We start from the raw sequence: 57671 nt of genomic DNA, 5'->3' as shown, positions 1-57671 counted from the left end.
GCTCCGTTCGCGCAAGGACCTTTCCGATGAGGTCGGTAAGGTGATCTTCGTCGACCTGCTTTTGATAGTCGTTGTACTCGAAGGTCACGGGATCGTCGGGGTGCTGCGCAAACCAGTAAGTCATTTGCACGTCTTCCGGTGAAATCGACTCGCCGCCATTCAGCCAGCTCCCCGCTTGAACGAGAAGGTACGGATAAACCGTAGTTTGAAGCCGTGACGCGAGTCGGTCGCGGCCCGGTCGGTGTTTGGACGTTTTCCAGTCGAAGATCTCAAAGGAGCCGTCAGGTCGTTTGGCAACGAGGTCGAACGTTGCGATGAGCGGATATCCGCCGACCTCTCCCTCCAGAGGAAGCTCAGCGTACGTTTCGGCAGCTTCGCCCACTGGCTCGCGGTACGTATACCGTTCCCACCAGGTCTCAAGCTCTTCGTCGCCGGCGGCCATGCGGCCGATAGCCTCACGGGGAACGCCACTGTGCTCCTGGCAAAGAAGCTCGTGAAACCGCACGCCCCGCTCCTTGCGGAGCTCATTGAGCCGAATCGGCTCGGCTTCAGGGGCCGGGTACGGACGCCTCTCAATGTGGCGGAGAAGGAACCGCCGAGGACAGTCCTGAAAGTCTTGAAGGCTGCCCTGGCTAAACGAGAAGTCCTCTGGGAGAAGCGGGCCGTCTGCCTCCGCCGAGTTTCCCTCCGCCGGATCTCCTGGCGACTTGTTATTCGTCGATGTGTTCATTGTAGAAGTCGCTCATTTTGTTGAATACCAGGGCGGGGGCGTTATTCTCAAAGCGCCCAATGTTTGTCGTAATCATCAGCTCCTCCCGGGCCCGAGTGATGCAGACGTAGAAGAGCCGAATCCGCTCTCGGGCGTACTCGTTGCGAGCTTCGATTGTGGCCGTTCCCTCTGAGTACGTATTCTCTCCCGAAAGAGCGTCGATCTGGGCCAGCGTCTCTGCTTGAAGGTTCAGATCGTCGCGGATATACCACTTCTCATTGAGAAGCTTGCCCGGGGCTCCCCCAGAGGGAAAATGGTAGTCATTCACGCCGAGAAGGTGGACTCTGTCCCACTCAAGGCCTTTTGCTCCGTGCATCGTAGAGATCGTAACCTCCCCCGTATGCTCGTCTGGGTCGAATTCGCTCTCTTGGCCACCGACCCCTTCAAACTTCCGCTGGTTCTGCGCAATTACCTCCAGCTCGCTTGATAGCTCAGGCAGTCCCCAGTCTTGATTGTAGGAGTTGGCGCGCCGAAGGAGACCGGCAAACTTCTGCACGAGGGCAAGCTGGTCCGGGTCTGAAAAGAAGTCCCGGCCAAGGGCCATCACGAGCTGCCCAATGGGCAGACCCGAAAGGTCTAGCCAGTACCGAACCTTATCGCGAAACTCCTCCAGTCGTTGCAGTTCGTCGTTGCTGAGGTCCGACTCAATTGAGGCAAGCCAGCTCCGATCTCCTTGGGGCCAGATGTAGTCCTCAACTCGGTCGCACTCAGAGATGCGACTGGCCGTTGACTTGATTGCGTCTGGATTCGGGTCTTCGACCTGCGAAGAGCGCCACTGAAGATAACACTTCGCGAGGCGAGTTGCGGAGTCCGGTTCGGCCAAATACTCGATGACTCGTTCTATGCGCTGGGCGGCCTTGCGCGTTTCTGTGGTTGTTTTGAGTAGCGCATCCGTGTACGGCACCCCTTTTTCCTTGAAGTAGTTAATTGCCTGAACCCCAACTTTACGCGTTGGGACCAGGATTGCGGCGGTCTTGTCGGGGTTCTCCTCGGTCCATTTCTTCAGAGAGCGGGCAACCAAGTCGATCTCCTCTTCCACCTGGAAGTCCCTGTTTACGAAACCAATTCGGTCTGGGCGGTCCGGCGGATTCTGCTGAGGGTCGTCCTCATCGGTTGGATGGACGTATGGTTTGGTTAGGGCACCCCGAACCTCCCGGTTCGGGTGGTTTTTCTTCGACCACCAGATGGTGCCATTGGCAAGTTTGATGATGCTTGGCTGAGAGCGGCCGGACCGGGCCAACTTCGGGCTCTCATCAGCCTCATCGACAAACTCGCGCAGAAGGTTCGGGTCTGCGGTCGTAAACGACTCGTAGATCGCCTGATTGGGGTCTCCTACGCGGACCCAATTTCCCTCCTCTCCGACCAGCGCGCGAAGGATGCGCTCCTGGATCTTGCTGCTGTCCTGAGCCTCATCCTCCAACACGTACGGCCACTGGTCACGAAGGCGGTGAAGGAGCTCGTCATCGGTCTTCAAGACCCAAAGTGCATGTCGAATCAGGTCATCGAAGTCGACGGCACTTCGGACGTCCAGGGCCTGCTGGTAACTCGTGTAGATGGACTGAATCATCTCCGCGAGCCGGAAGTCCTTCCCGCTCTCTGCCAGCTCAGTTTTGAGCTCCTCCGCCGAGAGGCCAAGGCTCTTTGCGTATTTGATTCCGTGCTGGGCCAAGTATCGCAGTTGGGTAGGCAGCTTCGACGCTAGAACCTCCTTCCGCTTGTGCGAACGGATGTCATCGGCGAGGTAGCCCGTAAGCTCCGACCGGTGGCTCGTGTACCAGCTTGATGCAACGTCGCTTAGAATCTCACTGGACCGGCGATCGTCAATCACGTGAAAGTCCTCGGTAAGCCCGGCGAGGTCCGGGCGGGCCCGCACGATCTCGTGAGCGAGGGTGTGAAGGGTGCATACCCGGTATCCGACGTCTGGAAGAAGTCCTTCCTCCTCGATCAGATTGTCGATCCGGTTGGAGAAGTTGTCGACCGAGGAATTGACGAGGGTCACGACCAAGACCTCCTGATGAGCGTCTAGGTCTTTCTCCGTGACGAGCCGGGCCGCCAGGCGGGTCAGCGTCCAGGTCTTCCCGCTCCCCGGTACGGCCGAGACGCCCATCGTGCCGCCCTTGTAGTCGAGAACTTCTTGTTGCTTTTCGCGAGGCGTTGCCATCTACTGGTCAGCGCAATGAGGTGAGCTTGAAGAGTGGAAGGTTATCGCCGGGCCTGCCCAAAGAGCTGCTGGAAGGCTTTCAGGAGGTATCCGCGCTCCTTCTCTCCGTTTTGTCCGCGTCCGGAGATGGCGAGGTGTACCTTGCCTGTGCACCGCCGCGTAAGGCCGGTCGTCAGGCGCCCAAGCATCGTGAGGCCTGCCTCTGTTTCCTTTGAATCCGTCCACTTCTGGCCTTCTTCCCAGGTCCGGCTGAGAACGTAGGGATGTGTAAGTGGCTGTCGGATTCGGCTATGCCATCCGGTCGATCCGACATCGAGCCAGAATTGATGCGGCGCCTTCCGGTTTTGCACCAAGAACGTGTGGGCAGGGGTCAAAAGAACGCCCTCTTCATCATCGTCGGCCCAGTCCTGTACGTATTGAGCGGCAGCGACTCCTTTTCGGACCGTTTGTAGATACGAGCGGCCGACGGCCATTGTCTCTTCGAACTCGGTCCTTTCAATGACCTGCCGAAACTTCCGGGCGGATTCGACGAGCCGTTCGGCAAGTGCTCCCGCCTCGAAGTCGTCGTGGAAACCAAACCCCTCTTGAGAGAGGAGCTCCCCGAAGATGCGGTTTAGGAAGTGGTCAAGAGGCTGGGAGTCCCCGCTTACGTAGCGGGTGATCCAGTCCTGAATAGCATCGTACTGCTTGCCCAGCCTGTACGTCACCCGTTCCTGTCGCTGTCCTCCAATCTCGGAGAAGGAGCGAAGTCGGGGCCTCTCATCGTCGGACTCAAATACTGAGGAGGCCAGAAGATGAGCTCGAATCGGGTCGAGGTCCTTGATGGAGAACGAAAGGGCCTGCGCTACGTCGCGAATCCCTAGACGCACTTTCCAGCTCGGGTGGGCTACTGCGGCGAAGGCAAGAAGCGCCTTTACCGCAGGCTCCTTGCTCAGGGGGCGGGACGGGCGGCGAAGAGAGTAGGGGACGTTCAGGCGTGAGAGCGTGTTGCTGAGCTCGTAGCGAAGCGTATCGGAGAGAAAGGGCGCCAAAACCACAATGTCTTCCGGAGGCGTTCCCCCGCCGATCATGTCCCGGATCTGCTCCGCAACCGATTCGAGCATTTCCGGGTAGGTGTCCTCGTAGAGAACGTCTAGCTGCTCTCTCATCTCTCGAATCTCGGAGGGGGATGCCATCCCCTTATGTGGGTGAAGAGCACCGGTCAACTGCTCCCCAAGATCGGTGATCACCGGCTGCTCGTTCTCTGCGGCGTCTTTTCCAAGAGAATCGTCGCCTGTGAGGGAAACGTGGTGCTCACAACAGTCCTTGAGTCGGTATGCTGACTCCGGGTCTGCCCCGAGAAACTTTCGGTACCCGCCGCCTTCGTCGTAGATCAAGAGCGCAGAGTCAAACTCTGGGATCCACTCGAGTAGGAGGTCATGGGTGACAGGCACGTCTTCTTCTACGTTGTCGGCGATGAGATGCCGGTAGGTGTTCTCCAGATAAGTCCTGCATGCAGGCTCGGTCCAGAGGTGTTTGCAAAATACCTTGAGTTGAATCCCGTAATCTAAAAGGTTGTGCTTCCTGCAAAGCTTCAGGTACTCGTCGGCTGCCCGCTGGACATCGTCGAAGACGCTCTCTCGCTCGGAGCTTCCGATCCATGCGTCTTTGAGCCTGGGAGCGATCTCTGAGACAGGAAAGCCAACGAGTGCGGCCTTGCTAGGATTATCGATCAGCTGGCTGTACAGCCGACTTTCCAGAATCGAGAGTCCAGCGAACGCGCCTTCCTCCATCAGTGGGTCCGCGACTCGTGACATGAAGTACTGAGCCGTTTCCAGCGTGAGGAAGTTCGGCGGGCGGTGCTCATCAAACCCAGCCTCTTTAGCCACAAGCGGCCAGAAGCGCTGAATCATATGCCGGGCTATCCCGGAGATGGTCAGGATGTCAACTCGCCCGCCGACGTGCTCTTTTGCTACCTCGCGGTACGGTTCGGCCAAGGCGCGTTGGGGAAGAAGAACGAGAATCTCTGCTGCCGGAACGCCGCGGTCAAGCAGGTTCTGAAGATGATTGGTAGCAGCGCTCGTCTTTCCTGTTGCGACGGGCCCCTCGATGAAGACACCCTCGGCGGCCGTACTTAGCAAATCGTCTTCCATATGGACGTGAAACCTCGGCACAGATGCTGTGATCGCAAGTTAAGAAGTGGGGCACCAGAAATCAGGTGGTAATTCTGGCCAAGGATGATTCGCAAAATGAGTCGGGGGCTTGTTTGGGACGCCTCCTATTGCAGTTGGTCTCCATACCAGTAGCACGATCCTATCTCAGGAAGAGATTGCGCTCGTTGTGTGTGTCAAGTCGAAGTGCGGTGAGATGTCTGAAGGCCCTTTGACGTTCTCTAAAGGGTTCAATTATCCTTTCATGAAAACGTCACCTCATTCGTGCAATCTCATGTCTAGGTGCTCATTTCGCCATGTCCGATTCCTTTCGCCTTGCGACTTACAACATCGAATGGTTCAACCGGCTCTTTGACGAGGAGAACGAACTGGACCTAAGCGAGTCCGACTCCAACGGTCACGGCCCGACCAAAGCCGAGCGCGCCGAGGCCATCGCGACGGTTCTGGAGACCATCGATCCAGACCTGCTCACTGTCATCGAGGGCCCGGACAAGACCAAGACCGGACGCTCCACCGTGGAGGCCCTCGAAAACTTCGCCTCTTACTTCGACCTGCGAATCAGCGAGGCGGCGACCGGCTTCCGCTCGAACGGGAGCCAGGAGATTGGCCTCATGTTTGACCCGGAACGCGTCTCGGTCCAACACGCACCGGGAGGACAGCCCCTCGAATCGCTTACCACGAGCGAAGAGGTGGAGAACCCGGAGGAAGAGGTCGGCCAGCTTGCCGATATCCTGGATGGAGAGGGCTTGGAGCCGACCCCACGGTTCGACGGCGCCTACACGTTCGACATCCGGGACAACGAGGTAAACGAGATCCACAATTTCTACCGCCCACCCTTCGAAGCGAAAGTGACCCTAAAGCAGGAGGACGGAGAAAACGTTCAGTTTCGAACGATCAGTGCTCACCTAAAGTCGAAGGGCATCTTCGATGCTTACGACCGGTTACAGCACCGAAAGACCTCGCTTCGCAACCGGCGAAAGATTCTGGCCCAGGCGCAGTGGATTCGGTACCGAGTCGATGAATTCCTGAATCAGGGAGACGAGGTCGTCGTCATGGGCGACTTCAACGACGGCCCCGGGTTTGACTACTTCGAGCGGCGCTTCGGGCAAAGCAGCATGGAAACCGTCATGGGGGATGTCGGGGAGCCGGCGAAGATTCTTCGCAACCCGTTTACGGATCCAGAGTGGGGGGAGTACGGCTGGTCGCCGGCCACGGCCGCCTTCTACCAGGAGAAGACGGGCAAGTACTTCAACACCTTGATCGACTACGTCATGGTAAGCCGCGGGCTGGCTCAGAAAAGCGATCCGGACTGGGAGATCTTCCACCCCTACCAAAACGAGCGGTTCGATAAAGAGGAGAACGGAGACCTCGTGGAGGTCAGAGACGCGTTCAAGAAGGCCTCGGACCACTATCCGGTGACCGTGGACTTGGCGTTTTCCTGAGGAGTTTCACTGGTACGGCTGGATCACCAACGGTGGCAGTTTACACCGAAGACCGAAGGCAAGGTCTTCGTCAGGGTAACCCCGTTAATGAGCGAGAGGTATGTTACTGGCCGCCTAAGCTACTCGCTGCCCAACAGGTCGTAGGTCCCGTCCCAGGGGCATGTAAGCTCGGTTTCTCGCTTGGTAATCTCGACGGAGACTTCCGAGCCAAAGGCACTGAGGCAGATCTCTGAAGGGGTGCATGAGATGTCGATCTCGTCGAGGTCCCTGGTGTCGATCCCCTCAGCGAGTGCTCGGAGCACGAGGAGGTTGGCTGCGGTGACCACGTCTACGTGTTGATGCTCATTGTGGTGGTTTCGGGTGTAGGCCTTTCCGCCGAGGCAGGCGAGTGTAGAGGCGTTGGGAAGGGTCATTGCAACAGTCGGTTTGTCATTAGGGAAGGTCGAGTGCAGGCCGCTTTTCTTCTGCACCTTCATTATGTGACATACAGAAGCCTTCCCTCCGTCCGTTTTGCACAATGCGAAATGCTGCTTATGCCTACCGTTGCGCTTGTAGCCTGCGTCAAGTCAAAACGTGATCGACCGATGCCGGCGGGGCGCCTGTATAACTCTACCTGGTTTCAGAAGGCTCGGGTTTATGCGCGGGAACGGTGCGACTCCTGGTTTATTCTTTCGGCGAAGCACGGCGTTTTGGCTCCTACCGATGAGGTTGCCCCCTATGAGGAAACGTTAAACAACTTCTCGGCCCAGGAGCGTCAGGAGTGGGCCTCCAGCGTTCTTGAGGAGCTTGGCGAGGTGCTTTCTCCCGAGGACGAAGTTGTCATTCTTGCGGGGCTGAAGTACCGGGAGTACCTTACTGGTCCCCTTGAAGATCTGGTCGCCCGCGTATCTATACCCATGGAAGGATTGGGAATCGGAGAGCAGCTTCAGTTTCTGAATCAGAGGAATTCCGAGCAGCAGGTTGAGGCGGAATAGCCACTACCGAAGTGTCCCATCACATATCTTTTAGGAGCCGTTCCGATGCCCATCACGACTGCGTTTCCCTTCATCAGCGACCTCCCGACGGACCCGGCCCTCTACGCGCTCTACGGGGGAACCGGACGGTCGAGACACGTCGCCTACATTGGGATCAGCAGCAATCTCCGCAATCGGATCCGCCAGCACTTCATCCGCCAGGACAGTAGCGTGGTTACAGGAACGTCAGCCGCCTCGCTTAACCCGGATCTGGTCACCCGTATCGAATGGTGGCTCCATTCCCGGTTCGAGGAGAAGAGCTACCTTAAGGCGGCGGAGCTGATTGCCTTTGAGGAGTTTGATCCGGCGCTCCGGAGCAGGGGGCATGTCACAGAGGAGGCGGAAACCATTGCCACCGATTCCGAAGCTGCGGAGGAGATCCGATCGGTGATTGAAGAAGGACCGACTGCAAGCGTGAGCGTCCCTACTTTAAGTGAGGCACTTTCCAAGATTGAAGAGCTCACCCAGCGGGTCGGCGAGCTCGAAGAAGAGCTCGAAGAGATCCGGGAGCAACTCTAAGGTTCTGAATCAACCGTGCTGGACTTTCAACCGGGGCTCAGGAGCGGATACAGGTGATCCAGGAGAGCAGCCAAAAGTCCCATCCCCCCGCTAAGCAGCCAGCCCCAGACGTCCTGAAAGCGCCCGAGGTAGTAATACGTTGTCATCGCCAAAAGAAAGGCCGCCAGAACACGCATCCACCTCGACCTGCTGGCCAGGAGAGCAAAACAGGCAATCATCATGTGCATGCTCCACGGCACCCATCCAAGAAATACTCGCCCGAAGGAAAGGGCAGTCAGAAGCGCTCCCCATAGAGGGCGTTTCCAAAATAATAGGCCCAGAAAGAGAAGCGCCGGCGTGTTGTAGATGAGACCGCTATAGGATAACAGGAAGGAATTTGGGCCGGGCGCTAGGGAGGGCAGGAGACGAGAAATCATCAACGGGAGAAACACCTACACAAGCAAGCTCTGGTACTGAGAGCATATTCTTTTCTACAAGAGCCAATCAGTTCGGCTTTTGATCACATCTCAAGCGACTTCTTCCAACACCCGCTGACATGACCGCCCGAAACGACCAGGAAGGAGAAGGCCCATCTCAGATTAGAATCGACTTCAGTCAGGACGACACGGGAGAGGCGAGGTCGCCCTGGCCACCACAGACGCGTTTCCCCTTGAACGAAGCCGGGACAGAGGTTGGGGAGACAGTGGCGGAAAGCTATGAGGCCTCAACCTCGTTTACAATCGTAACGGCATTTACCTCGCTTGAGCACCTCCTTGCATTTTTCAGTCAGAATGAGGTTGGAGACCGTTCGATTGACATCGTGCTTGGAAGTGAGCCGACAACCCGCGAGGGGTCCCTGTACGTCGGCACCCAGCCGGTTGAAGAGCAAGCCAGAGACTACTGGCTCGAAAAAGGCGTCTCGGTTTTGACCGGTGGTGGCATTGTCCGCTTGATTGAAGCAATGACTAGGGGAAAGGTCCGCTTCTACGCTGGAGAGGATCTCCACGCAAAGATCTATGTCGGGGAGGACGGGGCTGTGGTCGGATCGAGTAACTTCTCGAGACACGGGTTCGGGAAGCAACGTGAGGCTAATGCCCGGTTTGAAAGTGGGAGCACCCGTTATGGAGAACTCTGTGAGGTTGCGGCTCAGTTCAAAGAGCAGGCCCGAGAGTGCACCTCAGAGATAAAGCGCTTGCTTGAGGACCTTCTCCAGCCAGTTCAGTGGGAAGAAGCTCTCGCACGCGCGTCGGCTGAGGTATTAGAGGGGGATTGGGTTGACCGCTATCCAGAAGTCTTCCGTCTTCTCCAAGATCAGAATCTTTGGCCCCATCAGGAGGAGGCCATTGCCCAGGGACTCTGGATTCTGGATACACGGGGAAGTGTCCTCGTAGCTGATGCGACGGGATCGGGGAAGACCCGTGTGGGGACGCATCTGCTGTACGGGCTTCTCAATCGTCTTTGGTCAAAGGGACAAGGCCATCGGACGAATTCTACAGTCGTGTGTCCGCCGAACGTCACCGGCGAGTGGTCTGAGGAGATCCAAAAGTCTTCGGCCAACTCCGTGGAGGCGATCTCCCACGGAAAACTGTCGCAAGGAAACCAGAAAGAGGAGATCCACCGACAGGTGCGGCAAAGTAATGTCCTCTTTCTGGATGAGGCCCACAACTACCTTTCTACCGGCACTGAGCGGAGCAAGGCAGTAGAGGAGAGTGCACCGGATTACATCTCTCTTCTGACTGCCACCCCCATAAATCGAGGCTCTAGCGACCTGCTTCGGATGATTGAGCTTCTGGGGCTTGATAATCTGTCGGACCGGGAGTTTCAGACGTACAAGGAGCTTCGGAAAAAGACGAACCTGACCGGCGAAGACGAGCAGGCCCTTCGACGTATCGTTCGGCAGTGTACCATCCGCCGCACAAAGCAGGACCTGAACCGGATCGTCGAGCGGAAGACAGATGGCTACAGATCCGAGGATGGTACAGTCCACCGGTTTCCCGAGCACATTTGCAAGACCTATCTCACCGGAGAAACTGACAAAGACAAGGAAATTGCTCGGGAGATCAACCAGATCTCCGAAGATCTTAAGGGGCTTCCTTGGCTCCGTACATTTAAGGCCCCGTTCTGGGTTGTTGGGGACGAGGAGCGAGAGAAGGACTTTCTGGAGCGAAAGATTAAGGGAGCGAAGGGTCTGGCGGCCCACGGAATGCGAAGCGCCCTGCAGTCCTCGCGTGCCGCTCTTTTGGAGGTGGTGTTTGGGACCGCCGAAGCGTCGAGGCGCCTTGGCCTCGAAGCCGACCTAAAAACTGAGAGCGGCGATCGCTTGAGTGCCGTAGAGGAGCTTCGACGGGACCCGCCTGAGGAGAATAGCAACCTGGAGATTGACCTTCCGGAGTGGTTGACTTCGGGGCTCGAAGAGACAATTGAGAAAGAAAAAGAGCGCCTTCGGCAGATTGGGGACAAGGCAAGTCAGCTCTCCGACGCCAGGGCGAAGGCCCGTGCGCAGAAGATTCAGGAGATCGCGAGAGAAGAGGACGTCCTCCTCGCGTTTGGGGCGCGCCCTCTCACCCTGTACGACCTTCGTGATCAACTTCGCAACCGTAAGCTGGGACAGGAGGTCGTTGTAGCCGATGGGAGCCTGTCGGCTGGGAAGAAACGCTCCATTATCAAGCGGCTTGGTCTGGAAGGCGGGACGCAGACCACCATCGGGGAAGATGGGGAAGGAGAGGTCGGGCTCGTAGCGCTCTGTAGCGACGCAATGAGTGAGGGGCTCAACCTGCAACGAGCAGGTTCGGTCGTCCTTTTGGACACGCCCAGTGTCATTCGTATTGCCGAGCAGCGCGTCGGCCGAATCGACCGTATGGACAGCCCTCACGATGAGATTGAGGTATGGTGGCCAAGTGATAGCCGTCCTTTCCAATCAGCACGGCGAGACCTCCTGATCGAACGCTACAACGTGAACGAGCGGCTCATGGGAAACAACATTAAACTCCCCGAGCCGCTCCAGGGAGAGGACGGTCTCTTTTCTGAGCAACAGTCTCGCCGCGCAAGTGCGGAGGAGCTCATCGAGGAATACGAGACGCACCAGCGCGAGGGGCCTGATGAGCGGCTTGAAGACGCGTTCCAGCCGGTTCGGCGACTGGTAGGGCTCGGTGACGAGACCGATCACAGAACCCCTCCGCTCATCGATAAAGAGGTTTACAAACACATCGCTGGAACGAGCAAAGCGGTATGGAGCCGGGTCACGATCATGGAATCCGAGAAACGCTGGGGGTTCTTCTGTCTCCGCGGTCGGGAGGGGCGCGCTCCCAGGTGGGTCCTCTTGCACCAGGGAAGCGAAAAGGATGCTGTTGGGCTCGGGTTTGAGGAGTCGGAGTGGAGGGTCACAACGCGTCTTGGCCCGATCGCACGGCGGCTCCGAAAGCTTCTGCCGAGGGCGCGCCGGGCGCCGAATCAAGGCGATCCAGCACTTTGGGAAAGCGTCGGAGAGGAGCTCGAAGAGATGCTCGGGCGAATTCGGCGAAATGAACGGGAGCTTCTCTCCAACAAGGCCCAACATGGGCTAGACCTCTTGAAGGAACTGGTCGTCCGGTACAAGACAACCGCAGACGAAGGGACCAATCGGAAGCAAGCCAGCGAGTTTTTGAGCGACGTTCTCACGATGGATAAAAAGCCCTGGGCCGACCTACACGACTTGGCTGACCGGTGGTTGGGGATCGTGCAGCCGAGATACGTCCAGTATAAGCGAAATACGGAGAGTCGGGAGCCGATCCGTCTCAAAGATATGGAGGATCATCTCCGGTACCGGGATAAGATTGAAACGAGTAGCCTACAGCAACTCGCCCAGTCGGTCAAGCAAGAAGAGCCAATCGGGCGGCGGCTGGCTGCTGCAATTGTCGCGCTGCCCCTCTAGGTTTTGCACGGTCCAAATCGGCACCAATGTGGTTGGCCCGCAGTCAAGTCCTTTCTATTTCAGGTCTCTCTTCAGTTATGGGTAGCATCTCCAGGTCCTTCAAACATCTCTCCGAATTCTATCTTGGCTGCGTTCAAGAAGAGGGCCTTCGACGGCTGAGCCTCCGGTCAAAACGCCGTGGATACGTTTTTATCGCCCCTGCCTTCGAGCGAGAGGTGTTTCTCCACCAGGACCTGGATCAGTTGAGTCTACCGCGGTTGACGGAGTCCCAATCGGAGTTTCTGAGCGATGCGGTCGAGGACGAGGGGCCAAACACGACGAGTCAGGATCGTCTTTTCTACGGGTTTCCCGTCTACGTTGACCGGGAGAGCAACGTCTCTCCGCTCTTCTTCACTGAGCTTCGCGTAGAGAAGAATGAAGGAGGCGGGCTTGCTTTGAGCCGGAGGGAGGAAACACCGCCGTACGTGAACCACCATCTGTTTCGAAAGGAGGGCTACTATCCGGAGCAGATCGCTGACATCCAGGATCGGATTGAACACCACTCGGGCCCATTTGAAGAGAAGCTGGAGATTGTGCTCGGGTACTTTGACGAGGCACCCGGTTCTTTAAGTCGACGGGAAATGGACTCCCTACCAAGGCAGCCGTCTACCGGGGTCTACGCCTCTCCAATTCTCTTCCAGAGTGCCTATAGCTCCTACACCTACAACCTTGAGCGCGACCTCTCTGCCCTGCAAAAGTACGAGTTTTTGCAGAGGAAGTCCTCTTCGTCGGCATTGGGGGCGTACTTCCAGTCAAGTCGTGGGTCAAGTGGAAAACTAGAAAGAGAACCCGCGGAGGTGCTTCGTCTCAACGAGGAGCAGGCAGAGGCCGCTCGGGCTGCGCTAACCGAAGAGCTCTCCGTCGTGACCGGTCCGCCGGGGACTGGCAAGTCCCAGGTTGTTGTGAACCTGCTTGCCGACGCGGCTCTGAATGGAGAACCGGTTCTCTTCGCCAGCAAAAACAACAAGGCCGTCGATGTCGTCCGGGAGCGGATGCGGGCAATCTTAGGGGAGGAGTACGACTTTGTCCTCCGCCTGGGAAGCCGCCGAATAATGGACGACACGAAGGAGGAGCTTTTGGATCGCCTACGCAGACTGTCTGATCGGCGCGAGGAGCTGACCGAGCGTTTCTCGAAAAAGAGAGGACGCCTTCTCCGTGAGGAAATTGAGGCTGTTCGAGAGCAGATTGAGGAGTTGAACAAGCGGCATCAGGCCTACAGGGAAGCAGTTGAGAAACGCCGCGCGGCCGAAGACGAGCTCCCGAACAGATGGACCGAGCCGGACGCGCCTAATCCAAGCGCTCTTCCTCTTCGCGAGCTCCGTTCCGCGCTCGATCGGGTACAGATGCTCGCCGGAGAGAAAAAGATGGGCCTTCTTCTTTGGCTGAAGCAGCTTTTCTTCGCAGGTCGGCTGCTGGAGACTCTTCGCGAGAAGGCCGACGAACTGACTGGTTCGCTGCCTCGGTCTGTTCAGGAGGATGTATATGTGGAGGCCTACGGAGCCGATGGATTCGATGAGTTGTCTCGAATCCTATCCCAACTGTTGGACTACCGCGCCTGGACCGAGCGCCGCGAAGAAGAGCGAAAAGCCCGCGCTGCTTTCGAAGACCTTCTGAAAGGAGCTGAGGGATACGAGGAGCGACTCTCTGAGCTCAAAGGCGAGCTCACAGAGGCGAATCAGAAGCTTATCAGAAACGAGTGGGTCGGGCGAGTCGCGCGGAACCTACCAAGCGTAGAGCGGGGCGTTCGAAACTATTACGAGGCTCTCCAGGGCGTTCGCGATACCAGTCCATCCGGATATAAAAAGGCGCTCGACCGCCTGGAATCGGCGCTTACCTCGCTGGCTGGGCACCTCCCGGTGTGGGTGGTTACCAACCTTTCTGTTCGGAACGCCCTTCCACTCCGGCCCGGGCTCTTTGATCTTGTGATTGTAGATGAGGCCAGCCAGTGCGACATCGCCTCGGCCGTCCCGCTTCTCTACCGCGCCGAACGCTCGTGCGTTATCGGCGACGAGAAGCAGCTCCAGCACATCACCTCGATTCGGGAAGAGGAAGAGAAGCGTATTGCCGAACGGAGCAGCGCCTCCAATCTTACGCCTCGGTGGTCCTACGTCCGCCAGTCGCTTTATGGATTGGCCGAACGGGCTTTGGACGACCGCAGGCAAAAGCCCATTCTACTGCGCAACCACTACCGCTCGCACCCGGAGATTATCGGCTTCTCCAATAGCCGCTTCTACGGGGAGCGGCTGCGGGAGATGAGAAGTGAGGACTCGTTCGACGTTCCGGGAAAATGGAGAGGGGTCCGGTGGTTCGATGTCAGGGGAGAGGTGCCCGAGGGCATCCGAAGTGCCTACAACGAGCGGGAAATTCAAGGCGTGCTCTGGCTTCTTGGCAAGTGGCATGAGGAAGGACTTCTCGGGCGACCGGATCTCAATGTGGGTGTGGTGACGCCGTTTCGCGCGCAGGCCGATCGCCTACAGGACCGGATGCAGGGCACTTCCTGGTGGAATGATCTGCGATCGAAATCGAGCGGTTCTCCGGTAGACGTGGAAGGACCGACGATCGGGACGGCCCACCGCTTTCAGGGCGACGAGCGAGACCTCATGATCTTCTCTCCGGTCGTGGCTCCAGGGATTGACGAGTTCACCGAGAGATGGGTGGCGACGACCGATCAGCTTTTGAATGTAGCCATCACCCGTGCCCGGGCATCGCTGCAGGTTATGGGGCACCTGGATCAGTGTCGGCGTGCAGGCGGGTCGCTTGCTCCGTTTGCGGACTACGTTTCCGACATGTCTCTCGTCAGGGAGAAGGGACTGCCCGCTCTTAACTAATGCTATTGTCTTCGCTCTCCCCTTTTCATAGTTTGAAAACACATCGATTCGAGAGAATAATTCTCTCGGCAGTTCTTCTGCTCCGGTCTTTCCTTATCTGGTCAGATCGGACTCTATTCCGCCCCACAGCGCCTCAGTATAGGTCTCCGCTCTCACGTCTATGGATATCTTTGCCTTTCAGGACGAGGTTGTAGAGGAGTACAAGAGCTACGTTCAGAGCTTTATCGACATTCGTGATGGCCGAATTCGGAAGGAAGTGGAGAGTGCACTGGATGAGGACAAGAAGCTCTGGCCGGAGCCATTAGTCCAGTTCAATCCGGCCTACGAGACAGCAGGGCTGCCTTCCTCTTTGGTCGAAGCAGGCGTTCTGCATTCGGAATTACCAGACGTCTTCTACAACCGGGAAAGAGATGAGCCCTTTCGGCTCTATCGTCATCAGGAGGAGGCCCTGCGGTTAGGCGCAAATGATGAGAACTTTGTAGTTACCTCTGGCACCGGCTCGGGGAAATCACTCACCTATCTGGGGACCATCTTCGACAGTGTCTTCCGAGACAAAACCGGGCCAGGGATCCGGGCGATTATCATCTACCCGATGAACGCCCTCATCAACTCTCAGCTACAGGCTATTGAGGAGTTTAAAGAAACCTATGAGGCAAGAACGGGACGCCAGTTTCCAGTTCAATTTGCTCAATATACCGGGCAAACTGGTCAGGGCGAGCGGGAGCGGATTCTGAAGAATCCGCCTCATATCCTGCTTACGAACTATATGATGATGGAGCTCATCCTGACGCGGCAGAGGGAAGCGGCTCTTCGGGGTTCCATCAGCGATGGTTTGCAGTATCTAGTGTACGATGAGCTACACACCTATCGGGGGCGTCAAGGTGCAGATGTTGGCCTGTTGAATCGTCGCTTGCAGGAATATACTGAGAACGAACTGGTCTGTATTGGCACAAGTGCTACGATGGCGGCTGGTGATGAGTCGCTCAGTGAGCAACGTCGTCAGGTTGCCGAGGTGGCTGAAAAGATCTTTGGGCAGTCCTTCGAGTCGGACCACGTCATTGGCGAAACCCTCACGAACCATTTTGAACCTCCAAACGAGGAGGCCTCGACGCTTCGTGAGGCTGTGCAGGCACCCGTCGTACCGTCAGCTGGTGAGGCGGCTTTGCGTGAGAATCCATTAGCAAGGTGGTTAGAGCATCGGATTGGGCTCGATGTCAAGGGCGATGTTCTCGTTCGCCGAGAGCCCCTCACTCTTCCAGAGATCACAGAAGAACTGGTCGAGGTTACAGGGTTGGCCAAGGAGGAGTGCAAAGAGGCCCTCACCGATATTCTTCGGTGGGTTGAGACCGTAAACCGAGAACGGGCTGAGCGCAATGAAAAGCCTCTTCTGCCGTTCAAGCTCCACCAGTTTATTGCTCAGACAGGTTCTGTCTATGTAACCCTTGAGGGCCGTGAGGAGCGTACGATTACGCTGGATGCTGGCTACACTGTTCGGGAGGATGAGACAGACAAGCCCATCTTCCCTGTTGCTTTCAGTCGGTTGACGGGACACGACTTCTTATGCGTTACCCGTCGGGATTACGACGACCAACTTGTGCCACGGGACTTTCACGACGTGCACCAGCAGGAAGAGGCAGATGATGTCGACCGGAGAAGCGGTTATTTGTTACTTGATATGGGAGACGAGCCGGTGTGGAGAGAGGAAGAGCAGGAAGACATACTACCCAAGTCGTGGTTCAATCGCGGTTCGGACGGGACGGTTACCAGTATTAAGAAGAGCCGCAGGGATCGAGTGCCACAGAAGATCTATTTCGACGTTCAGGGGAACTTTTCGAGCGAGCCGAGTCCAGGTTTTCCCTATGAAGGTTGGTGGGTGCCAGCGAAACTGCCGCTGGATCCAACGGCGGGGGTGATGTACAACCAGAGTCGAACCAGTGAATTCTCCAAGCTGGCAAAGTTGGGCAGTGAGGCCCGAAGTACGGCCACGTCCGTTCTGTCTCGCACCATCGTTCGGCAACTAGAGTCGGCCGATGTTGAACCGGAAGCTCGGAAGTTGCTCAGCTTCACAGACAACCGGCAAGACGCCTCTCTTCAGGCTGGGCACTTCAACGACTTTAATCAGGTTATCCGACTTAGGTCAGCGATCTACGAGGCGGTAAAGTCGTCTCCTGATCAGACTCTGGAAAGTGATCGTCTTGCACAGGCCGTGTTTGAGGCTTTGGATCTACCTGAGTCTGATTACGCGCGTAATCCGATGAGCGTCTCCGGCTTCTCGGTGTCTGGAAACGACAATCAGAAGGCACTGAAGAAGATGATCTTCTATCGGGCATTGGAGGATCTCCGGAGATCCTGGCGTATCGTGCTTCCGAACCTGGAGCAATGCGCGCTACTGGAGATCGGGTACAAAAACCTAAGCGAAATAGCGGGACAAGATGAGGGATGGAAGACAGTGGATGCCCTAAGGGACATGAGCCAAGAGGTGCGCTTTGGCCTTCTGAAGGATATCCTGAACTACTTCCGCACCAGCTACGCCCTGGACCACGTCGACCTGCAAGCACAAAATATCAATACAAACAGTCACCTCATCCGGGACCGGCTGACTGCGCGGTGGGGACTAGATTCCGAGGAAGAAGAGATTGAGCATCCGAAATATGCGTATGTGCAATCTTTCCAGCGGCGGGACGTGCCCTCTACCAGCGTCGGGTATAGAAGCGCCTTAGGAAAACATCTGCGCCGCCACGAAGAGCTGGGACTCCACCTTTCTGATCGTACGGCCTATGACCAGTTTATGGACGACCTGTTGGGGGTCTTGACTGGTCTCGGGTATTTGAGTCGGACCGAGAAGGAGTACAGAGGAGAGCAAATACCTCTTTATCGCCTCCAGGTCAACCGGCTCCTGTGGAAAGCGCCGAATGAGGACCGGGAGATACAGCCTTACCGAGACGATGTGCGTTTACAGGCGAAAAAGAATCTGCCGGAGCCTGAAGCCAACCAGTATTTTCGAGAGGTCTACTCGAGAGACTCCGACTTCGAAGGAAGTTTATCAGGTGCAGAGCACACCGGCCAAATTCAGAACAGCGACCGTCAGGAGCGAGAAGAAGACTTTCGAGAAGGGCAGTTGCAAGCTCTCTTCTGTTCGCCGACCATGGAACTCGGCATTGATATAAAGGACTTGGCAGTGGTACACATGCGCAATGTACCACCCAATCCGGCGAACTACGCACAGCGAAGTGGTCGAGCAGGTCGAGTAGGGCAAGCAGCTTTATCGGTCACGTACTGCTCGAATAGCTCTCCACATGACCGACACTTCTTTCAGAACAAAAAGGACATGGTTGCCGGGGTGGTGAATCCCCCACGACTGGATCTCAAGAACGAAGAACTGCTTCGCTCACACCTCCACGCACTGTACCTCTCAGAGGTAGGCCTTGGCGCGCTTCAGGACGCTGTCAGCAGCCTCCTAAAGCTCGACGATCCAGACTTGCCGCTTCGCAGAGAGGTGAAAGAAGAGTTGGAGCTTTCTCCTGATCAACAAGAACGTATTGCCCAACGGTTTCGAAGTACACTTGGCCGATTGCATGAACGCATTGGCCGATCCTGGTATACCGAGACATGGATCAAGGACGCGGTTCGTGCGGTGCCAAACAAGTTCGATAAGGCACTGGATCGCTGGCGGTCGCTTTACCGGTCAGCCGTCCGGCAGCGGAAGGAAGCCCAGAAAGTTCTGGACGATCCGGTGCTCACCCCGTCGAGTGACGAGCGCCAAGAAGCGGAACGGGAAGAAAGGCAAGCCCGGCGGCAGATTGCGCTTCTAAAGAATGAAGCCCGCGGTGCACGTTACTACTCCGAGTTCTATCCATTTCGATATCTAGCGTCGGAAGGTTTCCTCCCCGGATACAACTTCACACGCCTGCCTATTCGGGCATACATGCCGATAGGAGAGGGAGGCGAGTACATCTCGCGGCCAAGGGAGATTGCTCTTCGTGAGTTTGGGCCACGCAACCGCATTTATCACAACGGCTCAAAGTTCGAGGTTAATCGCCTTCAGAACCTGGATCTAGAGACGAGCCAGATTGAGGCAAAGGTCAGCAAACATTCTGGGTATTTTCTCGCTGGTGAGGAGAGGAATCGGACAAACTGCCCATTCACGAACACTCCGCTCAACACCGAAAACGATCGAGAACGCTTTCCGAATCTGCTGGAGCTTTCGGAAGTGCGTACCTACCCGCGCGAGAACATCACATGCGAAGAGGAAGAGCGTTCGCGGGAGGGATACAAGATTGACACCTATTTCAGTGTCGACGGGCCGATGGACGACGTTCAGGAGTTGCTCCTGTCTTCGGATGGGGAACCGCTTCTGTCTGTCAAGTACGTGCCGACCGCCCGGCTCTACTTCGTCAATCAAGGGTGGCGTTATTACGATCAAGAGGGCTTCATGGTGAATCCCTCTACCGGCACGTGGGCGCGATCCCCGAGTCCCGATATGGATCCGAGCGATCCCGACGTGCCGGACTGGGAACGGGTGAAGCTGTACACGAGCGACGTCGCTGACGCATTGTACATACACCCATCGAGCGCTCTTGACCTGGACGAAGACGGGGTGTTAACCCTGCAGTACGCACTGCAGCAGGCCATTATTCGAGTCTTTCAGGTGGAGTCTGGCGAGATCCAATCCACCCTCATGGGCGAGCAGGACATACCTAACTTGATGATCTATGAGGCAGCAGAGGGAAGCTTGGGTATTCTGTCGCAGATTGTGGAGGCGCCGGAACGGTTTCGGCAGGTAGTTGAGGTGGCGTATGATCTATGTCATTTCAACGAGGATCCGGAGGAGGAAGCTAGCAAGCCGAAAGCCTCGTATGACGATCTTCTGAGCTATTACAACCAGTACCATCACGAGCGCATAGACCGCAGGCTGATTCGTGGGGCGTTGGAGATGCTACTGGCATGCGATCTCGAATCAAAGTCAGCAACTGGAGAAGACTACGATGAACAGTATCAGCGCCTTCTTCAGCAAACGGACCCGAACTCAACGCTGGAAGACGACTTTCTGGAGCGCCTGTACGAACGAAACCTTCGGCTTCCCGACTATGCGCAGTGGACGCCGCCAGAGCTATACGTACAGCCGGACTTCTACTACGAGGAGGAACGGGCCGCTGTCTTCGTTGACGGGTCACCTCATGATGACTCCGAAGTGAAGAAGCACGATGAGAACGTTCGTCGGAAGCTTCGCGCTCATGGCTATCGCGTAATCGAGTACCACTACTCAGAGCCTCTGGATACTCTTCTCGACGAGAACGGGGATATTTTCCGTTCTGTCCGATAGTCCAGTCCCTTGTCTCTATTGTTTGTTATCTCACTTCTGTCCGAACTGCTTCTTTCATATGTCTCAGACATTCAATCCTGGCGCACTCGTTCGACTTCGCGACCGGGAATGGATTGTAATGCCGTCGTCGGATCCGGACGTGCTCCGGATTAAGCCACTCGGGGGACACGAACTGGAAAGCACTGGCGTGTACCTGCCACTGGCTCTTCCTAATGAAACTCCCGAGCCTGCCGAGTTTCCGATGCCCAGCGCTGCTGATCTGGCCGATTTCGACTCGGCTCAGCTACTGTACGACGCTGCGCGGCTCGGCCTTCGTAGTGGAGCAGGTCCGTTCCGGTCATTCGGGCGCCTCTCGGTGCGCCCGCGCCCTTATCAGGTGGTGCCACTTATAATGGCCCTGCGCCAGGAGATCGTTCGTCTGCTCATTGCCGATGACGTGGGTGTAGGTAAGACTATCGAGGCGCTACTGATCGTTCGCGAGATGGTTGATCGCGGCCTGATTGAGCGCTTCGCCGTTGTTTGCCCAGCACACCTGTGTGATCAGTGGGAGAAGGAGGCCCGCGAGAAATTTGGGTTTGAGGACGTGGAGGTGATTCGAACCGACACTGCAGCACGGCTCGACCGACGGATTCAAGGGGACGAGAGCGTTTTTCGTCACTATCCCTTTCAAATTATCTCGATTGACTACATCAAGTCTGAGCGCCGTCGGCAGTTGTTTCTGGCGGAATGCCCCGAGATGGTAGTGGTAGACGAGGCACATACCTGCACGTTGCCTCGCGGCGCCACGTCGCACCGCCAGCAGCAGCGGCACTTCCTCGTGCATAAAATCGCCCAGAAAGCACAGCAGCACTTGCTCTTGCTGACGGCGACACCTCATAGCGGCATCGAGGAGTCGTTTCAGTCGCTACTAGCCTTTTTGGATTCGGACTTCGAAGATGTCGTGCTGGCAGATGCTCCTCGACAGACCCGTGAGCGCGTTGCCAAACATGTAGTACAGCGTCGCAGGCGTGACATTGTCGAATGGATGGAGCATACTGACTTTCCTGATCGCATCGCTGAGGAGACCCAGTACCCCTTGTCGCCCGGTTATCAGGAGCTCTTCGACGATGTGCTTCGCTTCGCCCGAGGATACGCCGGCGTTGAGAACGGGTCTGAGTCCCATATGCGCTACTGGACCGCTCTGGCCATCCTTCGAGGCGTAATTTCCAGCCCCGCTTCAGGAGAAATGATGCTCCGCAACCGGGCTGAGAAGGTGGCTGAGGACGCTGAGGTGGACGATGATGCGGCTGCTGACGTACTTTTCGACACTGATGAGAATCATGCCGACACCACGCCTACCGAGCTTACAGAAACGGCCGAGTTTGCCTCTATAGAGGTCAAGCAGCTCCAAACCTTTGCAGATCGGCTCTCAGATCTGCGTACGTTCGATGGGGACTGGAAACTCCGGCAGCTCCGTGCCCAATTGGAGGATCTCCTGGAGGCGGGCTACCAGCCCATCGTCTTTTGCCGCTATATTCCTACAGCGAACTACCTGGAGGAGCGTCTGAAACCGGTACTGGAGGACGCCTACTCCAAAATCGCAGTGGAGGCGGTCACAAGCGAACTGAACGATGATCAACGTAGAGATCGCGTTGAAGCGATTGGACAGGCCCCTCGGCGCGTTCTATTTGCGACCGATTGCCTGAGTGAGGGGATCAACTTGCAGGAGCACTTCACCGCTGTGATTCACTACGACCTGCCGTGGAACCCGAATCGCATTGAGCAGCGCGAGGGAAGGGTGGATCGGTACGGCCAGGCCGCAGATCAAGTAAAGACTGTGCTGATGGTAGGGGAAAACCCGATCGACGGCGTCATTACCCGCGTTCTCCTCCGCAAAACCCGTAAGATTCACGAGGAAACCGGCATTGCACTTCCATTTCCCGAAGACAGCCAGACCATCACCGAGGCGATAACGCAGGCGGTGCTGATGAATCCTGAGGCGGCAGCCAAACAGGATCAACTCACGCTAGGCCTAGAAGCACAGACAGTTCAAAACAAAGAGTCGGAAGTAAATGAAGCTCTCGATCGAGCACTGGAGCGTGAGACAAACACTCGGGGAATCTTTGCGCAGAATCGGATCCAACCCGAAGAAATCGAACCCGATCTGAAAGAGACGGATCGCGTCTTGGGAAGCCCTCAGGCTGTAGAGCGATTCGTGCGCCGATTCGCTGCACATGAGGGAGTCCAGATGGACCCACGCCGAAATGGGGAGGAAGTCGTTGGCTACCGCCTATATCCGAACCAACTTCCCCCCGCGCTCCGCGAAACCTTGCCTGATAGTGACCAGGTAGATGTCACCTTTCAGTCACCCGTTCCTGACGGCTACACGTACCTTGGCCGCAATCACGCCTTCGTTGAGCAGGCGTGCCAACACGTCATGCGGAATGCCTTTGATCCTGATGCAGAAGACGCCCCTTCCCGAGCTGCCGTGATCCGGACGGAAGCTGTCGACATTAAGACGACGCTCATTCTCTTTCGCATCCGCAATGTCATTCGTGCTGATCAGCAGTCCGAAGAAATTGTGGCCGAGGAGGTGATGACCTGGGGGTACCGCGGGCTTATCGAAGACCGAGAAGAGCTGTCTGAGGAAGAGGCACGTCACCTTCTTCTGGATCTCGTCCCGTCTTCCAATCTAAGCTCGAATGCTCAGCGTCAGTTTTTGGAAGAAGAGATCGAAGATCTTCAGTTCGCAAAAGACGATCTGGAGTCAATCACTCGTTCTCGCACCCAGGCCCTGATCGACGCTCATGAACGGCATCGCAGGGTCGTCGGCGGCTCCAGCTATGAAGGGGTCGAGCCCGTGTGGCCCCCCGATGTGCTAGGGGTATACGTTCTTCTCCCAGAGTAATCTCGCCGGCTCAGTGACAGGATCCGTGAAGGGTTCGTCGAAGAGGTCTCATGGTCGAGATGTAACTTCTTTTGAGTCCCTAACTGACTGCTGTTCATACAGATCGCTGCGTTCTCCAATTCTCTCATTCCTATGAAGCAATACCCAACCATCACGATTCAGGGAAATATTCTGTCTGCCGAGTTATTGGGAAGGTTAGAGCAGGAGGCGCAGGATCAGACGCCGGGAAGCTTTGGGATAGAAGGGAGGGTCAAAGATGAAATTGCACGGGCCTGGGGAGAGACGAAGCACCAATGGCAGGTCTTTCAGAGCAAGCTCCAGCGCCTCGATGAGGATTCGACCGCCACTTCCGAGACGCGCCAGTTCTGGATTCTACCCTTCCTGGACACGTTGGGCTACAACCTAACCTATCAGCCTAAAGCCGCTGTCGTCCAGGGAGAAACTTACGACCTAAGTCACCGCGACGAGTCGATCGGCGGCTTCCCAGTTCACGTGATGGGATACTCTGATAGCTTGGAGCGACGACGTGAGGCCAGCGGGCCTCGTCTCTCGCCGCACGCGCTGGTGCAGGAGTATCTCAATTTGACATCTCATCTGTACGCTCTAGTCACAAATGGCCGCCAGCTGCGCCTTCTACGCGACTCCTCGCGACTGACGCGCCTGACGTACCTGGAGTTTGATCTCGTCCAGATGATGGAGGACGAGGTATATGCCGACTTCGCCATCCTCTATCGGCTCCTCCACCGGAGCCGCATGCCTGAGCGTCCCGAGGTGGCCGACGAATCAATCATAGAAGGCTATCATCAGCACGCGTTGGAGCAAGGTGCTCGTATTCGGGGGAAGCTGAGTGATGCGGTTAAAACTGGCATTCAGGAGATGGCAAATGCTCTCCTACAGGCCCGTGACAACGCCGATCTTCGAAAGCGCGTGGCTGAGGGAGATCTTACTGCGCTGGAGCTCTATAACCAGCTTCTACGCTTTGTTTACCGTCTCCTATTCCTCTTTGTCATTGAAGAGCGGGATCTGGTATTTCCAGACGAGAAAGGAGACGACCACGGAGACGGGATGAGCTCTCAGGAAGTATACGATGAGTTGTACGCCGTGAGTCGTCTGCGACCGCTGGCTGAGCAGTCAAGACTTGCCGATGGGCGGAAGCACGACTTGTGGCTCCGTGTCCTCAATACATTTAGGCTCTTCGAACGAGAGGATGTAGGCGCCGAGGTTGGTATTGCTCCCCTTGCTGGGGAGCTTTTTGCCCCCGACGCCCTGGGGGCATTAACGGATGCAGTCCTCGACAACCGCACCCTCCTTCACACGCTCAGCAGGCTGACCCGATTCAAGAACGAGCAGGGCGTGTGGACGCGGGTGAACTATGCTGCGCTGAACGTCGAGGAATTTGGGTCAGTGTACGAAGGTCTGCTTGAGTACGAACCGGTTGTGCAGGAAGGGGCCTCACCAGAGCACGGCAAAGGATGGGGGTTTGGCTTTCAGGAAGGGGAAGAGCGCGACGACACCGGGAGTCACTACACGCCTGAGGAACTCGTTCGTCCGCTCCTTGAGAATGCCCTAGTCCCCGTCATGGAGAAGAAGCTTAACGCTGCAGGAGATAACCCGCAAGAACGGGAAGAGGCGCTCCTGTCACTTTCTGTGTGTGACGTGGCATGTGGGTCAGGACACTTCCTGCTGGCGGCCGCACGGCGCATTGCGTTCGAGTTGGCCGTGGTGCGCACCGGCGAAGATCAGCCGAGCCCCGAGGCGCTCCGCACCGCAAAGCGGGACGTCATCAGCCGCTGCATCTACGGCGTCGACAAAAATCCGATGGCCGTCGAGCTCTGCAAGGTTGCCCTCTGGCTGGAAGCACACGACCCCGGCAAACCTCTAACCTTTCTCGACCACCGCGTCAGGTGCGGTGACGCCATCATTGGCGTCGATCGCGTCGACAGTTTCCGAGAGGGGATCCCGAATGATCCGTTTTACAAGGTAACGGGCGACGATAACGACGTTCTCCGTACGCTTCGTAAGCAAAGCAAGGAGGAGCGTGAGAAGCGTTCGGCCAGCGGTCTTCAGCTTGAACTGGGAGATGAAGTAAGCGAGGAACTACAGAGCCTCGCCCGCCGCTTCCACGACTTGGAGGCGATGCCTGACGATACCGTAGATGAGCGTCGCAAGAAGAAGGAGGCGTTCGACCGCTTCCAAACCGACGAGTGGACGCGCCTGAAGACTCTCGCCGATGCTCAGGTCGCGCCCTTCTTCATCCGGAAAACTGAGGAGAACAAAGACCGGGTGATGACCGACGGCACCTTCCGCCGCCTTCTCCACGGCTCCGGTTCCCTGCCGGACCGCCCGGACGTTGAGGCCGCCTGCAAGGTGGGCGATGAGAAGAACTTTTTCCACTGGTTTCTAGAGTTCCCCGAGGTCTTCGCTGAGGGCGGGTTCGACGTGATCTTAGGAAACCCACCGTTCCTCGGAAATCGAAAACTCAAGAGTACTTTTGGTGATGACTTCCTTCCCTACGTCAAGAGCGAGTACGAACCGGCTGGTGCGACAGATCTCGTCGCCTACTTCTTCCGCCGCATCTTCGACATTTTGAATTCGGAAGGTGGGTTCGGCTGTATTGCTACCAACACCATCGCGCAGGGCAGTACACGAGAGGGAGGTCTTGCCGTGATTCTTAATGAGGGGGGGACGATAAACTATGCGGAGCGCTCGAAGAAATGGCCCGGCAAAGCAAATCTGAAAGTTACGCTCACGACTATTCAAAAGGGGGAATATGAAGGTGATTTCGTTTTAGACGGCGACGAGGTTGACGAAATAAACAGCTATCTATCCGATGAAGAGCCGCTGCCTGACCCTGAGAAGTTGGATGAGAATTCGGAAGTCAGCTTCATTGGCAGTGTCCTGTCCGGAAGTGGATTCGTGCTCTCTGAAGCAGAGGCAGAAGTTCTTATGGAAAAGAATCCAGATCTGCGGGACGTTCTCTTCCCCTATCTTATCGGAGACGATCTAAACAGTGATCCTTATCAACAGCCCTCACGGTGGGTGATTAACTTTCGGGACTGGCCGAAGTCGGAAGCGAAGAAATATCCGGAATGTTTTGAAATCGTAGAAGAAAAGGTCAAGCCACACAGAGCTGATAACAATCGTAAAGCATACCGGAAGCGGTGGTGGCGTTTCGCGGAGCCATGCATGAATCTGTACAGGACGATCGAATCGTTTGACCGCGTCCTGGTCAACGCGCTCAACACGAAGTACATGTCTTTCGTCTTCTACGAGGACGATATCGTTTTCTCTCACATGAACGGGGTCTTCGCCCTCGACAGTTACGACGACTTCGCCATTCTCCAGTCCAATCTTCACGAGCAGTGGGCCTGGAAGAACGCATCGACCCTAAAGGGCGACCTGCGGTACACGCCCAGCAAAGTGTTCGAAACCTTTCCCTTCCCCCGTCTCGACAAGGACGAGGAGACGGCGCTGGCCGAGGTTGGGCAGGCGTATTACGAGCAGCGGCAGGCCGTCATGGAGCGAATGCAGCTTGGGTTGACCAAGACCTACAACTTGTTTCACGACCCTGACGCTGGTCCTGAGACCGTCGCCACCGCTGCGCAGTCCGATCTGTCCGATGATGTAGCAGAAGCCGTCGCTTCCCAGATCGTCAATCTGCGTGATCTACACGCCCGTATGGACCGGCAGGTCCTCGGCGCTTACGGCTGGAACGACATCGACCTCGAGCACGACTTCCACGCAGTCGACTACCTTCCCGAAGACGACCGTATTCGGTACACCATCAGCAAGCGGGCTCGTAAGACGGTGTTGCGTCGGTTGTTAGAGCTAAACTTTAATCGGCATGCCGAGGAGGCTGATGTTCCTGTGACGGAGGTGGAAGGACATGAGGTGCTAGCAGAGAAGTCAGCGTAGAGTTTCCAGTTACAAACAACACCATTCCATGTTGACGAAGACACTTCCTAGCCAAACTGCTCAAATTCAAAGGGGCCCTCATAATTAGCATTTTGGCCACTCAACATCTTCCCATGAACACGTCTCCATAGGAGTGACGATTGACGCTAGCCCACATTTTGGAGTATACCAATGGAAAGACTTGGCGAAGGCCTGCCACGAAGAGGAGCATTTGAAGGTTGACTTGAGTCACGTGGAATTTGCGTATCCACCAGGGATCGTGGCACTCACTCTCATTGTTCAGTACCGTGGACGGAATGGGTATTCAACAGAGATAGTGGTTCCGAATGACAAGAACGTCCTATCTTACCTTCACCGTGTAGACCTCTTCGAAAGCCTCCACAGGGAGGCTCGCGTCTATGAGGATCTCAGCGCGCTGGATCATCACGTCCGGAATCCATCCGTCGAGTTTACAGAACTCATTGTTTTGGATCAGCAGGAACTTCAGGATGCGACTGAGGTCATCAGAAAATTCCTGAGTGAACACGTTGAGGAGTGGAGGAAACCATTTTCAGTGCTCAGTGAAGCCTTGATGAATGTCCGACAGCACACCAGGGTTTCTACGGGCAATGGTGGCGAAGATGGAATGGACTACGGTGCCCTTCAAGTCCAGGTCTACAATGACCGACTTGAGCTTGCGATCGGAGACCTTGGGGAGGGAATTCGAAGCTCCCTAAACACCAGCCCATCACATGAATTCCGAAGTTCCAGAGAAGCTATCAAGGCTGTTGTCGAACAGGGAGTATCCCGTCTCACACATAGAGATCAGGAACGCGGCGGTGGCCTTAGATCGGCTGTCAACACACTCGAAGCGCTTGGTGCCGACTTTGAGTTGGTTTCCTATGACGGATGTGCTGAGCTTCTCGACAAAGTAAAATTCAGGTATTTCCGACAATTCTTCCCCGGAACGCTCGTATGGTGCCGAATTCTTACTGAGGAGCTCAAGTAGCGCTTGACAGCAGTTCTTCTGCTCTGTATCATTGGATACATGAAAACAGTTTTACCCGACATAGAATCCTTTAGCTTCCGAGAAGAATTCGGTAGTGAAATACTCCACGACGTAGAGGAAGCAGAGCGCAATCGCCCTGACCTTGACCGATTCATCAGGTCTCGGCCAGAGAAGGCAGTCATAGCTCTCGACCTCCGCGGCTTGGAGTACATCGGCTATTCGTATTCGAAGCCAACAGTCCGAACGCCTCTTCGTCGTCAGAGCTCTGGAGAGTATGGTGATCGTCACATCATCCTTCTATCTGAGGAGCAAGACGACTTCCTAGATGGTATCGAGACTGCGCTTTCCGAAGAGGGGATGGCTGTGCTGGTAGCTAGCAGCGCTGACGATCCCCTTTCCGATATCAAACCTATCGGCGAGGTCAAACCTCATCTGATGGAGACATTCGAAGTTGTCAGGGAGTCTGCTCCCGCGACGACAGCTGAGGTGGCCTCTAGGCTCGGCCAGTCTGTTCAAAACGCAAACAACCGTCTCCGTAGTCTCGACGAGCTGGGGCTCATTCGCCGTGAAAAGGTCAGCAGTCCGTCAGGGGGGCAAGAGTGGCAGGTGCGCGTGCTCTGAGAGTGTCGAAACACTTTTTTTGGCACTGGGTAAAACGGATGCATTTTATCCAGTGAATAAATATGGAGCTATGAGAAATACTAAGTTTCGCATTTTCGAAGACGCTGCCAACGAGTACCGGTGGACCTTCATCGCCCGCAACGGCGAAGAGATCGCAGTGCCGGGTGAAAGCTACGAGGAACTAGACGAGTGCCTCGCTGCGGTAGAGCGAGTTCAAGGGTATGCTCCTGGCGCCGAAGTGGAAGACCTGACGACACCGTCCCCAAAGGAGCATGAGTCCGATTCCTGGTTTGAGCTCTACCAGGACGACGAAGGGGAGTATCGATGGCGCTTGCGGGCACCCAACAGCGAGATCATCGCTGTAGCAAGTGAGGGCTATCATAATCGCGGCGACGCCCGGAGTGGGATTGAACTCCTTCAGAATCAGGGGCCTGTCGCTGAAATTATCGACGAGACTGAAGAGGACGGTTCCGGTGGGAATGACGAAGATGGTGACGACGAAGACGATTCGAACGGTGGCTTCGTACCGCCCGCAGATCCTTCGGACCCTGATCGTGAGCAATTCGCGTAGATCATGACCGAGCCGAGCCTCCCACCATCGCTGCATGTAGGTACCCTGTCGCTTCGAGATCTGGGCCCTGTTAAAGTCACCGAAGAGTGGACCTGGCATAGCCGGCGCAATCGGTGGGCCTTGAGGTTGAAGCTCTATCCAGATGTCCCGGAGGGGGGACCAATTTCTTCTCCGACAGATGCGTACGTTCTGGCAAGCCCCAAGTACCCAGAGGGAAGCGTGTCGATCCATCCCGCGGAGACGGATGGGATCGAAGGTACGTATCCCCATATGGTCTACGGTCCCTCTCTGGATGAGCGCAAACCATGGAGGAAAGAAGGGCTGTGCCTTAACCACCCGAGGCACAATCTAGGTCGCCTCGGTGGTGGGGAAGAACCGAAGGATCGACACGGCCAGCTGAAGTGGTATGTCCAACGTGCATTGCGTTGGTACGAACTCGCTTCGGTGGGGAAGCTCCTCCAGGATGGCGAACACTTCACGCTTCCTGTTCGACCAACCGTTTCACACAGGTTTCTACATTGGCAACCTACCGTAGCTTTCCACGAGAATGAAGGATGGCTCCACGAGTGGGACGGTGCAGTCCAAGGGGGACAATGCTCCTTCGGGGCTATGGGCAATAACCTTTTGGTTGTACGGCGATATCGCACAAATGCGGGAAGCGCAGTCAAGCGTATCTCCTGGGGGGGCTACATCGATGATCTGCCAAATGCAGACGTGACTGGAAGGTGGGTCCGGCTTCCGGAGGTGCCTGTGACCGAAAAGTGGCGGCCGCCGAAGACCTGGGGCGAGCTCCGAGCGGTATGCAACCACCAAGACGTTAACCTCGACGTACACTTGCGGAATGTACTTCCAAGGAGAAAAGAGAACTTTATCCTTCTGGTCGGTTTTCCGATTCCAGACCGGGTTGGGGAAGCTCCGAAGCAGATGCACTGGTGGGGGGCGGTCGTCCAATTTGATAACGGCGAAGGTTCTTATCAGACCAATGACGACGACCCAATCTGCTGGCTTCGCTCAAGGAACTGGAGTCCGATGGAAGTTTCCACACGCGGAAAGCTCAACAAGAGCCTGTCAACTGACACCATCCTCCTTATCGGCGCGGGAGCGCTGGGGAGTACTCTCAGCGAACTATTGGTGCGAGGGCGAGCTCGCAAACTTTTCGTCATGGACCGCGATACGCTGGAGGCGGGAAACCTGGTGCGTCATACCCTTTCCCTTGATGAGGTTGGCCAGAACAAGGCCGAAGCTCTTGCCACCCGACTTGAGAGCCTCTCGCCGAACGTTGAGGTTTATGGATGTCCACAGCACTTTCCACCCAGCAATGATCGTTGGAAAAAGAAAGTTCGGAAGGCCGACATAGTCATCGACTGCACCGCGGAAGCCGAGACGCTACGACAGCTCCGAAGCTTCGAGTGGGAGGAGAAGAAGCTCTTTTTCTCGCTTTCAATCAGCGCCCAAGCCCGCCGCCTCTACGTCTCCTCAGCTTTCGCTAGCTCCTTTCCGGTAGATGCGTTCGATGAAAGAATGGAACCGTGGTACTACGTGGAAGGGGAAGAGTCAGCCGATAAGGAGCTCCCCTGGGAGGGGACTGGGTGCCACCACCCTGTGTTTGAGGCTCGGCAGGACGATATCACAGCCCTAATCAGCCCTGCACTTAAGTGGATGGAGCAGCAGCTTCAAGAAGCCTCAGAGAAAGGTCCAGGTGCGGTGGAGCCACGGTTGAAGGTTATCGAGCATACGAAAGACCGTCTTGGCGTCCAGGTAGGATCTTTAAGCGACTACTTTGAAGAGGAGCGATTGCCAGAGCATGGGTAACTCTGACAGTGACGCGATCAGTTTTCGGTCACCGGATGGGCAGTACCGCTTACGCCTCCTCGACAGCCCAGTACGGAAGATATTGTCGCTCGGACAGGAGGCCGCTCCTGCCGAAACGGGTGGAATCCTCGTAGGCCAGTACGTCAATTCGAACCGCGTGGCGGAAGTGTCGAAGGTCATAGGTCCACCACCTGATTCAACCGGTGGGCGGTATTGGTTCGAGCGGGGCAAAAGAGGGCTCAGCGAGCGGCTTAACGCGCTCTGGGATGACGGCGTCTACTACTTGGGCGAATGGCACACTCATCCGGACAAGTCACCTCGACCGAGCGTCACCGACCGGACTCACATGTGCAAGATACAACGGTCCGAGAGTTACGACTGCGCGGTTCCTGTCTTAATAGTGGTAGGTGGGAGAATCATGAGAAGAGACATTTCAGCTTTTACTTTCCCACAAGATCGGTTGATGGTCGAAATGACGAGAAGTACCCTTACCGAGTAGGTTGTCCTCGTTTCGACCCTGCAAATCGCCCCTAAAATATAACAACCGATAAGGGCGTAGTCACGAAGTCATCAGAGAATGCCCCGTGCGGAAGCGCGGGGTAGTTTACTCTTTCTCCTGCTCTTCTCCGCTCTTTGTATATATCTCGAGTTGATCCTTTAGCCGTTTGAGGGAGGGGTCGACGGGCGCGTGAGCTAATGCACGAACCAATTGTTCTAACTGGGATGACTGTCCCCTTTTCATGGCTCGAGAAATCTTCTTGTGTAAACGAGAGGAGCTTTTCTCCTGACTTTCGATAACATCCTGGAGTCTTTCAACGAGATCCCTAGAAGGCATAGATTCTGATTCGTGAGCACGCTCCAAAGCTCTTCGAATCTCCTCTATTGTACTATGCAACTGGAAATTAGAGGCGGCTCTTTGCAGCATTTCATTCTCCGATTGGGAGATATCCTTATGCTGAGCCTCCTCAATTGAGGTGGGTTTCACATCCACACCCAGTTCTTCCTTCGCTATATTCAAGAACCTCGGGCCTTGGTACATCCAAAAGAGGGATCCAGTCTTCTGATAGAATTCCTTTCGAAGCTCGGTATGAGGTCCTATAGTGCGACCGCTTTTTTCTTCCCACCAGTCGTCTTTTGTCGTATCTCTGGTTACGAAGACAACATCCACATCATGACCGGAAGCATAATCGATTATCTGCTTCCAGATTACTAGATCAGCATATTTTCGGGACTCTCTGTCTTCGCTGTCGTCTCCAAAGCCGGGTGGAATATTTTTGGAATAACGTCTGTTTCCTTCCTCATAAATCTCATTCCGGTCATCCTCACCGTATGGCTCACCGACCCGATCTTCAAAAATCTCTTCTAGCTTGGCCAGCGTATCGTCTTCATCCTTCCTCGCTCGCGGGCTTGAAGGAAGCAATTCTTCGCGGAGAGAATTAATTGATCTAAGAACCTGATTCTTATACTCCTCCACGGCCTCCTGAAGACGTTCGCTTTCACCGAGCAGATCGTCGACCTCTCGTTCTATTGGTCCCTTGCGATCCCCGATATCCTCGAGCTTGTCTTGTAGGTTACTCAGTTTTTGAAGGTTCTCAGACCAGGCCTCGACCGCCTCTTCAGCCAGATCTAGGTCACCCAGTTGTGAAGCAATAGGTCCAGATCTATTTCGCAGGAACTCCTCAGCAACCTTATGGGGCAACCAGACTCGTCCATCGAGTGCCTCTAATACCTTAAAAAAGTCTTCTTTGAATGACCGAGACCTGCGATACAGGTCCAAAAGAACATTGGTGTCAAAGACAAAGGTCCCTTCCTGCCAGAGCGTGTTAAAGTCCTCTTCGTTGGGCTGTATGAGCCAAGGAAACTGGTTCTGCATCATTCTGGTCGTCTCGAAGCACTTAAGTCGCAGCGTGCAGTGTTGAAATGAAGGCGATCCACTGCCAATTGATTCGCCGCAGATACTTCTTGGCCGTGAAGCGGGAGCGTCCTTTGCTCCCATTGGAGTTGCCCAGTACGGTGGAAATTCCTCCACTTTGAAAACCAACCGAGACAACATTCGAAACTGGCTGAAGCAAGCCGATCGGAACGAGAGAAAAAGCGCCGAGGGTTTCATTGCACAGGTGAGCGGAAGGAGCTTCGCGAGCTCCAAAACACTTGTGTGGTCTTAACCTTAATCAAGTCGGTGAAGCGCCTAGCGGGTAGTCCTCCTGCGAGATGTTGATCGAAATCATTGCGTCAAAACCCCCGCCATGATACCGAATCTCAGCCATAGATTATAAGGACCGATAAGGCGAGCTTATCGGTTGTTATCCGGGAAAATATTACCTACCCTGATAGTGGTTGAGCGGCCGACTTGAAGACACCGGTGTCCCGGACGCATACCTTATAATTAAGTCCTCGATTGGCGAATGCCCGACTCGACGATCGCCAATCCCATATTGGAAACGATCCGGCGCCAGGGCAAACCATCGATCGCCTTGGGTGGGGCCGCGTGGGTAGTTTGGTCCTCGGAGAGCCTCTCCGGCGCGGGTGCCGCGATGAGCAGTGCCCAGTTCGTGCACTTCAATGCGCCGGTCATTGCTGTCCAAACCGGCGGCCGCATGGAGTACTTCGACGACGAGGGTCAACTCCAATGGACGAGCAACCTTCCCTGGCCGCGGGCGAACCTCGAAATGGCCCGCCTGCCCGGCCGCCCAGACTCCTTGAGAGACAATCTCACCGATGAGGACTCCTCTGGGGATTCCTCCGAAGCCAATTCGACCGAGAGCTAGTCTCGGGACGAATCATCAGTAGAAGCCGAGCCACACCAGCACTGACGCAACTGCCCCTATGACCGACCAGGCAAGTCCCCCAGCCGACGACTCACCTCAGGAGACTGATGACCACGAAGGCGGCCAAGAGAGTGCTGGTAACGAACCCGGTGGGAATCGACCGGGCGAATTGGCACCGCCTCCCCTCTCTGAGATTGGACAGAACCCTTCCAGTTCGGGTACAAGCTCGGATGGCGACTCTGAGTCAACCGAGGTAGACGCTGAAGCGGGCGATCCCGGCGGTGAAAGCAGGGCATTGGAGGATCCGGAGCGCCTACGCGAGCTGCAGGTGAGTCTCGGCCGACTGGAAGACTTTGCCGCCCAGGCACAGGCGGAGAATACGATTCGGGCCTACGCGGCCGATCTGGAGGACTTTCGGCACTGGTGCAAAAAATACGAGCGGGAGTGGCTTCCGGCCACCCCGAAGACAATTGGACTCTATCTCGGGGCCCGGGCTGACGACCTCAGCCTCGCGACGCTGGAACGCCGTCTCGCGGCCATCGCCTCCCTCCACAAAGAAGAAGGCTACGAGTCGCCGGCGTCAGTGGCCGAAGGTCCGCTCCGAAAGATCTGGAAGGGGATCGTCCGGGAGAAAACCCGCCAGCAGGATGGCGCCCCGCCCCTTATGGTCGAAGACCTGAGGTCCATTATTGAGCACCTTCCCCGTTACTCCAGCTCTGACGGCGGATCCACTGGGCGCCTTACACTTACCGCCCTTCGCGACCGCGCGCTCCTCCTGGTCGGCTGGACCGGGGCGCTTCGGCGGAGTGAGCTCGTGGGCCTCACCACGGACGATGTCGAGTTTGTCGAGGGCGAGGGCGTGAACGTCTACGTCCGCCGGTCGAAGAGCGACCAGGAGGGCTCCGGGTTGGTCAAGGGGCTCCCCTATGGCTCCAACAAAGAAACCTGCCCGGTAACCGCTCTCCGGCAGTGGCTTCAAGCTGCCGAGCGTGAGGTGGATGGACAGTTTGAGGGTGATATTTTCCGGCGCTTCTACCGGTGCGAGTCGATCGGCGAGAGCGCGATGACCGCTCAGTACGTCTCTACGGTCTTAAAACGACACGCCGAGAGCGCGGGCCTCGACCCGGAGGCCTACTCGGCCCACTCCCTCCGGGCGGGTTTCATCACGCAGGCGATCCGCGCTGGCAAGGCCGAGCGGCGCGTCAAGGAGCACTCCGGCCACGCATCGTGGGAGACGTTCAACCAGTACGTTGAGGAAGCGGGGACCTTTCAGGACAATCCGGCCGAGGGGATTGGGCTTTAGAAGGAATCTCTTCGTTTACGTTCCACCATGGTGTGGTAAAAGTGGCTGTTACTTCTTTTGTTGTCCATAGCGTAAAAGTTGAAGGTCAACTATAATGGTGACGTTACCCCCTCTTAAGTCTAAGAACTAATTAAGTTGGTCGGTTTCGTCTTGCAAACCGCGATCTTGTGAATCATTTCACCCCACCCCCCACGCGAGCGAGTTTCGTCACGTAATCTATTAACACATTATTATGAGTAATAGTGATGCTAATAGGGGTGAGTCTTCACGAATTATACGATACGTCAAGAAAATAGTATATTGGGGTGTTGCCTCAATACCAATTTTATCTGGTGTGCTTAGCATTTCGGAATCTCTAAAAGATGACACTACCCTATCCGTTGCGGTACTTGCAGGAGGAGCATTTCTATTGGTATGTGCGTTCCTATTATACGTTATTCTTTCAAAAAGGCCTATCGGAAGAGGGATTGAAGGTGTTGAGGGGTCATCCCCAAGGTACAAATCAACTTATAGGATAATGGCTACAGTTTTTCTAGTATCTATAAATATAGCCGCTTTGTATAATGGTTTTAGCCACTTAAGAGGTAAATATTATGCAGATTCGAACGAATTTCGGATTCTTGTAGCTAATCTCGACGGTCCTGACGAAAAGTATGGAGTCACGGAATCGATCCTGACACAGCTCAGAAGTAGGTCGACCAAACTAAACAGTATTAAGGTTTTGGCATTGGGACGCACAATAACTGTGCAGGAAGGAAGAGAGAAAGCACGGAAGATAGGGAAAGCTGAAGATGCAGATGTTGTTCTCTGGGGTTGGTATAGAACTGGCACCGCTCCTGATAGTGCGAGGGCCACTCTTCAGTTTGAGATTGTGGGGGAACCTGAGAATCTCAAAATTCCCCAAAGGAGCGAAAGTGTCTATGCGACCTCGACTCCGAGAAAGTTCGAGTGGAAAATAGCGGACAAGGTCGAACACATAGTACTGGCCACTTTGGGCTATGCACGCTTTAGACAGGGGGCATATGTTGATGCTATCGGCTTCTATGACGATGCTCTAGAACAATGGGAGCGACCGGAAGACATCCCTGGCTCCCTGTACTTGCCCCAGTATTTTATGAAGGGCCTTGCCTTACAAAATGAAGGTGACTTAGACGGTGCTATTAAAAGCTATCAACGAGCCATAGAAGCTGACTCTTCCTACGGTTGGACGTGGATTAATTTAGGAGCAGCGTTGAATGAGAAAGGGAAGTCTAAGAAAGCGTTCGGCTACTACGAAAGGGCAATCGAGATCGATTCCTCTTTGGCGGAGGCCTGGTTTAACAAGGGGGTCGTGCTTTTAGAGCGTAATGAACTTGACGAAGCAATATACAACTTTAACCAAGCCATCGAGGCAAATTCTTCCTTGGCTCAGGCTTGGTCTAACCGAGGTGTAGCGTTGAGGAGGCAAGGAAAAATTGATAATGCCATCGAAAACTATGAACGGGCTACTACGCTCGACCCGTCATTAGCTAAGGCATGGCAAAACCGGGGTATTGCACTTGAAGAGAGGAATCCCGCGAAAGCAATTGAGAGCTACGATCAAGCTATCGAGATCGATTCTAGCTATGCGACCGCGTGGATAGGTCGAGGTGACATGCTCTTGAGACAAAACAACTTCGAAAAGGCAACCGAAAGCTTCGAATACGCCATTGATGTCGTTCGGATTGACTCCGTCCTTTCGAAGGCATGGAATAACCACGGTTTCGCACTGGAGAAGCAGGACAGCATCCAGCTAGCCATCGAGAGTTACAACCACGCAATTGAGGCGGATTCCTCCAATGTAAAGGCATGGAGCAACCGTGGTGACGCGTTGAAAAGGGGCAACAACCTTGAAAAAGCGATCCGAAGCTACAATCAAGCTATCAAGTATGACTCCTTAAATGTACGGGCATGGTATGGTCGCGGGGAGGCGTATAAGAATCGCGGAAACCTTAGGAAAGCATTCGAAAGCTTCGACAGGGCTATTCGAGCAGACTCTTCCTACACGGAGTCATGGCTACAGAGGGGAAATATCCTAGTAGAACAAGGTGAGCTCGCTACTGCCTTGGCGAGTTATAACCGGGCTATTGAAATTGACTCTTCCTCAGCAATAGCATGGAACGGACGAGGTTTAACACTTGCTCAACAGGATAGCCTTGAACGAGCAAACAGGAGTTTCAAACAAGCAATTGAGGCCGACTCCACGCTAGCAGAGGCGTGGATAAATCGTGGCAACGTATTGAAAGAGAAGGGTAAATTAGAAGCAGCTATTGCGAGCTACAATCAGGCAATCGAAATCGATTCTTCTTTTGAAAAGGCTTGGACCAATCGAGGCCTCGCTCTGAAAAAAACTGGTCACTTAGAGGAAGCAATCGAGAACTATAATCAAGCTGTTGATCTAGACTCTACCAAGGTGAAAACCTGGGGCAATCTTGGTGATGCATTGCAACAACGAGGGAGATTAGAGGAGGCGATCAGAAGCTACAGCCGGGCTATCGAACTCGACCCTTCCGATAAAAGGGCCTGGATTGAGCGGGGAATCGTCCTAGGAAAGCTGGGGAATTTGAAAGAGGCACTGGAAAACTTTAATCACGCCCTTAAAATTGATTCTTCTAATTCAGAGTTATGGTACAATCGAGGAGTTGCATTGGATGAATTGGGTAAGATATCCGATGCTATAAAGAGCTATGAACAGGCCATAGAGGTGGATCCAACCCACACACAGGCGCTGGCCAACCGAGGTGTCGCTTTGGCGAAACAAGACAGTGTAAACGAGGCAATTGAGAGCTTGAATCGAGCTCTTGAATCCGATTCCTCCGAAGCTCAAATCTGGTTTCATCGTGGCATACTGTTGATGGAGCGTGGTAACCTCCCAAAGGCTATCGAGAGTTATGATCAGGCATTACGAGCTGATTCCTCTGCAGGGGCGACTTGGTTCTACCGTGGAATTGCTCTTTACAGGACAGGAAGAGAAAACAAGGCCACCCGGAGTGTAGATCGGGCTTGTGAACTGGATCGGTCGTATTGTGGCTCTTACCCTTGGAAGGAGGAGGAATAAAGTGCTAGTCAGTATTAATTTCTCCGAATCCGGTTCTAACTCTTATCTTTCAAATGATCTGAGTTCGACTTTGGTCCTATGCCAAATAGGCATCCTCGTTCAAGAGCCGCTTTAGATGTCCCCGCCTAACATTCACCATGGTACAAAAGTCGGGGGCAGCTCTGGACCCAGACGAGTACTCGGCCCACTCTCTCCGGGCGGGCTTTATCACGCAGGCAATCCGGGCCGGGAAGGCCGAGCGGCGCGTGAAAGAGCACTCCGGCCACGCCTCGTGGGAGACCTTCAACCAGTACGTCGAGGAGGCAGGGACTTTCCAGGACAGTCCCGCTGAGGGAATTGGACTCTGACTCCTCGGAATCTGCTTGGCACCTGACCTCTTCGCTTGAGGATTCGGATCGCCTATCGTAAGAGGTCGCCAGCGAGCGAATTCCCTTATTCCTCCTCTCGGAAGGCCAGCAGTATGGTATCCCGTTTGCCCGAACCTAAGCTTTGAAGGTTCCCTGGACCTGCCTCGGTTTGAGATCTGGTTTCCGTTTTTGGTCATACGCCTCGTGCGCTAAGCCACGGTGAGGAGGACTTGATCCAGTTGTAGACCCCCTCCTAGCCCTTAGGGTGGCTCAGCTCGCAGTACACCGCTTCCACAACCGGTACATGCTCTAAATCGTACCTGCAAAATCGTCTCCTGCCTGTTGGCTCTGTGCTTCGGAGGATCCGATCGTGAAGTTCGACTGGTGATACGGCACTTACTGGGGCGCCGACGTCGACAGTGGAAAGAGCAAGAATAAGCTCAGACGCATTCTGGTCGGCGTACAAAACATCCCGCGGCTTCTTTGATCATTTTACCGTTGGTTTTGTCCTCCGTTCGATCCAGAGGCTCCTATCTTGCCAGACAGTGCTTCGCCTCTTAGTTTTCGAACTGTCCGATTTCTTTTCTGGCCAGAGAGAACGAGCGCTTGGACTCAGAAGGAACGTTTTGAGCTGTCCTTTCCTCAGCATTTCTTTTGCTGAAGTTTCGTTTCTGCCTATGTCCGTTTCTGCTTCCAATGCAGAAGACCTCGCCGAACAAATCCTATCCTCCGATCGCTTTTCGGAGTTAGTTGAAGAAATCGCTGTACGCTTCCACGACGAGGTATACAGGAATAAGCGTCTCCCAGAGATAAAATCCGAGTTTAAGAAAAAAGCTCATGAGGCGGGCTTGTCTGAAGGAGCGGCAGACAGCGTTGCTGAGGACGTAAAAAATACCCTGATAGGCAAAGCCGCCCAGAAGGCACCACCCGAGCCGACCGATAAATGGGGCCCGTTGGAACCGGACGGCAGCCCCCTCTCTGAAGACCAATACAATGAACTTCCTAGTCCCCTCTACCACCTGATTCGTCTCGTGGAAACCGGGGAAGAGCCCTTCCGGCAGGTCCACCGTTTGATCGACGCAGTCGAGTGGGCCGTCAAATGGCACACTATCCTCGCCCTCAGCGACCTACTTACGGTTGGAGACATTCCTAATCAGATTAAGGTTCTACTTGCTCAGAGCCTGCGGACCCCGTCACTTGGTACATGGAACAGATTCTTCAGGGAGGCGGTCGGGGCCTTCGATGAAATAGACGCTGCTCCTTCGCTCCCGTGGGACCGGTTTGAGCGGTTGACCGATCTGGAAAACGAGCATCACCTCGTTAGCTTCCGCAACCAGTACGGGCACGGGGCCACGCCACCACCGGAGGAGTGTCTCAATGATGTGGGAGAGTACCTCCCGGTTTTGAAGGAGCTGGTTCACACGCCGCTGTTCACGAAGATTGGACTCGCAGCTCGAGGGAAGTATGGAGACGCTCAGCTTTTTGTTGGTGGCGACCGCCAGTCTATCAAAGCAGACGTGCCAGAAGGTCATGCCGCTGCTCTTCTACCAGATGAATCCGAGCGGGACATGATTGACCTCTGGCCCCTTGGCGTCACCGCCGAAGCGGAGGCTGATTCGGGCGGGGCCGTCTCTGCTGGAGAACTCCGCTTCTTCTTCTTCGACGCCCTTAAGAACCGAGCGGTTTACCAGCTCAACTACGAGGGGCCAGTTCACCGCCGGGACGAGGACCTCTACGATCCGTTTCTCAATCGGCTTCCTCTTCGGGCCTGGCGAGAGGAGGTATCCACCGAGCTGGAAAGCTTTACCCACGAGATGGCAGTCCTGACTGAGGCGTTTAAGGGACGGCACGAGGTACGGGCGCATCTACGAGGCTTTGCCGCGGGTGGGGAGGGTACCTTGATGGTCTTCGGGGCGCCTGGCATCGGGAAAAGCGCCCTCCTCGCCCAGGTGGTCCGTGAGATCGAAGCGGGCATCGATGCCGACGGGCAGATCCTGACAGGTGAGAACGGCACCCCGATCGATCCGCCGCCTGTGATCGAGTTTTTCATTCGTTGGTCGGAAGGAAAGAACGACCCGGTTCGGTTTCTTCGGTACCTGTGTCGCCACCTCGATGAGCGCTACGGGTTAGACGGACACGGTATTGGTAGTGAGCCGGTCGAGCTACAGGAGCAGCTCTCCGCTCGCCTGGAAGCCATAGAGGGAAAGACTGGTGAGGACAACCCGAAGCGAACCCTTCTCCTGGTGGACGGTCTCGACGAGGCGCCGGAGTTGGGCCGGTACATCCCTGAATCGAGGTCCTGGCTCCCAGTTATCATATCGAGCAGGGAAACGCCCGAAGCAAAAGAGTTCTATGAGGGGCGCAGGCGGGAGACACGCTCGAAGATGACGGTGGGGCCGCTTGGCAAGCGCGAGGTGCGGGCGATTCTCTACGAAGGTGCAAACAAGTACGACCCGGCCTTTGACGAGGACTATGTGGAGGCGGTGGCTGAAAGGTCGGAGGGCAACCCACTCTACCTGACCCTTCTAGTGGAGGAACTCGTTCAGGGCAAGATCGAAGTGGGGGACATCGATGCCCTGCCTGAGAAGATCGGAAAGCTTTACGAAGAGGCGGTACGGCGGGTCACGAAGGACGGTGAGAATCAAACCGTTCTTGGCCTACTTCACCTCCTGGCAGAGACGAAGACGCCGCTGACAGAGGAGGCGATTGCAGACTACCTGGAGGTCAATCCGATGCAGGCGAGTTCGGCGGTGCGAGAGGCGATGGAACTGCTCCACGAGGCGAGTCCGGAGGCGCTCTACCCGGCGGAAGATACCCCTGAAGACGCCTTTTCTCGGAAGGCCGTGCAGCTCTTTCATGAGAGTCTTCGGGAGTGGCTTCGGGAAAAGCACGAGGGCACCTGTGAGAAGATGCAGGAGAGGCTAGCAGAGAAGACGGCCAAGTGGGGAGAACGAAAAAATGAAACGGCTCGACGGTATGCTCTGCGCTACGGTGCGGTCCACCAGCGTGATGCCGGCCGCCACGCCGACCTGTACGATCTACTTGCTGGTGATAGATTCCAGGAAAAACAGGTTCAGACCTTCAAACAGTATGAGGCAACGTTTGCCTCCTACGAGGTGGGGCTGGAGGCCTACGTAGGACGGAATGGGAAAACGCCCGACGATGACGCCCGGCTCTGCCGCCTGGCATTGGATGCAGGACGTGTAGCCCGGGAGGCGAAGGAACGCGTCACGCAGGCCTTCCGGTGGGCAGAAAAAGGACGAATGGAGGTTGCGCTCCAAAGGATAGAAGTTTTGGGCGAGGAGAAGTACTTTCTGGCGGCCCTACAGCTGATCTGGATTGAGGTGAACCGACAGGCCGATTGGCCCGAAGAGGAGCGCTCTTCAGAGAAGGTGCAGCAGGTGCTCGACGCAGTGGATGAGCAGGTTGCGCCGGGCACTAATGCGGTCGACTGGGACAAGTTTTTTAACAAAGAGCTTATTATTTGGTGGGCGGATCAAGTAGCCGCGGTATTTCCCTCGGTCGATTTGACGAGCCTGCTGCTCCGAACCTCAGATTCGAAAGGACTCACTGAAGCACTGCTGAGCCGTATCAAAAGCAGGGGTAGTACCCCTTACCTGACAGTGCAGGCAAAAGAAGTCCGCCGGGTTGCCCAGACAATCGAGTCGAACACTAAATTTGTTGCCGCTCTCTCCAGTCTTGGCTCTTTCCTTATCGAGACCGGCCAGCGCGAACAGGCAACCGCTACCTTTGACCGAGCCCTCGACGTTGCCTGCTCCATAGACCATAGGCGCACACGCGTGGAGGTCCTTTCCGACTTAGCCTCAGTCTTGGCCGAGGAAGGCCAACATGCGCAGGCAACCGATACCTTCGACCAAGCTCTCGACACCGCCCTATCGATTGACGACGACTCAGTTTTTAACGAACGCGCCCAAGCACTCTCAAATTTGACTTCAGCCCTCGCCGAGACCGGCTCCTTTGACCGAGCTCTTTATACTGCTCGATCAATCGGCGACGGCTACCACCGCGCCGAGGTCCTCACCGACCTGGCATCCGCTCTCACTGAGGCAGGTCATATCGAGCAGGCGCGCGCTACCTTCAGTCGAGCCCTCGACGTTTCGAGCTCGATCGACTCAAACAGACGCCGCGCCGAGGCTCTCTCCGACCTCACCGCTGCCCTTGCCGAGGCTGGTACTGTCGAGCAGACCCTACCGCTCTTCAAGCAGATCCTTGACGAGACCCGCGCAATCGATAGCGAATACAACCGCTACGAGGCCCTTTCCGGCGTGGCCTCTGCCCTTGCCGAGGCAAGCGCTATCGAACAAACCCTGCCGCTTTTCGAGCAGGCCCTTGACGAGGTCCGAGCAATCGACTACGAGCCCTATCGCGCTAAGGCCCTTTCCGGCGTGGCCTCTGCCCTTATCGAGGCCGGTGCTATCGAACAAACCCTGCCGCTTTTCGAAAGAGTCCTCGATGCCTTCCAGGAGATCAATGATGACTGGAGATGCGCCGATGCTCTATTCGACCTTGCTTCCGTCCTTACTGAAACCAGAGATATCAAATGTGCAAAGACGATCTCCACACGGGTCCGCACTGCCGCAGAATTGATTGATGACGACCGGAGACACGCTGAGGTTCTGCTCAGCTTCGCCTCCGTCTTCACCAACCACGGTGAAACCGAAGAGGCATTGGCTACTTTGGAACAGGTCCTCTACACCACACAGGATATTGACTCAAACTTAAGGCGCGCCGAGGTTTTCTCTTCGGTCCATTCCCTTCTCACCGATCTCGGAGAAACCGAATCCGCAAGGTCGATCTTCGAGCAGGCCTTCGGCGCAGCATTGGAGATCGACAACGAGAACGGCCGTACTAAAGTCTCCTTCGACGACCACGTCAGGATCTTCTCCGATAATCGTGGGAGGGCTTTTACCTCGATCGACTCCGTTATCGCCAACGACGGAGACTTTGAACAGGCCCTTGAGACTGTCCAGGCGATCGACGATGAAGGTGATCGCGCCTGGGCCCTCTCCGGCCTTGCCGCACTTGTTGCTGACTTTGGTGAATCTAAACGAGCACGAGCCATCTTTGAGCGGGCATTTGACACTGCCCGAGCGGTTGATCATGATCCGAGTCGCACCGAGCTACTCCTCGGCCTTAGCTCCACGATCAGTCGTTCTGGAGGTGTCGATTTTGCAATCGATGTTGCCGTCTCCATTGCCGACCTTTCTAAGAGGGTCGCTGCCATCAGAGAAATTGCTGAACAGCAGGCCGAGGCAGGGCAGGCAGATTCATTTGCTCAACATATGCCTCAGATTGAGTTGCCCCACGACGGCTGGACGGACTTCCTCACCACCTGGCGCGAGACCTTATTAGAACACACCGACGAGCCGCGCCCCCTCCTTCGCCAGAGCCTCACACAGCACCCTTTTGACGTGAAGGCTGCCGCCGAGGGTGTCTACTCGCTGGTGCAGGCCCATGTGCAGGCTGGCGCGATCGATTACGCAGAGGCCATTGCCAAAGAGTGTCCCGAACTGGAACTTAATGTGCTGATCTCGGAGGAGTCCGAACGCGAACCGGACGATTTGGCCCCGGAACGGCAGGAGCAGTACGACCAGCTAGCTAATCTTCGTGACCAGGGCCTCCTCCGAGAGGAGGAGTTTGAGGAAAAAGTTCAGGCTCTGTTCGAGCAAGACAAAGAGTAGCTTCAATAACCGCCTGAATTGCTTCTTCGCTGCAATTCAAGCGAGCAGGAACCGCTTGTTCTTCCACAACGCGGACTCCTCGACTCTCGACAGAGTTCCCTGGAGAGCATGTTCGGCCTTTCTGTAATATCCACACAAAAGTGGACGGTAAGTGCCGTAAAGATGCTTGCCATGGAGTTTTCCCGTTAATGTGGTTATCCAATACTTTTCGTGCTACAGAGAAGCGAAACCGGACTCGATCCAAAGGCGTACTCGGCCCACTCTCTACCGGGGGGCTTCATTATGTAGGCGGTCCCCGCCGGGAAAGCCGAGCGGCGCGTTAAAGAGCACTCCGGCCACGCCGCCTGGGAAACTTTCAACCAGTACGTCGAGGAAGCGGGGACCTTTCAGAACAATCCCGCTTAGGACATCGGGCTTTGAAATTAGTGCTTTCCTTTCCTTCTCCATAGGCCAACGCTCCAGGCTTTCAGATTATCAGTACGGCTTGAAGATCGTCTGTTCGTCGCCCGAGGTGATACGGGCGTAGTAGTCGAGGGCGTAGCGGTCGGTCATACCGGCGACAAAGTCGCAGATCGTGCGCTTCTTGAGTTCGTCCTTGGCACGGTCATGAATCAACCGGTAGTCATCTGGTAGAAGTCGCTCGCCACCAGGTTTATTGAGTGCGTCAAAAATTTGCTTGACGATGTCCTTCCCACGGTATTCTACTACTTGCAAGCGGGCCGATTGAATCTGCGAGATGAAAGTGAAATGCTTCAGCGTCTCTATCCGCTCGCGATAAGTCGGATCTACGTACGCACGAGAAAGAGCAGGTATGTCTTCATTGACCAAAAGATGTGTCGACTGGATGAACTGCCCAATGAGGTCTGACGTGAACTTCTCACGGCGAAATGACTGTTTCGCTACGTCCTTGGCCTCGCGGTAGAAGAGAGAGCCTTTACTGACCTGATAGTCCGGGGAACCGAGGAGTTCTATCATCTCCTTTGGGGTTAAATCCTCCGGCTCCTCGGCATTTTCTGATGTCGAGTCATCAGGTCCAGGAGTCTGAGAAGAAACAGAAGAGGGTTCGGATGAGGACTCGACCTCTGAGATGACGTGATCGCGAAAGATGTCGAACATGATCTCCCGAATGCGGTCCGAGTCGTAGCCATTGTCTCCGATGCACTCAACATACTTGTCGGCTTCATCTGGAAACCCAGCTTCCCGGATGTTTTGCTCCTCTTCTTCCATAGTGCCTTCAACCTCCTCTGCTACCTCTTCGGCTGTATCAGGATCAATGCCAAGCAAATCCATCGGTTGTAAGAATCCAGCCTGAAACGCATCCTCCAAATCATAGGTCGAATAGGCAATGTCATCGGCAATGTCCATGATGCTACACTCGACCGTCTTGAAATCCGAGAGCTGTCTATCACCTGTCACTCGGCTTTTTATTTTGTCGACGAGGTTTTGGGAGGTGCAGTAAAATCCCTTCTCCGTGCCAGTCCGTTCGCGCCGATGTCGTGGGATCTGCCGATCATATTTCAGAACGGATGCAAGCGAACGGTACGTCAAATTCAATCCTAGTCGCTGGTCGTTGCCGTTGTCGTCGATGCCAAGTTTACCTGGGGGCGTGCGATACTTTTTCTTTTCGAGTCGGGCTATGATGCGTAAAGTTTGAGCATTGCCCTCGAATCCTCCAGCATCGAGCATGCACTCGTCAAGTGCCTCTTCCCCGTTGTGACCGAAAGGAGGATGTCCAATATCATGGGCAAGCGCAGCAAACTCGACGAGATCAGTATTGATGTCGTCATCTAAATCCCCTGTAGCGTTGAAACGTATCGCTATTGACTTGGCAACCTGAGCAACTTCAAGGCTATGTGTCAGCCGGTTGCGGAAGAAATCAGACTCGTGATCAGGGAAGAGTTGCGTTTTCCCATCTAATCGGCGGAAGCTCGGCGAATGGAGAAGACGAGCATAGTCCCGGCGGAATACCGACCGGTAATTTTCCTCATTCGAGTCTCTCGGCTGTATCCTCTCTTTTTCCTCCTCGGTATACAGGGGCCTGCTCATCTCAAGAAGTTTTGTCTCGGGGAGAGCTATGGGCTAGGGGAATGTGATTTATTACTGCATTCCGACGGGTGAATATAAAAGAACTGCCAGTGGCTCGATTAGCCACTGGCAGTTTGGACAAACCCGTACTCCTGCATCTTCATATCTCCTAATCACCGGAAGAGCCATCTTCCTCTTGGTTCCCTCTGTCTTGAGCATCGGACGACTGACGGAATCGCTCAAGGTTTCTTTCCACCTTGCTGTAGATTTTTGCATACCGTCCTGGAAGCGAGCGATCCTCCGCTGTTTTCTCAGACTGCGGTCCGCTTCTGCCTTTTCTTTCTTTGCTCATAGGGAAAAACCTAGTCGTTTGGAAGCTAGTGCAGGATAGGTATAATATTTTTGCAAGTAGATACGCCTCTTGCAGGAAAATATTAAGCCTCTGGCAACACAAATGCTAAAAAGACTGCGGATATCGTTACATTATCGGCAGTAATGATGGCTCTATCGCAATTCAAAGGACTGTTGGGCAAAGTCATTAACGGACAGAGCAATATCCACCGACGATAGAACCGGAGTCTGCTATCCCTGAAGTCCGCCCTTTCTCAGTCCTGGGCCGGTGTGAAGATTGCTGTCCATGGGGGGGCCTGATCATTTTCCATTTATCCTCTGCCCTATCCTTCAGTCAGAATAGCGGGAATAATGACGGCGTGGTGGTCCGAATAGAGGTGGGGGCTAGGAGCCACTCTGCTCCTGTAATCGTTCCCCAGAATGGATTCCCCCGCAATGGACTCCTCGATTCGGGCGGCTACCTCATCGAGCTCGCTTCGGCTGCATGTCCGCCTCTCCCGTAGACCTTTGCGTACCAAATCGCCTGGTGACCGGCAGCGGTCTGGGACCTCCGCCACTCTGCGGAGAATAGTTCGTTCCTGTAGAACCCGTCCCCGTTCTCGGATAGTTCTGGAGTTTGCGCTTCAATGAAACCGTCGGTAACAGTTTGGGGGAGCCTTTAGCATCGAGGCATTCGGTTTCCAGATGTGATAGAGATGCTGTCCAGAGAGTCAATTGGACACCGGCTGTGCCGAATCGAACAGGTCGGCATCAATACGCTTGTCCAAATAAGCGCCGGTGTTCTAGTAGAAGACCCTCAGAGCATCGAGTCCTGCGGCCTGATCGATGGCGAGAGGATTAGAAGCAGCCGTCGGGGTACTCGAAAAGTGACTCCGTCCCGTCGGGAAAGAAGTCAAACAAGGAGATGCTTTTCTATCGAGGCGCTTTCCCCTTCTTGAACTGAGGTGGTGAAGAAGGACTCGCCGAGTGAGACGGAGATCTCTCCTCACGCGTAACTCTCTTCTTTCGGAGAGTAGGTTGGTTTAGCAATGCTTCCCTCGGGTTCCCAGTGTCAGTGTTGTTGTAGATCGAAATCTCCTGTGCTGTATCCAGTAAATGGCGCTCCGCGACCTCCAGGTTCAGTCGGGCGAGCTCACTGTTCGACGCTGGGTCATCACGCTTTTCAACTTCTTCGCCGACTTCGACAAACCTCTTTCCCGCAGCGGCACCAGTGAAAAGCGGATCGGAGGTCACGAGTGAGCAGGTGTGTCCCGCTTCAGCAAGGCGGTGAATCGTCCAATCCGCCTTTTCCATGCTTACTCCAACAGCGAGTACGTGGAGGCGCCTGTCTACTTGGCTAAGTATCTGGGAGAGGCCAGCAAGCTCCGGACGATACGTCTCCGTCTGCCGAGTCATCGTGAAGTCCCTCGAGACGACGTGGATCTGATCGTTATCTTCCAGCCACTGGGCCCATTGCTTCCGGTCTCTCAGATCTCGCCAGTAAATATTCGGAATCGGAACCGCCGCAGTCCGCGTCTCGATCTCGGAAACGACCTGATGGTGACGCTTCTGCATAATCACGTTTTGCGCGGCGGGTGTTCTGGGATTCCCTTCCCGCTCGGACGAGATGGAGAAAGTCGGTCCCGTCATGCCATCGATTCCATGACGATCAACCATCTCGTACACCATTGATCGAGGCATGTCCCAAAACGCAGCAAGGAGGTCATCACGCCCGTTCAGCACCGCCAGAATGTTTGTCTCTGGACTCACGTGGAGCTGGCTCCTGAGGTCTTCCGAAGCGAGGAGACCGGTGGGGTTTCCGCTTTTTCCGCCTGTGCTAATCAGCTTTGGGAGTCGGACCCCTGCCCATTTAAGTTCGGCCCTGGTGTCCTCAGGAAGATCTGTGGTTTGGTAGGGAATGAGTATCGGGAATGGCAATGGCCTCTCCCCTTCTGTGTCTCGAGGCTCCGATTGGAGGCGCTTTTGACGAATCGAGACCTCATCGAGTGTTCGACCATCCCCGACTACCTTATGATACGGGTCGGGGGCGTCAGTGCGAGCCCGGCAAATCAACGGGCAATTCTTGCAGTCGTAGCGGCGGGCGGGTTCTTCCCAAACGCAGCCGCAGGGCGCGGCGGATGATCCGCCACACGCCTGGTAGAGGGCGCAATCCTGGCACACCGATTCCTCGAAGAGCGTCGAGGGATCGGCATACTCGGCCGGTTGAGAACTTTGAGGCTCGGAAGACACTACGTCGGTGCCGTTATGGCGTTAGGACAATAATTGCAGTTGGCTTCGGAGTATCCGGAAGGCCCTTTACGTGACCGCTGTCCAGTCCTCGGCTCTGTGCCTTTTCAGCATCCTGTAGATTAAGGTAACCAAGGACATCCCCGGTGACCCGGACCTCGCGGCCGCTTACAGTGACCGTATCACCGATACTTGTTTGTTTTCTCACCTCTAGGTTTACCGAGGCTAGGCGGACGGTCAGGGAGGCCTCCTCAGCAATGTCTTTCTTCTCAAGTTCACCGCCTCCCTCCTCGGCGAGATCAACACCATCCGGGGTTCCGTCCGTCCCTGGGGATTCTGGCTGGTAGTCTTCGTTGTAGTTCGTGCTGCTACCCATGGCGGATCGGGAAATCAAGAGGAGAGTTGATCGGGAAATTTACTGCGAAGGGAACGACCGCCGTCCCTTCCCACGTTGTACCCCACGCAACGAAACGTTAAATAAAGTGGTTCTACACCAGATACTTAACGCTACGTTATCCGCATTCTTGATACAATATGCACAATGTAGATTACGAGGCTCTCGGCCAGCGCCTTCGACAAGCTCGGAATCAGGCGCACATGAGCCAGAAGGAGGCTGCCGAGCACCTCGACATTACTCCATCTGCCCTCAGCCAGTATGAATCTGGCAAGCGGAAGATTGGGGCTTTAACTTTAGAGCGCCTCGGCCGTCTCTACGGCATTCCTCTCTCCTCGCTTTTTCCCGATAGTGGGGAAGATGAGCGCCCCGACTGGGAGGCAGCCCTCTTCGGTCAGGCCGACGATCTCTCGCCTCAGGGACGAAAGGGCGTCGCGAAGTTGATCCGCCGCGTACGGCAGTTTCGGGAGCTCCATGAGAGAACGGGAGAAGAGCTACCTAGCTCTCCTCACCATGCCTTCAAGCCGCTCCCCGAGCGAGACTATCCGCCGGAAGATGTGGAGCTTTTTGCCGAGGAGGCCAGAGATCACTTCGATCTCGGGTCTGCTCCCCTTTCCCGGGTGAAGGGGTTTATTGAGCAGGTCGGTGCCTACGTGTTCGGCGTACCGCTTGGCGACCTGACGGAGGACATCTCAGGGCTGTTCTTTACCCATCCGGACCTGGGCCCAGTGGTAGCCGTCAATTCCGACCAGTACTATGGGCGGCGCCCCTTCACGATGGGTCATGAGCTGGCTCACGTGCTCTTCCATTACAACCGGCCCGCCATTCTTTGCAGGAGCCAGGACAAGCCGCCTTCAGAGCGGTTCGCGGATCGGTTCTCTGCCCGTTTCCTGGTTCCGCGCAAGGCGCTTTTGGAGCGGCTTCGTCAGATGGGGGTCGAGAAGGTTGAACACCCAGAGCAGGTGGTGCACCTTGCCCGACACTTCGGGATCAGCTACTTGGCGATGTTCTACCGGCTCAAGGCCGAACGGAAGATTGATCCGAAGTCGGCTGATTACGAATCCGTGCGGCCTGTCAGTCTAGCCCGTCGCCTCGGCTATGCGCCCTCTGACCACGAGTACCGAGATCTAAAGTGGCCGCTTGAAGACCGTCTGCCTCAGCGCTACATCGAACTGGCGTACAAGGCCTGGCAAGACGGGGATATTTCCAAGCGCCGGGCCGCGGAGCTTCTCGGCATAAGTGCCATCGAATTGGAGGAACGAGTTGAGGAGGAAGCTGCTTCTCCGGAACGTCCGGAGGCCTATCATGATCTTGAGTAGTAAGAAGCCGGTCTTGGACACGATGGTCCTTCAGGCCTTCGGCTTCGGGCATCCAGGGGGAATTGAGCTACTCCTACGGATCTTGCAGGCAGAGAACGGGCGGTTTCCGGCCGAGGTGTACGCCGCCGACGAAGGGGAGCTTTCCCTCGGAGAAGACGACGAGGACCTAAGTGAGCTTGCACGTGGTCTCCGCTACGCCAAACGTCAAGTCCAGACCCTCCCTCCTGCTCAAGGTGAGCGGTACCAACGGTGGCTCGACCACGCCTCTCAAATCAAAGAGCATATGGACGCTGGGGATCTGGTTCTCGATCCATTAGGGGTCGAAGAGCTTCCCGAAAGAGAAGAGCTGATGGACGAGCACGGTATCGGCCGCGGGGAAGCGGCCTGCCTGGTTCTTGCTCTACGTCATGGTGCGCCGGCGGTCTTCGTCTCTTCAGATGAGGAGGCGTCCGAGGTAGCAGATGAGCTCGGTATACGACGCATTACGATCCGAGATGTCCTCAGAAGCTGGGTAAACGTATTCGGGCCCTCTACTGCCGTATTCGATGAACTTGTTGAGGGACTGCGTCAGGCGCGGTTTGACCCCGGTGAGGGCTTTGCAGACTCATTAAGGAGGGAGTTATGAGAGATTCATTATGCGTACCCCTTTCCGCCAATCGAGGGGCTTCTTGAGAACTGGGACTGTTCTCCTAACTGAAAATGGTCAACGATGAACGAACACTGGCGCTACTTCCAGGCTCTTGAGGAGGATCTCCAAGAATGCACTCGCTATGTTCACTTTACTCGGGAGAACTTCGACACCTACTCTACTGAGTTTGCCCGCCTTCTTCTCTCTACAGCGTCGGAGTTCGACACCATAGCGAAGTGCCTGTGTCGAGAAATTAGACCAGAATGCAATGTTGGAAGCAGAATAGGAGAATACAGGGACGTGATCACATCTGAGTACCCTCGGTTTCCAGAGCTGGAGATTCACCTTCCACGCTATGATCTGTCTTTCAAGCCATGGCTAGAGTGGGAGAATAATCGGAATCCAGAATGGTGGGAAGCCTACAATGCTGTCAAGCATGAGCGCAACCAGCATTTCGACGAAGCGACGTTGGGGTCGTCTCTTTCTGCACTTTCAGGTCTGCTAGCCGGACTGATGTACTGGTTTAGAGAAACAGGAAAAAAGATCGCTTCCGATCAGGCTCCAAAACTGTATAGACCGGAGCAGTACGACATCATTGCAGGTCCGGATAAGTATTGGAACTACGATCTACCGGGAGATCCAGAGCGAAGAAAGAAAATGCAGAGAACACAGAGGTGAGCTTTGAGCCCCCGCTTGAGCGGTTGGACTGCCTTGTTGGGTGGAGAACGCTTGGCGTGCGATTAGGCCGGATGTTTCCTTAGAAGTATACGAGTCTGTTTGGAAGCCCATCTCGCAGATGGTACCTTGGACGTGTGTTAGCAGCTATCCGTCTTTTCTTGGCACACGTTCTCAATTCTGAGTATGCCAGAACTGAAGCCGCTTCTCAAAGAGTTCGCCGAGATTGCCGACGAGTGGTTTGAAGACCGCGAGTTTCTGGTTGAGCATTACGAGTTCATACAGGACTTCTTTCGTCCGGAGAACCTCCAAGAGGCCGAATGGGAGAACTTTCAAGAGTTGGGCAAGCAGATTCATGCCCTAACTACGAATCCCATGGCCTACGAGCGGGCATTCGGTAACCCAAATCACCCAATTGAACGCTATCGGAAAAGCTTCGAGTACCTCGCTCGCGGGGATGATCCTCTTCCGAAGCGTCTCGACGAGATCCAGTCGAACAGGGAGCCGTACGGCCTCAAGTTCCTTTCGGAGAGCTCGATAGGCGAACTCGCCGGAAAGCTGTTCGCAGAGAACTACCTCGTGTTTAATCGCCGTTCGCGGAAGGGTTTGGAATATCTCGGCTACGACATTCCGACGCAGGGACTAAGTTTCGGAGAACGCTTCGTTCAGCTGACTGAAACGGCCCAGCCAGTCATTGAGAAGTACAACGAAGTCGTTGGCGCGCGGACGGAGGTCCCAGTTTACCTGGAGGTCGATCAGTTCTTCAATTGGACCTTCGAGACCCAATTCGAGCAGAACGGGGAGAAGAAACGGAAATCTCGGCCAGCGGATCAGCAGCAGAACAAGTGGCTAATTGCCGCAGGTCGAGATTCAAAGTTTTGGGAGTACTGGCAAGATCAGGGGTTCATTGCAATTGGCTGGGACGAGCTTGGCGATCTTCGCCAGTATGGAAGTCCCGAGGAGATGGTGCAGGAAGTCGAGCGGGTATCAAAGGTCGACGCAAAGGCGTGCTGGGAGTTTACCCGGACGATGAAGGAGGGGGATCTCGTGTTTGTAAAGGGGGGCAATACCTCCCTCCTCGGTGCAGGGATAGTTACTTCTGGATACCGCTACGACTCCGGTGACAAGAAGCGGAACAGAAACCAGCGAGACGTGAAGTGGGTCCGCACCGGTGATTGGGAAACTCTTCCTCGCAGCTTCCCCCGGTCGGATTGGGACCGCAATAAGAAAGAGTCGGACAAGTGGCGAGAGGAGCCCCGAATCCTTCCCCGTAAGACCCTCACCGAGGTTGGCAAATACGACCGAATGGCCGCTGAGCTGGAGATTCTGCTCGGGATCGATGGGCAGATAGAGGCAGGGTACCGGGACCCACTCTCCATCGACGACGAGGTTCTGAGGGCGGCCGTTGAGAAAGTGATTCGCCCATGCGTCGAAGACAAGGTCTTCCGCGAAGGCGGCGAATCCTACCTTTACGACCAGCGGGTTCCCACTGGGCAAAAGCATCTTCTTCCGGAGGCCCTGGAAGAAGCCCCAGTTACACATGCCCAGGAGGCACTTCCAAGCGACACCAATCCCCTCGGATGGCAGGAAGTCGACCGCGCGCGAAACGCCTTCGACGCTGCCGGCCCTGAGGAGGTGCGGGAGAGGCTCCAGGACCTTTTGCGTGGAGACCGGTCCCTCCAGTCCCGTCTTCAGTCCTTTCTCGAATGGGGCCAGTTCGAGGGAGAAGGAAAAACGGTTGGAATCAACGGCACCGTTGCCAGCTACTTCCTGGCGGTTGTGCATCCGCCACTTTGTGCCTTCTGCAAGCCAAGTACCTACCAGGTTGCCGCTGAAGCTCTTTTGGGACCGGACGCGGCCAAAACTGCTAGTGATGAGGCCGGCCGGATCGTTCATGCCTCCCGTCTTTATGGGGACGTCCTCCGCCGTCTGCGACGCGAGTACGGTCTTCCGCTTCGGAATCTCTGGGACGTGCACGCGGCCTTCTACATTCTCTCGTCTACTTCTGACCATTACCCAGAAGCGTCTTGGGACAAACTTTTGGACATGGAAAAAGCGAAGGCCAAAGGCAGTGAAGGAAAGGCTTCCCGCGTCTTCAAAGTTGCCCCTGGAAAGGAGGCAAAATTCTGGGAGGAGTGCAGAGAAGAAGGCTACATTTGCGTCGGGTGGGAGGAGGTCGGGGACCTTCGTGACTACGAAAGCGAAAGCGACTTTCGGGCCGCGTTTTATGACCGGTACTATCCGAATCTCTATGATCGGAAGCAGAAAGCCTCTGAAAAGGCGGGCGAGCTATGGACGCTTCGTGAGATGGATTCGGGCGATCGGATCGTTGCAAACCGAGGAACCAGCGAGGTGCTCGCGGTCGGTCGGGTTGCCGAGTCCGGCTATGAATGGGACGACGGCCGCGAAGACTACAACCACGTGGTCCACGTCGACTGGGACCCCAGTTTCGCCCAGACGATTCCAGAACGGTCTCATTGGGCCGTAAAGACAGTGAAAGAGCTCCAGGAGGACTTTGTCGATCGAGTCCTCAAAGACGAAAGTCCAGAGCCATTTGCAGTAGAAGAAGCGACCAGCGACCTCTTTTATGAAACGGAAACGTTTCTGGGCTGGCTGGATCGCCTTCAAAAGAAGAAAAACATTATTCTCCAGGGGCCGCCTGGCGTCGGAAAGACGTTTGTCTCAAAGAAGCTCGCCTACGTGCTTTTGGAGGAGAAGGCAGAGGGTCGCGTAAAGATGGTCCAGCTCCACCAGTCCTACACTTACGAGGACTTCATCCGGGGATATCGGCCGAAGCCAGACGGTGGATTCCAGCTTCAGGACGGGGTGTTTTTTGAGTTCTGCCAGAAGGCCAAAAAGGACCCGGAGAACGATTACGTCTTCATCATCGACGAAATCAACCGGGGCAACCTCAGCAAGGTCTTCGGAGAGCTGATGATGCTTATCGAGAAGGACAAGCGCGGCCCGCAGGAGGCAGTACCCCTGGCCTATCAGCGTGAAGAGACCGATCCATTTGGAAAGCAGTTCTACGTTCCGGAGAACGTCTACCTGATCGGCATGATGAACACGGCGGATCGCTCCCTGGCTATGGTTGACTACGCTCTCCGCCGGCGTTTTGCATTCGTGGACATGGAACCCCGCTTCACGGCGGATCGCTTTCGGGCGTTTCTGGAGGAGGTAGGTGTTGGCGCTGAACTGATTGACAAGATCACCACCAAGCTCCCTGCCCTAAACGAAGAGATTGCCGATGACGACAACCTCGGAGAGGGCTTCAAAATCGGACACAGCTACTTCTGCCCCGATGAGGACGAGACTCCCAGCGAGGAGTGGTATCAAAAAGTGATCGATCGAGAGATTGCACCTCTTCTCAAAGAATACTGGTTTGACGCTCCGGAGACGGCCGAGAAAGAGATTGAGGAGCTGAGAGCGTAAGGACGCTTCCTGTTTGTTCGCCTCTTTCCTGTCTCCCTGTTATCTGCTCTGGCCATGTCCCAGATCCCGATTGAAAATGTGTACTACCTGCTCTGCTACGCGTGGGGGCAGATGAGGGAGGGTGAGATCGCGGAGACTGGTGCAAGCAAGCAGACCGAGCTGGTTGATCTGTTTGCCAAGGTTCTCATCAATGGGACCGAGCGGGTCCTGAAGCAGGGACTAGATCGAGGATACGTTACCCAGTCCGAAGACACTTCCAGGCCCCGCGGCCGCATCGACTTCGACACCTCGCTGAAGCGTGCGCTTCTTCCTCGCGCTCGGGTTCACTGCCAGTACGATACCCTCAGCCGCGATGTCCTTCATAACCGGATTCTGAAGAGCACGCTTGGCGACTTGGCTCAGGTAGAAAGCATAGACGAGGACCTTCGAAGAAAGCTTCTTACCTTGCAACGGCGGTTCGGAGAGGTAAGCGATGTGCCTCTCCGCCGGTCGCTGTTTCGGCGCGTTCAGCTTCACAGCAACAACGCGTTCTACCGATTCCTCTTGAACATTTGCTCGCTGGTAGAACGGAACCTCGATTTGACAGAAGAGGGAGAGGGCCGCCAGTTTCGTGACTTTCTGCGCGATAAGGCCACCATGTCTACGGTCTTCGAGGACTTCGTATTGAACTTCTACGATCGGGAGCAGGAAGTCTACGACGTAAGCTCTCCGTACATCTCCTGGGATGTCGAGGGGAAGCCTCCAGATCGGCTTCCGCGGATGGAGACCGACGTGGTGCTTACCTCCTCAGACCGGACGATCGTCATAGACACGAAGTTCTACGAGAATCCGCTCGTCTCCAATTGGGAGCAGAAGCGATATCGGTCTGAGCACCTATACCAGCTCTTCTCGTATCTGCAGAATGCAGAGACGAAAGGGCGAAGGTGGAAAGATGCCAAGGGAATTCTACTGTATGCAGCAACGGACACTGACCTCGACGAGAAAGCTTTTGAAGTTCGAGGGCATAAGATGCAAGCCCACAGCATTGACCTCGATCAGAAGTGGTGGAAGATACATGATGATCTCCTTACTCTCGTCAATATTTCTACTTGAGGTTGTCCATTACGGCATCTGATTAAATTTCCGCGGTGCCCTTCGTCCCTAAAAAGCACCGAATAGTGTTTTCCACTTGACAGTGAGGCAAGCGAGTGATAGTGTCCGGCTACAATCTTCAAGATTAGCCGGGCTCATCAGCCATGGCGATAACGAGATAGCCGCCCATCGGGCTGAAAGGAAACACCTGTTCGAAGATCTTGCCTCGAAACCGCTTATAGATAGACGAAGATGGGGCGCGTTAAGAGCCAGAAGTTTTTCCTCTGTTGGTTCTATCTGTCAGCTCGAGCCCGATCAAAATTCCCGTCGGACCAGACTGCTCTTCTTTCGCTAGTCGTTTCAGAAGCGCCCGGTCTTCGGAGTAGCGCTCGGCCCACTGCTCGAAGAGCTCTTCGATGCGCTTCCGCTTCCCGCTTTCGGGACCTTCTCTGCCAGCAATGTGCAAGAGGAGACGTGCCGCACCATCTGCTCCTTCTCGGGCCAGCGTTTCTTCTTCGGCCTCCGGATGGAGATGCTCTTTCAGATAAGACGTGAGCTCTTTCATCGTGCCATGGAGGCCGCGGCTCGTCATGGCTCGGCTGACCTTCTTCTGGCCTCCCTCCTCGCTCCACATCGCGCTGAGCTCCGGGTAGGCCGTGCCATTTTTCCAAGTGAACGTGAGTCCCAGTCCCCGAAGGCCTAGTCGGTTATGGGAGTCGGACATCTTCTCCCGCGCCTCGCTCGAGTGCGGAAGCCGCTCGGACTCTATAGGCACGCCCAGCTCCTCGGCCTTCCGATCGCGGTACTCGATTGCGGCCTGGAGAGCCTCCTCCTGGCTGTCGTACTGGAGAATGGGGACGTACTTTCGGATTGGCCCGACTTCTTCCGGGACGTCTTTGAAGCGGACGTAGTAGCCGGCCGAGCCGCCCATCTGCTCGATGAAGGAGATCCGTGAGGGAAGCGTCCCGGGCTCGGGAGGATCGATCTCATCTTTCGTCATCGGAGTTTGTGGACTGCTCCATATTCCTGATCGGATCCGTCAAGGGTGGGGAGCCCGCCTTGAAGAGGATCGAGCCGGTCGGCATGCTCGCGGGCCCAGGCCAGCCACTCGTCAATCTCCTTTTTCTCTTCAGCGGTGAGCGCTCGTCTCTGTGCTTGCCGTTCAACTTCGTCAATGTACCGGCGCAGATCTTGAGCCTCTTTCCAGTCCCCTGCCTGTCTCTCGAGCTCCTCCCGACGCTTTTCTTCTTCCCGTCGACGGCGCCGTTGTTCTTCCTGCCTCTTTCTCTTCTTCTCGAACCTTTGCTGAAACTCCCTTCGTTCCTTCCTCCGCTGTTTAACGCCGTAGGCGGCCTCGTGCATCCCCTCTAGAATCTCGGGGACCATGTCTTCCAGCGTCTTTTCCTCCCCCTCCCTCCATTTTTTTT

Annotated in this window: 33 protein-coding genes and 1 pseudogene (1 of these 34 running past the window's edge); 22 read left to right on the top strand and 12 right to left on the bottom strand. The window is 55.5% G+C overall.

Features of this window, described 5'->3' with window-relative positions:
• The 3 genes in view from BSZ35_RS00180 to BSZ35_RS00170 are tightly spaced (at most 41 nt apart) and all read right to left on the bottom strand, a layout consistent with a single transcriptional unit that may run on beyond the window.
• Window positions 1-730: the 5' portion of a PD-(D/E)XK nuclease family protein gene (locus BSZ35_RS00180; protein WP_105010548.1), read on the bottom strand. 170 nt of this gene lie to the left of the window's left edge; 730 of the gene's 900 nt are visible here — the first part of the coding sequence; its start codon is at window positions 728-730; its stop codon lies beyond the left edge, outside the window.
• Window positions 711-2930: an ATP-dependent helicase gene (locus BSZ35_RS00175; protein WP_105010547.1), complete on the bottom strand. Its 2220-nt coding sequence runs from the start codon at window positions 2928-2930 to the stop codon at window positions 711-713. Before BSZ35_RS00175 ends, BSZ35_RS00180 begins: the two co-directional genes overlap by 20 nt.
• 41 nt (window positions 2931-2971) lie before the next feature.
• A complete protein-coding gene (locus BSZ35_RS00170; protein ID WP_105010546.1) occupies window positions 2972-5062 on the bottom strand; it encodes a hypothetical protein in 2091 nt (696 codons plus the stop codon).
• Window positions 5063-5376: 314 nt separating this feature from the next.
• On the opposite strand from BSZ35_RS00170, the gene BSZ35_RS00165 reads away from it, so the two are divergent.
• Window positions 5377-6522, top strand: a complete 1146-nt coding sequence (locus BSZ35_RS00165; protein WP_105010545.1) for an endonuclease/exonuclease/phosphatase family protein — start codon at window positions 5377-5379, stop codon at window positions 6520-6522.
• Window positions 6523-6641: 119 nt separating this feature from the next.
• On the opposite strand, the gene BSZ35_RS00160 is transcribed toward BSZ35_RS00165, so the two are convergent.
• Window positions 6642-6935 carry a hypothetical protein gene (locus BSZ35_RS00160; RefSeq protein ID WP_105010544.1) on the bottom strand — a complete coding sequence of 98 codons (294 nt, stop codon included), beginning with the start codon at window positions 6933-6935 and terminating at the stop codon, window positions 6642-6644.
• A gap of 120 nt (window positions 6936-7055) precedes the next feature.
• On the opposite strand from BSZ35_RS00160, the gene BSZ35_RS00155 reads away from it, so the two are divergent.
• Both BSZ35_RS00155 and BSZ35_RS00150 read left to right on the top strand, forming a co-directional pair.
• A complete protein-coding gene (locus BSZ35_RS00155; RefSeq protein WP_105010576.1) occupies window positions 7056-7496 on the top strand; it encodes a DUF6884 domain-containing protein in 441 nt (146 codons plus the stop codon).
• 45 nt (window positions 7497-7541) lie between these two features.
• Entirely contained in the window at window positions 7542-8054 is a 513-nt protein-coding gene (locus BSZ35_RS00150) for a hypothetical protein (protein ID WP_105010543.1), read from the top strand.
• 26 nt (window positions 8055-8080) lie between these two features.
• Here the strand turns inward: BSZ35_RS00150 and BSZ35_RS00145 are convergent, their stop codons facing one another.
• Window positions 8081-8470: a hypothetical protein gene (locus BSZ35_RS00145; RefSeq protein ID WP_105010542.1), complete on the bottom strand. Its 390-nt coding sequence runs from the start codon at window positions 8468-8470 to the stop codon at window positions 8081-8083.
• Between the two features lie 119 nt (window positions 8471-8589).
• On the opposite strand from BSZ35_RS00145, the gene BSZ35_RS00140 reads away from it, so the two are divergent.
• From BSZ35_RS00140 to BSZ35_RS00100, 9 genes are all read left to right on the top strand, one after another.
• Window positions 8590-11943 (top strand): SNF2-related protein, encoded by a 3354-nt coding sequence (locus tag BSZ35_RS00140; protein WP_105010541.1) that lies wholly within the window; start codon window positions 8590-8592, stop codon window positions 11941-11943.
• 77 nt (window positions 11944-12020) lie between these two features.
• The gene (locus BSZ35_RS00135; RefSeq protein WP_181149107.1) at window positions 12021-14810 is read left to right on the top strand and encodes an AAA domain-containing protein; all 2790 of its coding nucleotides are present in this window, start codon (window positions 12021-12023) and stop codon (window positions 14808-14810) included.
• A 160-nt stretch (window positions 14811-14970) separates the two neighbouring features.
• The gene (locus BSZ35_RS00130; protein WP_105010539.1) at window positions 14971-20133 is read left to right on the top strand and encodes a DEAD/DEAH box helicase; all 5163 of its coding nucleotides are present in this window, start codon (window positions 14971-14973) and stop codon (window positions 20131-20133) included.
• 58 nt (window positions 20134-20191) lie between these two features.
• A complete protein-coding gene (locus BSZ35_RS00125; protein ID WP_105010538.1) occupies window positions 20192-23020 on the top strand; it encodes an SNF2-related protein in 2829 nt (942 codons plus the stop codon).
• 132 nt (window positions 23021-23152) lie between these two features.
• A complete protein-coding gene (locus tag BSZ35_RS00120; protein WP_105010537.1) occupies window positions 23153-26935 on the top strand; it encodes a DNA methyltransferase in 3783 nt (1260 codons plus the stop codon).
• A gap of 133 nt (window positions 26936-27068) precedes the next feature.
• Window positions 27069-27923, top strand: a complete 855-nt coding sequence (locus BSZ35_RS00115; RefSeq protein ID WP_105010536.1) for a hypothetical protein — start codon at window positions 27069-27071, stop codon at window positions 27921-27923.
• A 39-nt stretch (window positions 27924-27962) separates the two neighbouring features.
• Window positions 27963-28544: a hypothetical protein gene (locus BSZ35_RS00110; protein WP_105010535.1), complete on the top strand. Its 582-nt coding sequence runs from the start codon at window positions 27963-27965 to the stop codon at window positions 28542-28544.
• Window positions 28545-28614: 70 nt separating this feature from the next.
• Complete coding sequence (locus tag BSZ35_RS00105) at window positions 28615-29115, top strand: YegP family protein (protein WP_105010534.1); 501 nt, start codon at window positions 28615-28617, stop codon at window positions 29113-29115.
• Between the two features lie 609 nt (window positions 29116-29724).
• Window positions 29725-30927, top strand: coding sequence for a ThiF family adenylyltransferase (locus BSZ35_RS00100; RefSeq protein WP_181149106.1), 1203 nt, complete (start codon window positions 29725-29727; stop codon window positions 30925-30927).
• Between the two features lie 604 nt (window positions 30928-31531).
• Here the strand turns inward: BSZ35_RS00100 and BSZ35_RS00090 are convergent.
• A complete protein-coding gene (locus BSZ35_RS00090; protein ID WP_105010531.1) occupies window positions 31532-32803 on the bottom strand; it encodes a PIN-like domain-containing protein in 1272 nt (423 codons plus the stop codon).
• Window positions 32804-33332: 529 nt separating this feature from the next.
• Between BSZ35_RS00090 and BSZ35_RS00085 the strand changes: the two genes are divergently transcribed.
• The 4 genes from BSZ35_RS00085 to BSZ35_RS00070 all read left to right on the top strand — a co-directional run bounded on the left by BSZ35_RS00085 (window position 33333) and on the right by BSZ35_RS00070 (window position 38421).
• Complete coding sequence (locus tag BSZ35_RS00085) at window positions 33333-33695, top strand: hypothetical protein (protein WP_105010530.1); 363 nt, start codon at window positions 33333-33335, stop codon at window positions 33693-33695.
• Between the two features lie 58 nt (window positions 33696-33753).
• On the top strand, window positions 33754-34998 hold the full coding sequence (locus tag BSZ35_RS00080) for a site-specific integrase (RefSeq protein ID WP_105010529.1): 1245 nt from the start codon (window positions 33754-33756) through the stop codon (window positions 34996-34998).
• A gap of 232 nt (window positions 34999-35230) precedes the next feature.
• Window positions 35231-38074, top strand: a complete 2844-nt coding sequence (locus tag BSZ35_RS00075) for a tetratricopeptide repeat protein (RefSeq protein WP_105010528.1) — start codon at window positions 35231-35233, stop codon at window positions 38072-38074.
• A 137-nt stretch (window positions 38075-38211) separates the two neighbouring features.
• Entirely contained in the window at window positions 38212-38421 is a 210-nt protein-coding gene (locus tag BSZ35_RS00070) for a tyrosine-type recombinase/integrase (protein WP_105010527.1), read from the top strand.
• A 746-nt stretch (window positions 38422-39167) separates the two neighbouring features.
• On the opposite strand, the gene BSZ35_RS19690 is transcribed toward BSZ35_RS00070, so the two are convergent.
• Window positions 39168-39488: a hypothetical protein gene (locus BSZ35_RS19690; RefSeq protein ID WP_105010526.1), complete on the bottom strand. Its 321-nt coding sequence runs from the start codon at window positions 39486-39488 to the stop codon at window positions 39168-39170.
• A gap of 3 nt (window positions 39489-39491) precedes the next feature.
• Here BSZ35_RS19690 and BSZ35_RS00060 point away from each other — a divergent pair, with 3 nt between their 5' ends.
• Window positions 39492-44123: an ATP-binding protein gene (locus BSZ35_RS00060; RefSeq protein WP_146109953.1), complete on the top strand. Its 4632-nt coding sequence runs from the start codon at window positions 39492-39494 to the stop codon at window positions 44121-44123.
• 474 nt (window positions 44124-44597) lie between these two features.
• Here BSZ35_RS00060 and dgt read toward each other — a convergent pair whose 3' ends face one another.
• From dgt to BSZ35_RS00040, 3 genes are all read right to left on the bottom strand, one after another.
• The gene (dgt, locus tag BSZ35_RS19410) at window positions 44598-46169 is read right to left on the bottom strand and encodes a dGTP triphosphohydrolase (RefSeq protein WP_181149104.1); all 1572 of its coding nucleotides are present in this window, start codon (window positions 46167-46169) and stop codon (window positions 44598-44600) included.
• Between the two features lie 1242 nt (window positions 46170-47411).
• The gene (locus BSZ35_RS00045) at window positions 47412-48416 is read right to left on the bottom strand and encodes a hypothetical protein (RefSeq protein WP_258096012.1); all 1005 of its coding nucleotides are present in this window, start codon (window positions 48414-48416) and stop codon (window positions 47412-47414) included.
• A gap of 325 nt (window positions 48417-48741) precedes the next feature.
• Window positions 48742-49101 (bottom strand): hypothetical protein, encoded by a 360-nt coding sequence (locus BSZ35_RS00040; protein WP_105010522.1) that lies wholly within the window; start codon window positions 49099-49101, stop codon window positions 48742-48744.
• Between the two features lie 158 nt (window positions 49102-49259).
• On the opposite strand from BSZ35_RS00040, the gene BSZ35_RS00035 reads away from it, so the two are divergent.
• From BSZ35_RS00035 to mcrC, 5 genes are all read left to right on the top strand, one after another.
• Entirely contained in the window at window positions 49260-50438 is a 1179-nt protein-coding gene (locus BSZ35_RS00035) for an XRE family transcriptional regulator (protein WP_105010521.1), read from the top strand.
• 22 nt (window positions 50439-50460) lie between these two features.
• A complete protein-coding gene (locus BSZ35_RS00030) occupies window positions 50461-51063 on the top strand; it encodes a hypothetical protein (RefSeq protein ID WP_146109952.1) in 603 nt (200 codons plus the stop codon).
• Window positions 51064-51147: 84 nt separating this feature from the next.
• A complete protein-coding gene (locus BSZ35_RS00025) occupies window positions 51148-51744 on the top strand; it encodes a hypothetical protein (RefSeq protein WP_105010519.1) in 597 nt (198 codons plus the stop codon).
• A 183-nt stretch (window positions 51745-51927) separates the two neighbouring features.
• Window positions 51928-55173 carry an AAA family ATPase gene (locus BSZ35_RS00020; protein WP_105010518.1) on the top strand — a complete coding sequence of 1082 codons (3246 nt, stop codon included), beginning with the start codon at window positions 51928-51930 and terminating at the stop codon, window positions 55171-55173.
• Window positions 55174-55227: 54 nt separating this feature from the next.
• Window positions 55228-56265: a 5-methylcytosine-specific restriction endonuclease system specificity protein McrC gene (gene mcrC, locus BSZ35_RS00015; RefSeq protein WP_105010517.1), complete on the top strand. Its 1038-nt coding sequence runs from the start codon at window positions 55228-55230 to the stop codon at window positions 56263-56265.
• A 241-nt stretch (window positions 56266-56506) separates the two neighbouring features.
• Here mcrC and BSZ35_RS00010 read toward each other — a convergent pair whose 3' ends face one another.
• Window positions 56507-57244, bottom strand: a complete 738-nt coding sequence (locus BSZ35_RS00010; protein ID WP_105010516.1) for a hypothetical protein — start codon at window positions 57242-57244, stop codon at window positions 56507-56509.
• Window positions 57241-57671 (bottom strand): annotated as a pseudogene (locus BSZ35_RS00005) (hypothetical protein); the annotation flags it as partial. The gene BSZ35_RS00010 and the pseudogene BSZ35_RS00005, both read right to left, overlap by 4 nt.

The organism is Salinibacter sp. 10B, from assembly GCF_002954405.1.
In the GTDB taxonomy this organism is placed as follows: Bacteria; Bacteroidota; Rhodothermia; order Rhodothermales; family Salinibacteraceae; genus Salinibacter.
This window is presented reverse-complemented; position numbering and strand designations above follow the sequence as displayed.

Excerpts from the sequence above, each read along its gene's own strand:
- BSZ35_RS00175 (WP_105010547.1), bottom strand. The coding sequence starts at position 2,930 with ATGGCAACGCCTCGCGAAAAGCAACAAGAAGTTCTCGACTACAAGGGC.
- BSZ35_RS00170 (WP_105010546.1), bottom strand. The coding sequence starts at position 5,062 with ATGGAAGACGATTTGCTAAGTACGGCCGCCGAGGGTGTCTTCATCGAG.
- BSZ35_RS00165 (WP_105010545.1), top strand. The coding sequence starts at position 5,377 with ATGTCCGATTCCTTTCGCCTTGCGACTTACAACATCGAATGGTTCAAC.
- BSZ35_RS00160 (WP_105010544.1), bottom strand. The coding sequence starts at position 6,935 with ATGACCCTTCCCAACGCCTCTACACTCGCCTGCCTCGGCGGAAAGGCC.
- BSZ35_RS00155 (WP_105010576.1), top strand. The coding sequence starts at position 7,056 with ATGCCTACCGTTGCGCTTGTAGCCTGCGTCAAGTCAAAACGTGATCGA.
- BSZ35_RS00150 (WP_105010543.1), top strand. The coding sequence starts at position 7,542 with ATGCCCATCACGACTGCGTTTCCCTTCATCAGCGACCTCCCGACGGAC.
- BSZ35_RS00145 (WP_105010542.1), bottom strand. The coding sequence starts at position 8,470 with ATGATTTCTCGTCTCCTGCCCTCCCTAGCGCCCGGCCCAAATTCCTTC.
- BSZ35_RS00140 (WP_105010541.1), top strand. The coding sequence starts at position 8,590 with ATGACCGCCCGAAACGACCAGGAAGGAGAAGGCCCATCTCAGATTAGA.
- BSZ35_RS00135 (WP_181149107.1), top strand. The coding sequence starts at position 12,021 with ATGGGTAGCATCTCCAGGTCCTTCAAACATCTCTCCGAATTCTATCTT.
- BSZ35_RS00130 (WP_105010539.1), top strand. The coding sequence starts at position 14,971 with ATGGATATCTTTGCCTTTCAGGACGAGGTTGTAGAGGAGTACAAGAGC.
- BSZ35_RS00125 (WP_105010538.1), top strand. The coding sequence starts at position 20,192 with ATGTCTCAGACATTCAATCCTGGCGCACTCGTTCGACTTCGCGACCGG.
- BSZ35_RS00120 (WP_105010537.1), top strand. The coding sequence starts at position 23,153 with ATGAAGCAATACCCAACCATCACGATTCAGGGAAATATTCTGTCTGCC.
- BSZ35_RS00110 (WP_105010535.1), top strand. The coding sequence starts at position 27,963 with ATGAAAACAGTTTTACCCGACATAGAATCCTTTAGCTTCCGAGAAGAA.
- BSZ35_RS00105 (WP_105010534.1), top strand. The coding sequence starts at position 28,615 with ATGAGAAATACTAAGTTTCGCATTTTCGAAGACGCTGCCAACGAGTAC.
- BSZ35_RS00100 (WP_181149106.1), top strand. The coding sequence starts at position 29,725 with ATGGGCAATAACCTTTTGGTTGTACGGCGATATCGCACAAATGCGGGA.
- BSZ35_RS00090 (WP_105010531.1), bottom strand. The coding sequence starts at position 32,803 with ATGATGCAGAACCAGTTTCCTTGGCTCATACAGCCCAACGAAGAGGAC.
- BSZ35_RS00085 (WP_105010530.1), top strand. The coding sequence starts at position 33,333 with ATGCCCGACTCGACGATCGCCAATCCCATATTGGAAACGATCCGGCGC.
- BSZ35_RS00080 (WP_105010529.1), top strand. The coding sequence starts at position 33,754 with ATGACCGACCAGGCAAGTCCCCCAGCCGACGACTCACCTCAGGAGACT.
- BSZ35_RS00075 (WP_105010528.1), top strand. The coding sequence starts at position 35,231 with ATGAGTAATAGTGATGCTAATAGGGGTGAGTCTTCACGAATTATACGA.
- BSZ35_RS00070 (WP_105010527.1), top strand. The coding sequence starts at position 38,212 with ATGGTACAAAAGTCGGGGGCAGCTCTGGACCCAGACGAGTACTCGGCC.
- dgt (WP_181149104.1), bottom strand. The coding sequence starts at position 46,169 with ATGAGCAGGCCCCTGTATACCGAGGAGGAAAAAGAGAGGATACAGCCG.
- BSZ35_RS00040 (WP_105010522.1), bottom strand. The coding sequence starts at position 49,101 with ATGGGTAGCAGCACGAACTACAACGAAGACTACCAGCCAGAATCCCCA.
- BSZ35_RS00035 (WP_105010521.1), top strand. The coding sequence starts at position 49,260 with ATGCACAATGTAGATTACGAGGCTCTCGGCCAGCGCCTTCGACAAGCT.
- BSZ35_RS00030 (WP_146109952.1), top strand. The coding sequence starts at position 50,461 with ATGGTCCTTCAGGCCTTCGGCTTCGGGCATCCAGGGGGAATTGAGCTA.
- BSZ35_RS00025 (WP_105010519.1), top strand. The coding sequence starts at position 51,148 with ATGAACGAACACTGGCGCTACTTCCAGGCTCTTGAGGAGGATCTCCAA.
- BSZ35_RS00020 (WP_105010518.1), top strand. The coding sequence starts at position 51,928 with ATGCCAGAACTGAAGCCGCTTCTCAAAGAGTTCGCCGAGATTGCCGAC.
- mcrC (WP_105010517.1), top strand. The coding sequence starts at position 55,228 with ATGTCCCAGATCCCGATTGAAAATGTGTACTACCTGCTCTGCTACGCG.
- BSZ35_RS00010 (WP_105010516.1), bottom strand. The coding sequence starts at position 57,244 with ATGACGAAAGATGAGATCGATCCTCCCGAGCCCGGGACGCTTCCCTCA.